At 44.4% G+C, this 50277-nt stretch carries 48 protein-coding genes; 29 read left to right on the top strand and 19 right to left on the bottom strand.

Going from position 1 to position 50277, the window contains the following annotated elements:
• The coding region (locus HWQ36_RS02140) for a cadherin-like domain-containing protein (RefSeq protein ID WP_292697616.1) at positions 1–1748 on the top strand (1748 nt) is incomplete at its 5' end.
• 458 nt (positions 1749–2206) lie between these two features.
• Here the strand turns inward: HWQ36_RS02140 and HWQ36_RS02135 are convergent.
• Positions 2207–2908: a Crp/Fnr family transcriptional regulator gene (locus HWQ36_RS02135; protein WP_292697614.1), complete on the bottom strand. Its 702-nt coding sequence runs from the start codon at positions 2906–2908 to the stop codon at positions 2207–2209.
• A 2-nt stretch (positions 2909–2910) separates the two neighbouring features.
• On the bottom strand, positions 2911–4314 hold the full coding sequence (locus HWQ36_RS02130; RefSeq protein WP_292697612.1) for an amidase: 1404 nt from the start codon (positions 4312–4314) through the stop codon (positions 2911–2913).
• A 201-nt stretch (positions 4315–4515) separates the two neighbouring features.
• On the opposite strand from HWQ36_RS02130, the gene HWQ36_RS02125 reads away from it, so the two are divergent.
• A complete protein-coding gene (locus tag HWQ36_RS02125; protein ID WP_292697610.1) occupies positions 4516–5973 on the top strand; it encodes a hypothetical protein in 1458 nt (485 codons plus the stop codon).
• A gap of 147 nt (positions 5974–6120) precedes the next feature.
• On the opposite strand, the gene HWQ36_RS02120 is transcribed toward HWQ36_RS02125, so the two are convergent.
• The 7 genes from HWQ36_RS02120 to HWQ36_RS02090 all read right to left on the bottom strand — a co-directional run bounded on the left by HWQ36_RS02120 (position 6121) and on the right by HWQ36_RS02090 (position 12835).
• Positions 6121–6441: a hypothetical protein gene (locus HWQ36_RS02120; RefSeq protein WP_292697608.1), complete on the bottom strand. Its 321-nt coding sequence runs from the start codon at positions 6439–6441 to the stop codon at positions 6121–6123.
• Between the two features lie 296 nt (positions 6442–6737).
• Positions 6738–7565 carry a type I methionyl aminopeptidase gene (gene map, locus HWQ36_RS02115; protein ID WP_292697606.1) on the bottom strand — a complete coding sequence of 276 codons (828 nt, stop codon included), beginning with the start codon at positions 7563–7565 and terminating at the stop codon, positions 6738–6740.
• Positions 7566–7829: 264 nt separating this feature from the next.
• Positions 7830–8354, bottom strand: a complete 525-nt coding sequence (locus tag HWQ36_RS02110; RefSeq protein WP_292697604.1) for a plastocyanin/azurin family copper-binding protein — start codon at positions 8352–8354, stop codon at positions 7830–7832.
• Positions 8355–8580: 226 nt separating this feature from the next.
• Positions 8581–11421: a pitrilysin family protein gene (locus tag HWQ36_RS02105; RefSeq protein WP_292697602.1), complete on the bottom strand. Its 2841-nt coding sequence runs from the start codon at positions 11419–11421 to the stop codon at positions 8581–8583.
• Between the two features lie 139 nt (positions 11422–11560).
• Positions 11561–12004, bottom strand: a complete 444-nt coding sequence (locus HWQ36_RS02100) for a VOC family protein (protein WP_229552196.1) — start codon at positions 12002–12004, stop codon at positions 11561–11563.
• 93 nt (positions 12005–12097) lie between these two features.
• On the bottom strand, positions 12098–12610 hold the full coding sequence (locus HWQ36_RS02095) for a TIGR02652 family protein (RefSeq protein WP_292697596.1): 513 nt from the start codon (positions 12608–12610) through the stop codon (positions 12098–12100).
• 36 nt (positions 12611–12646) lie between these two features.
• Positions 12647–12835, bottom strand: coding sequence for a hypothetical protein (locus tag HWQ36_RS02090; RefSeq protein WP_292697594.1), 189 nt, complete (start codon positions 12833–12835; stop codon positions 12647–12649).
• Between the two features lie 15 nt (positions 12836–12850).
• On the opposite strand from HWQ36_RS02090, the gene HWQ36_RS02085 reads away from it, so the two are divergent.
• The 3 genes from HWQ36_RS02085 to HWQ36_RS02075 all read left to right on the top strand — a co-directional run bounded on the left by HWQ36_RS02085 (position 12851) and on the right by HWQ36_RS02075 (position 15268).
• Entirely contained in the window at positions 12851–13384 is a 534-nt protein-coding gene (locus HWQ36_RS02085) for a gamma carbonic anhydrase family protein (protein WP_292697592.1), read from the top strand.
• A 242-nt stretch (positions 13385–13626) separates the two neighbouring features.
• Positions 13627–13752: a photosystem II protein Y gene (locus tag HWQ36_RS02080; protein WP_292697590.1), complete on the top strand. Its 126-nt coding sequence runs from the start codon at positions 13627–13629 to the stop codon at positions 13750–13752.
• Between the two features lie 229 nt (positions 13753–13981).
• A complete protein-coding gene (locus tag HWQ36_RS02075; protein WP_292697588.1) occupies positions 13982–15268 on the top strand; it encodes a folylpolyglutamate synthase/dihydrofolate synthase family protein in 1287 nt (428 codons plus the stop codon).
• 36 nt (positions 15269–15304) lie between these two features.
• Here HWQ36_RS02075 and HWQ36_RS02070 read toward each other — a convergent pair whose 3' ends face one another.
• Positions 15305–16603, bottom strand: a complete 1299-nt coding sequence (locus HWQ36_RS02070) for a sugar ABC transporter substrate-binding protein (RefSeq protein ID WP_292697587.1) — start codon at positions 16601–16603, stop codon at positions 15305–15307.
• 153 nt (positions 16604–16756) lie between these two features.
• On the opposite strand from HWQ36_RS02070, the gene HWQ36_RS02065 reads away from it, so the two are divergent.
• From HWQ36_RS02065 to HWQ36_RS02040, 6 genes are all read left to right on the top strand, one after another.
• Entirely contained in the window at positions 16757–17863 is a 1107-nt protein-coding gene (locus tag HWQ36_RS02065; protein ID WP_292697585.1) for a type IV pilus biogenesis protein PilM, read from the top strand.
• A 93-nt stretch (positions 17864–17956) separates the two neighbouring features.
• Positions 17957–18733 carry a PilN domain-containing protein gene (locus HWQ36_RS02060; RefSeq protein ID WP_292697583.1) on the top strand — a complete coding sequence of 259 codons (777 nt, stop codon included), beginning with the start codon at positions 17957–17959 and terminating at the stop codon, positions 18731–18733.
• Positions 18730–19494 (top strand): pilus assembly protein PilO, encoded by a 765-nt coding sequence (locus HWQ36_RS02055; protein ID WP_292697581.1) that lies wholly within the window; start codon positions 18730–18732, stop codon positions 19492–19494. Before HWQ36_RS02060 ends, HWQ36_RS02055 begins: the two co-directional genes overlap by 4 nt.
• 157 nt (positions 19495–19651) lie before the next feature.
• Positions 19652–22015 carry a type IV pilus secretin family protein gene (locus HWQ36_RS02050; RefSeq protein WP_292697579.1) on the top strand — a complete coding sequence of 788 codons (2364 nt, stop codon included), beginning with the start codon at positions 19652–19654 and terminating at the stop codon, positions 22013–22015.
• A gap of 161 nt (positions 22016–22176) precedes the next feature.
• Positions 22177–22419 (top strand): hypothetical protein, encoded by a 243-nt coding sequence (locus HWQ36_RS02045; RefSeq protein WP_292697577.1) that lies wholly within the window; start codon positions 22177–22179, stop codon positions 22417–22419.
• 275 nt (positions 22420–22694) lie between these two features.
• On the top strand, positions 22695–23270 hold the full coding sequence (locus HWQ36_RS02040) for a Uma2 family endonuclease (protein ID WP_292697574.1): 576 nt from the start codon (positions 22695–22697) through the stop codon (positions 23268–23270).
• 63 nt (positions 23271–23333) lie between these two features.
• On the opposite strand, the gene HWQ36_RS02035 is transcribed toward HWQ36_RS02040, so the two are convergent.
• Genes HWQ36_RS02035 through HWQ36_RS02025 form a run of 3 tightly spaced genes read right to left on the bottom strand, consistent with a single transcriptional unit; the run spans position 23334 to position 24752 of the window.
• A complete protein-coding gene (locus HWQ36_RS02035) occupies positions 23334–23783 on the bottom strand; it encodes a type II toxin-antitoxin system VapC family toxin (RefSeq protein WP_292697572.1) in 450 nt (149 codons plus the stop codon).
• Positions 23783–24073 (bottom strand): DUF2281 domain-containing protein, encoded by a 291-nt coding sequence (locus HWQ36_RS02030; protein WP_292697570.1) that lies wholly within the window; start codon positions 24071–24073, stop codon positions 23783–23785. The genes HWQ36_RS02035 and HWQ36_RS02030 overlap by 1 nt, the downstream gene beginning before the upstream one ends.
• Positions 24074–24131: 58 nt before the next feature.
• Complete coding sequence (locus tag HWQ36_RS02025) at positions 24132–24752, bottom strand: Uma2 family endonuclease (protein ID WP_292697568.1); 621 nt, start codon at positions 24750–24752, stop codon at positions 24132–24134.
• Positions 24753–24863: 111 nt separating this feature from the next.
• Between HWQ36_RS02025 and HWQ36_RS02020 the strand changes: the two genes are divergently transcribed.
• The 5 genes from HWQ36_RS02020 (at position 24864) to HWQ36_RS02000 (ending at position 30012) form a co-directional block, all read left to right on the top strand.
• On the top strand, positions 24864–25505 hold the full coding sequence (locus tag HWQ36_RS02020) for a Uma2 family endonuclease (RefSeq protein WP_292697566.1): 642 nt from the start codon (positions 24864–24866) through the stop codon (positions 25503–25505).
• 949 nt (positions 25506–26454) lie between these two features.
• Complete coding sequence (locus HWQ36_RS02015; protein ID WP_010998076.1) at positions 26455–26739, top strand: HU family DNA-binding protein; 285 nt, start codon at positions 26455–26457, stop codon at positions 26737–26739.
• Between the two features lie 26 nt (positions 26740–26765).
• A complete protein-coding gene (gene cobD / locus HWQ36_RS02010; protein WP_292697540.1) occupies positions 26766–27830 on the top strand; it encodes a threonine-phosphate decarboxylase CobD in 1065 nt (354 codons plus the stop codon).
• Between the two features lie 162 nt (positions 27831–27992).
• A complete protein-coding gene (locus tag HWQ36_RS02005; RefSeq protein ID WP_292697538.1) occupies positions 27993–29444 on the top strand; it encodes an NAD(P)/FAD-dependent oxidoreductase in 1452 nt (483 codons plus the stop codon).
• A 280-nt stretch (positions 29445–29724) separates the two neighbouring features.
• Positions 29725–30012, top strand: a complete 288-nt coding sequence (locus tag HWQ36_RS02000; RefSeq protein WP_292697536.1) for a hypothetical protein — start codon at positions 29725–29727, stop codon at positions 30010–30012.
• Between the two features lie 5 nt (positions 30013–30017).
• On the opposite strand, the gene HWQ36_RS01995 is transcribed toward HWQ36_RS02000, so the two are convergent.
• Together HWQ36_RS01995 and HWQ36_RS01990 are read right to left on the bottom strand one after the other, a co-directional pair.
• Positions 30018–30737, bottom strand: a complete 720-nt coding sequence (locus tag HWQ36_RS01995) for a phosphatidate cytidylyltransferase (protein ID WP_292697534.1) — start codon at positions 30735–30737, stop codon at positions 30018–30020.
• A 233-nt stretch (positions 30738–30970) separates the two neighbouring features.
• Positions 30971–32722 carry a DUF3685 domain-containing protein gene (locus HWQ36_RS01990; RefSeq protein ID WP_292697532.1) on the bottom strand — a complete coding sequence of 584 codons (1752 nt, stop codon included), beginning with the start codon at positions 32720–32722 and terminating at the stop codon, positions 30971–30973.
• A 144-nt stretch (positions 32723–32866) separates the two neighbouring features.
• Between HWQ36_RS01990 and HWQ36_RS01985 the strand changes: the two genes are divergently transcribed.
• Complete coding sequence (locus HWQ36_RS01985; RefSeq protein WP_292697531.1) at positions 32867–35896, top strand: pentapeptide repeat-containing protein; 3030 nt, start codon at positions 32867–32869, stop codon at positions 35894–35896.
• Between the two features lie 85 nt (positions 35897–35981).
• On the opposite strand, the gene HWQ36_RS01980 is transcribed toward HWQ36_RS01985, so the two are convergent.
• Both HWQ36_RS01980 and HWQ36_RS01975 read right to left on the bottom strand, forming a co-directional pair.
• On the bottom strand, positions 35982–36428 hold the full coding sequence (locus HWQ36_RS01980) for a Fur family transcriptional regulator (protein ID WP_292697529.1): 447 nt from the start codon (positions 36426–36428) through the stop codon (positions 35982–35984).
• Between the two features lie 562 nt (positions 36429–36990).
• A complete protein-coding gene (locus HWQ36_RS01975) occupies positions 36991–37980 on the bottom strand; it encodes an AraC family transcriptional regulator (protein ID WP_292697527.1) in 990 nt (329 codons plus the stop codon).
• A 182-nt stretch (positions 37981–38162) separates the two neighbouring features.
• Between HWQ36_RS01975 and HWQ36_RS01970 the strand changes: the two genes are divergently transcribed.
• From HWQ36_RS01970 to HWQ36_RS01935, 8 genes are all read left to right on the top strand, one after another.
• On the top strand, positions 38163–38600 hold the full coding sequence (locus tag HWQ36_RS01970) for a cupin domain-containing protein (protein ID WP_292697525.1): 438 nt from the start codon (positions 38163–38165) through the stop codon (positions 38598–38600).
• 12 nt (positions 38601–38612) lie between these two features.
• Positions 38613–38939: a zinc-binding dehydrogenase gene (locus HWQ36_RS34310; protein WP_366828237.1), complete on the top strand. Its 327-nt coding sequence runs from the start codon at positions 38613–38615 to the stop codon at positions 38937–38939.
• Positions 38940–39010: 71 nt separating this feature from the next.
• Positions 39011–39655 carry a TMEM175 family protein gene (locus tag HWQ36_RS01960; RefSeq protein WP_292697521.1) on the top strand — a complete coding sequence of 215 codons (645 nt, stop codon included), beginning with the start codon at positions 39011–39013 and terminating at the stop codon, positions 39653–39655.
• Between the two features lie 57 nt (positions 39656–39712).
• Positions 39713–40171, top strand: a complete 459-nt coding sequence (locus HWQ36_RS01955) for an aldo/keto reductase (RefSeq protein ID WP_292697519.1) — start codon at positions 39713–39715, stop codon at positions 40169–40171.
• 49 nt (positions 40172–40220) lie between these two features.
• Positions 40221–40952, top strand: coding sequence for a carboxymuconolactone decarboxylase family protein (locus HWQ36_RS01950; protein ID WP_292697517.1), 732 nt, complete (start codon positions 40221–40223; stop codon positions 40950–40952).
• Positions 40953–41268: 316 nt separating this feature from the next.
• The gene (locus tag HWQ36_RS01945; protein WP_292697515.1) at positions 41269–42105 is read left to right on the top strand and encodes an SDR family NAD(P)-dependent oxidoreductase; all 837 of its coding nucleotides are present in this window, start codon (positions 41269–41271) and stop codon (positions 42103–42105) included.
• Between the two features lie 169 nt (positions 42106–42274).
• On the top strand, positions 42275–43282 hold the full coding sequence (locus HWQ36_RS01940) for an aldo/keto reductase (RefSeq protein WP_292697514.1): 1008 nt from the start codon (positions 42275–42277) through the stop codon (positions 43280–43282).
• Between the two features lie 313 nt (positions 43283–43595).
• A complete protein-coding gene (locus HWQ36_RS01935; protein ID WP_292697513.1) occupies positions 43596–44081 on the top strand; it encodes a CRR6 family NdhI maturation factor in 486 nt (161 codons plus the stop codon).
• A 249-nt stretch (positions 44082–44330) separates the two neighbouring features.
• Here HWQ36_RS01935 and HWQ36_RS01930 read toward each other — a convergent pair whose 3' ends face one another.
• Positions 44331–45290, bottom strand: coding sequence for a glycosyltransferase family 9 protein (locus tag HWQ36_RS01930; RefSeq protein WP_292697512.1), 960 nt, complete (start codon positions 45288–45290; stop codon positions 44331–44333).
• A 69-nt stretch (positions 45291–45359) separates the two neighbouring features.
• Here HWQ36_RS01930 and ispD point away from each other — a divergent pair, with 69 nt between their 5' ends.
• From ispD to HWQ36_RS01915, 3 genes are all read left to right on the top strand, one after another.
• On the top strand, positions 45360–46043 hold the full coding sequence (ispD, locus tag HWQ36_RS01925) for a 2-C-methyl-D-erythritol 4-phosphate cytidylyltransferase (RefSeq protein ID WP_292697510.1): 684 nt from the start codon (positions 45360–45362) through the stop codon (positions 46041–46043).
• 326 nt (positions 46044–46369) lie between these two features.
• Positions 46370–46912: an SMC-Scp complex subunit ScpB gene (scpB, locus tag HWQ36_RS01920; protein WP_292697508.1), complete on the top strand. Its 543-nt coding sequence runs from the start codon at positions 46370–46372 to the stop codon at positions 46910–46912.
• A 233-nt stretch (positions 46913–47145) separates the two neighbouring features.
• Positions 47146–47493 carry a DUF760 domain-containing protein gene (locus HWQ36_RS01915; protein WP_292697507.1) on the top strand — a complete coding sequence of 116 codons (348 nt, stop codon included), beginning with the start codon at positions 47146–47148 and terminating at the stop codon, positions 47491–47493.
• Positions 47494–47743: 250 nt separating this feature from the next.
• On the opposite strand, the gene HWQ36_RS01910 is transcribed toward HWQ36_RS01915, so the two are convergent.
• Positions 47744–48952 carry an HhoA/HhoB/HtrA family serine endopeptidase gene (locus HWQ36_RS01910; protein ID WP_292697506.1) on the bottom strand — a complete coding sequence of 403 codons (1209 nt, stop codon included), beginning with the start codon at positions 48950–48952 and terminating at the stop codon, positions 47744–47746.
• Positions 48953–49254: 302 nt separating this feature from the next.
• On the opposite strand from HWQ36_RS01910, the gene HWQ36_RS01905 reads away from it, so the two are divergent.
• Complete coding sequence (locus tag HWQ36_RS01905) at positions 49255–50148, top strand: M23 family metallopeptidase (protein ID WP_292697504.1); 894 nt, start codon at positions 49255–49257, stop codon at positions 50146–50148.
• Positions 50149–50277 lie beyond the last annotated feature (129 nt).

Below are 50277 nucleotides of genomic sequence, written 5' to 3'. Positions count from 1 at the left end.
TCAACCTCTCGACCCTCAACGGCAGCAACGGCTTTATCATTAACGGCATCGCTGCTGGTGACAGCTCAGGCGACTCAGTCAGCAGCGCCGGCGACATCAACGGCGACGGCATTGATGACCTGATTATCGGGGCATTAAGTGCCGACCCCAACGGCAGCTATTCCGGGCAGAGCTATGTGGTGTATGGCAACGTTGCCCCCCAACTCGACCTCAACGGCAGTACCGCCAATGGCATTGATTTCAACACCACTTTTACCGGCAGTTCCGTCTCCCTTGTCGATACCGACCTGAGTTTAGTTGACCGCAACTCAGCTAACCTAGTTGGGGCAACTGTCACCATTACTAACCTTGTTGATGGTGCCAATGAAATCCTCTCTGCCACCCCCACAGGCAGCATCACCGCCAACTATCAAAATGGGGTTCTAACTCTTTCTGGCACAGGTACGGTTGCCCAATATCAACAAGTCCTCCGCACTATTACTTACAACAATCCGGCAACTAGTCCCAACACCACTGCCCGCACAATTACCTTTGTTGTTGATGATGGTGCGGCTCACTCCAATACCAGTGCGGTAGCAACGACCACATTGGCATTTAATCTCAATCGTCCCCCAACAGGTTCACCCACTGCCACATTAAGCAACACAGCTGAAGATACTGCCATCAACATTACTGCGGCTAGCTTATTAGCAGGTTTCAGCGATCCGAATGGCGATACTCTTGCTGTTACTAATTTAACTGCCAATAACGGTACATTGGTCAATAACAATAATGGCACTTATACCTTCACCCCAACTCTCAACTTTAATGGTACTGTCACCCTCAACTACGGTGTCAGTGATGGCACTGCTACTTTAAGTGGACAAAGCAATACTTTCTCTGTCACTGCTGTTAACGATGCCCCCGTGGCTGGTACTGACTCTTTAACTGCCACCCAATTTATCCCCACCACTATTGCTGTGGGCACCCTACTTGCTAACGACAGCGATGTCGATACAGGCGATGTGTTGAAGATTACCGGGGTTAGCAATGCCGTCGGCGGCGCGGTAGCCTTGTTCAACAATTTCACTCCTGCCAATTCTGCTGATGATTTCGTCGTCTTTGTCCCCACCAACAGTGGTACAGGCAGCTTCAAATACACTCTGACTGATAATCAAGGCGGCACTACTTTAGGTAGTGTCAACCTGCTAATTGGCTCTAGCCAACTCGGTGGTAATGGCAAAGATTCCCTCAACGGTAATGACGGGCCTGATTTGCTCGATGGCGGTAATGGTAATGACACCCTGAATGGTGGCAAAGGTAATGATACGCTGATTGGCGGCAACGGCAACGACCTGCTCTTGGGTGGGTTGGGAAACGATCAACTGATTGGTGGCAACAGTGGTGATACCCTGACTGGTGGCGGGGGAGTCAACAAGTTTGCGATCTTCAGTTTGGCTGAGTCACAGCTGAGTAACTTTGACCGGATCACCGATTTGCAAATTGGCACTGATTTGATTGATGGGCCAAATGCTGTCAGCGCGGCAAACCTTGCCGAGTTGGGGGCGGTGTCTGCTTTAACCCAAACCGCAATCAGTGGTGTACTGACCAATAGTAGTTTTGTTGCCAACCGCGCTGCCACTTTTAGCTTTGGTAGCCGCACTTTCCTGGCACTGAATAATAGTACAGCCGGCTTCCAATCTAGTAGCGATGCTGTGATTGAGATTACTGGGTTTAGCGGTAGTTTAACGAATTTAGCGATTGTTTAAGTACATGGTAGGGGCACGACACTACCCATACGTGTCAACTTTGAGCTTCAAACGTTTGTCCCACATACATTTTACCCCCCTTAATCCCCCCGATGGATTGGCTACGGTGTATATACATCTTTCTAGAAAACCAAAATCGTTGTAGATCCCCCTAAATCCCTCTTAAAAAGGGGGACTTTAAGAGCCTTTTTGCCCCCCTTTTTAAGCTACCGTGTATACACAAGTCAGCAGACCTCTCCCCAAACCCCTCTCCGACGCGGAGAGGGGCTTTGAATCTTACTCCCCTTCCCTCGCAGGGAAGGGGCTGGGGGTTAGGTCTGGGAGCGCTTTGAGCAAAATAAGTCACTTGTGTGTACACGGTAGCTTTTTAAGGGGGGTTGGGGGGATCAAAAGCTTATGGGGCAACTCTCAACGTTAAAAAAATTGACTTTGGCAAAGAGTTTTAGCCTTAACTGAACCTATTGATCTATATTTCCAGAAGCGATCGCATCTAATTTCTTAGGATCAAGTATGATAATCGTCCCACCACGACGATAGGCAACTACTGACTTGAGACTTTTAATTAACCGCACACATTCTTCGTAAGTAATGCCGCTACTGCGAGCCATGCGATAATAAGATAATTTGACTTTTAAACACTCGCCTTGTGGACTTAATTCAGTTCCCGATTCGGCAGCAAAATATTGAATTAATCTGGCAAGGCGAACAATCGCTCTTTCAGAAACTAATCCGTGGACTGTTTCATGCAATTGCTGAATCCGACTGTTAAACACCATCAGCATTTGTAATGCAATTTCAGGGTTTTGTCCAATCGCTTTTAATAAAGCATCTTTCTCTATAGTGAGAATCTCACAATCAGATTCAGCAGTTACAGTTGCCGGGGAAATTCCATTGCCTAATAAAGCAGGAGCCGCAAAAATTTCCCCAGCCGCTAAAGTGCGGAGAATCGTTTCTTTCCCCGTCATTGCTATTTTGGTAACTTGAATTGCTCCACTGGCAACAGCATAGAGTTTTGTTGGTAAGACATCACCCTCATGGAGAATAATCTCTCCTTGGCGATGGCGTTGCACCTGAGTGTAAGGTTGCAAATTTACTTTGTCTGCTGTTTCTAAACCTGCAAACACAATAATTTGCGAAAGTTGTTCCAGGGATGCCTGCATGATTAGCCTGATATCGCAAAGGCTGGACGATGATGAATCCAAGGATTAGCTGCTTCTAATTGTGCTGCTAGATTGATGAGGGTAGCTTCAGCCGCAGGTTTACCAATTAGTTGCACACTTATGGGTAAACCCTTACTATCAAAGCCTACAGGAATTGCGATCGCAGGTTGTCCAGTTGCATTCGCAGGTGGACAAGGGGCAATCCACTCAATAATATTTTGGAATGTCTCTTCTGGACTCAGCGAAGCCCATTCTCCAACGCGGATAGGTGAATGGAGATAAACTGGCAATACCAGCACATCCACGGTATCGAAAAACGCCACAATCTGCCGTGCCACAATCTGCATTTGGGAAACTGCTTTGAGATAGTCAGCAACAGAACCTGTGCGGGCAAATAGCCAGCGATTTAATGGTTGCAAGGCTTCAACAGGAAGTCCTGACGCAGCTACCCCAGCTTGCCAAACAATTTGAAATGGTTCAACTAAACCGCTAAAATCTGGGGATTTCTGTTCAACGTGGTGGCCGAGTTGTTCTAATAACTGGACTGTTTGACGGACACCTTGCTGACAGTTAGCATCAGCTTCTCCCAAAGGAGAAATGTTAGTATCAAAGGCAATTCGCAAAGCACCCAATTTTGTCTGAGTGGCGGCGAGAAATGATGGTTCGGGATTTGGCAACCAGTAAGGATCGCCTGTGACATAGCCAGATATAGTATCTAAAAGGGCAGCAGCATCAGCAACAGTGCGGGCGATGGGGCCGTTTACGGCAATTCCAGCGAGGCGTTCGCCTATGGGTGCTTTACTTACTCTGCCCCTGGATGGTTTGAGTCCTACCAAACCACAACAAGCCGCAGGGCCACGAATTGAGCCACCGCCATCAGAACCTTGAGCGATCGCACATAATCCTGCTGCTACCGCCGCCGCCGCACCACCACTGGAACCGCCAGGGGTGTATTCTAAATTCCACGGATTTCTCGCTGGAGGAAAACCCGTAGGTTCACTGTATGGAAATGAACCTAGTTCGGAAGTGGCTGTTTTACCGAGAATAGTAAACCCAGCTTGCTTAATCCGCGTTACAACCCCATCATCATAGTCAGGGATATTGTTCAGCAATGCTGGATTTCCATAAGTACAGGTAATATCAGCTACAGCATTTAGGTCTTTAATGGAAATTGGCACACCAAAAAATGGCGGTAGTTCTGAGGTAGTTGTCAATAATTCTGTCTTGGCTTTGGCATCTGCGATCGCTAATTCTGCCGTCACTGTAAAATAACTTCCTAATTGGGGATTTAACTGGCCAATCCGTTCTAAATATATTTCTACCAACTCTAGGGGGGATACTTCCCGGCGACGAATTAATTGCGCCAACTCTAGTGCAGGGGTAAATACTAAATCAACTTCATTCATAAGTTAGTGAATGGGTAATTTTGTCTTTCTCTGGAATTTTTAAACTGAAATTGTTACTTTACCAGGATTTGCGGGAATTATACATTTTATAGATCCTAAGATTTGTCACTCAACTAGGATGCTCAGATGTGTGGTTATGTTCTTACTCAAGCTATTTTAATTGTTTCGCATAAACTTTCGACAAATCCCTAAGAGGTATTTATGGCTAACCTAGAAATAGTTATTAGTGAATTGCCAACACTAATTCATAATCTAAAACTGACTATTGGCGATTCTAATAAAATCATGGAACAAATTATCTTGATCAATAATGCTCAAGAAGAACTACGAAATATTAAAAAATTAATTGCTCAGGAATTGAGATTGGAGAACGTCAAAAATTCTGCGATCGCTACACTTCCTAGAATAGGGACTGTAGCTAGTGTTGGATTCATAGATCCCGCGATCGCAGAAAAATTTGGACATTCAAAAACTAAAATCTCATTAATTGATTTACAATCCAAAATCGATGACTGGATAGAATGGGGTTATTTTTTGCAAGCAATAGCTGCTGATATTCTCAGTGATAACTATTTGGTCAATCAACTAAACTTTGATATTAATCATCTCAGCCTATTTGCACAAATTCAGGTAATTTCTGAAAATTTAAAAATTAACTTGGCCTTTGAAAACTCTCATGTTTTAGAGAATCAAGTTCAAAAAATTATCAATTCTCAGCAGGAACTATTACAATTAAAGCAAAAGTTAAATTATGTTTTTGATACTATTAAAAATAGTCATAACCTATTAAACATTTTATTAGGTGTGTCTGCTTTTTGTGGTAAGTCTGGCTTTGCGTTAGAGTGGTTAGATGATGACCACGAATTAATTATATCAAGTGATAACAAATTTCAAGAATTGACCGATATTCTTAATGAATGTGATTGTCTCCAACAACAAGTTGCCGCTTTAATTCTCCAGGGTAATATTTTAAATGGACAGGCAGAAGAAGCACTAAAAAAGATTGAAGAAGAAAGTAGTAATAAACCAATTATTAGCCCGTATCTAGAGACAGTACCAAAATATTGGACACCAAAAATAGTCCGTTCGGCTTTGATTATAGCTTCAAGTTTATTAATCTTGGGTTTTGGTGGTTGGAAACTTAAGGAGCAAAGTCCAAAATGGCAGCAGATGAGTCTAAATTTAACTCAAGAAGCAAGTGCAAATGCTAATTTTAAATCTGCTCAAAAAATCGGTATGGAAGCTGCTTCTCTAGCTCAAAATCCGCCGCATCCTCTAAAAGTCTGGCAACAAGCACAAAACAAATGGCATCAGGCAATAAACTTATTAGATAGCATTCCTGATGAAACATCCGTTTATGCTCAGGCAGAGAAAAAATTAGCTTACTATCAAATTAACTATAAATCTATCAGTCAAAGAATCTTAGTAGAAAAGCAAGCCTTAGTAAACTTAGAATCAGCCCAAAAACTAGCAATAGAAGCTAATATTTTGGTAAATAGTTTACCTCATTCGCTACTAGTTCGGCAACAAGCAAAATATAAATGGGTGCAAGCAATCAATTTATTACAAGCTATTCCAGAGAAGACATCTGTCTCTGCACAAGCTAAAGAAATGCTTACTATTTATAAAATTAATTATGCCGCTAATAGTCAAAAATAGCTGTTCTAAATCATTTATTAAAAATTAGATTCCCGACTTCTTAAAGAAGTCGGGAATCTAGACACCGCGAATTTTTACAAGTCAGATAGAATTGCTATGTAGCGGTTCTCAATCAGATGAGATACATCCTTAAAAACCACAGCTATTTTATGGATAACTTATTGCATCATTGCTTTCTTTGCTATAGCAATCTATGTATTCAGAATTAATCCACCCCTCCCTACCTAAAATTTTATTGTTTGGGCTATTAGTAACACGCACGTTAACCCAAGGCGTTGGGCGACCTTGAAGTGATACAATATCTGGCTTGAGTAATGTAATATTGTTGGCATTGTCTAAACCTGCTATTGACTTTCCGCCAGGTGTGGCACGTAAAGCTAATTGCCCCGATTGCAACCTAGTTACTTCGCAGAGTGCAGGCTTAACCTGAGCTACATTGCCACTACATTTTAGACTGCTACTACGCATCCAACCTTCTAATCCTTTTTGTTTAGGACTATTTGCATCGATAACGCTAAATATTTATTAAACGAACCGCAAAGTACGCAATGAAAGAGGTTAGTAAGGGAATTAATTATTAAGTGCAAGTTTACAGAGAATTTGTATTAGGCACAATCTATCAATTGCACCTACGTCATTTTTACTCCTATGTCTTCTCAAAAATAAGTATGGCACTTACGTAAAGATACACAGACTCAGGGGCAATTCATGAATTGCCCCCACTAAAAATCAGAGTTTTGGCTATTGCGTAATTCCTGAGATAATTACACTTTAGAACGATCGGTTAAAATCTCATAGCCAGTCTCTGTTACCAACACTGTATGCTCAAACTGAGCCGACAAAGAATTATCTACAGTGACTGCTGTCCAACGGTCAGATAATGTCCGGGTGTGTCTAGAACCCGCATTTAAAATTGGCTCAATTGCCAGCGTCATCCCCGCACGGAGTTTAACATTGGGCATCTCGCGGGTACGGTAGTTGAAGACTGAAGGTTCTTCGTGCAAGTTACGACCAACACCGTGTCCAGTGAATTCTTCGACTATACTAAAACCGTTAGCTTTCACATGATCTTCAATTGCTCCAGCTAAGTCAAGCAGGTATACACCAGCCTTTACTTGTTCAATGCCCTTAAATAAAGCTTCTTCGGCTACGCGAATTAATTTAGCAGCTTCTTGGGTAACTTCACCGACAGCAATTGAAATGCAAGAATCACCATGAAAGCCTTGGTAATAAGCGCCAGTATCTACTTTTAATACATCCCCTACGCGAATCACTTTTTTGGGACTAGGAATGCCATGCACTGCTTCATTATTAATACTGGAGCAGATAGAACCTGGAAAACCGTGATATCCCTTAAAACTCGGTGTTGCACCCATTTCACGGATACGTTTTTCTGCGTGAGCGTCCAAATCAGCCGTTGTCATTCCTGGCTTTACTAGCTCGGAAATTTCTTTTAAGACAGTTGCCACAATTGCTGATGATTGTCGCATGATTTCAATTTCACGCAACGATTTAATTTCAATTCCTCGTCCCCTTTTTTTTGATGTTGCAGGCTGAGTTGTTTGAGAAAGTAAATTACTGAAAATGTTCATAGGATATTAATAATTACTGGTGGCTTTGCCGATGAAGTATGAATTCTTTCTCTAGATTACTTGAGAAATAATATCTATAATTTAAGTTATTTCAATCCCTGATAAGGATTATTGCAGTTTATTCACTAATGTATACAGAATAACATATTTACTTACTACTGATGTTTTTGAATTCAATCAAAATTTGTTGCACACTATAGGATTTAGTTCAATTATCTTTAATTGAAACACTAGACGGCTATTAAATACTAAGTCGAATAATTTTTAATTCCTAATGGCAATTTCTCCAGTCATCCCTGCTTCCCTATGTCCTGGTATTGAACAACGTAAGCCATAAGTCCCAGATTTTAAGGGCACAAATACCCATTCTGCCTCAGCATCCGGCTTGAGTTCTAGTTCGTGAATGGCTCCTTTAATTTCTACTTTGCCTGCTTGGACTTTTTGTGTCCAGATGCCATCGGCAAAGTCTTTAGCAGTAAAATAGTGCTTCAGTTGGCTGGGATTGGTAAGCCGGAGTTGATAGCGTTTGCCAGCCTCGAATTCCAGATGATTTGGCTCAAATTTGAGTTCGTTAGCCGAATTACCCAAGCTAATTGTAATTTCTGTAGCTGGTTGCTTAAGCAAATCACCAGACAAATTTGCCGCCATTGCTGGAGTCGCAGTGATGAAATTTAAGCTCAGGAGCAACGTTAATATTACGTAGCTCTGCCGTAATATTTGCAGCCAAGAAATATTGGGAAAAGCAAGAGATGTAATTACAATTTGGTATAAATGGTTGTAAATTTTCATTGGTAGTTCTCAAAAGGCAACGCTGATGAGCAGGAACAATTAATAAGACTTATGCAGTGAAAACCTGAAACCTCTATCCCCCCTAACCCCCCCTTAAAAAGGGGGGAATCTGAAAAGCCCCCTTTTTAAGGGGGTTGGAGGATCGCTTCTGCGTAAGTCCTAAATTAATAGGTAGGAGGAAAAACCGCTTTACCTATTCTTTATTATCCATGCCCAGTGCCCATCTCTACCTAATGCTTTTCTTTTGTAATACAGATGGCCCAGCAGTAACGACTACGATTTGATCTGGGTGGAGTAATTCACGAGCCGCTTGATTAACTTGCTCAAAGGTGACTTTCTGGATTTTGTCAGTAAAGGTATGCAATTCTAGTTTATCTAATCCATACACCTCATTCATCAAAATTCTATCTGTTAATTCTTCTGGGTTTGCCAGGGAAACGTTGTAGTTGCTGATGAGGGTGCGTTTAGCTGTTTCTACTTCTAGGGCAGTGACACCTTGTTGATGGATTTGCTGTAGTATTTGACGAGTACTAGCGATCGCTTGACTAGCATCTTCTGGACTAGTTTGCATTTCTATCAAAAATGTGCCTGCGTTCTTCCCAGCTTGGAAGTAGCTATAAATTCCATAGCTCAAACCTTGGCGATCGCGTACTTCTGCACCCAGTCTACTAGATAAGGTATCGCCTCCCAAAATCTGGTTCAATACTAAGGCTGCATGAAACCGAGGATCGTAACGGTTAATTCCTGTGTAACCCATATATGTCACTGCTTGGGCTTTACCTGGTAAAACTGGGTTGACACTGACGATTTTCTCCGGCATTGATACCGGAGGATATTTTAATGTGGGTGCTTGGCCACTAACTTCCCAGTTACCAAAATCATTTTGAATCAGCGATCGCACTTTGTCTAGATCAAAATCTCCCACCAGCGCTAGCACTGTCGTATCTGGACGATAATGTTTAGCTTTGAAATCGATCGCATCTTGGCGCTGAATCTGCTTTAAACTCTCCTCTGTGGGAAAAGTATGTAAGGGATGTTTTTTCGGATAAATTGACTGCACAAATATTCTTCTGGCTACTTCTGATGGCTCATCTAATTCCAGTTGCAGTTCAGTTAAAGTTTGTTGGCGATGTAATTCCAATTCTTGTGCGGGAAAGGTACTATTTTTCACAACATCTGCCAATATCTCCAGAATGACTGGCAAATCCCCTGTTAAACTATCACCCTCGATATGCACACCTTCACGATGGACTTCAAAGTTTAGACTCGCCCCTCGTTCTGCCAATATTTTGGCAATAGTTAAGACATCTTTACTCTTAGTACCATTTAGCAAATTATCTGCCACAAAAGCAGCCAATCCTGCTTTATCATCTGGATCAAATTCTGTCCCGGCTTGAATGTGGCCGCTCAGGGTAACGGTGGGAGTACTATTATCAGGTAACAGTAATATCCGCAGTCCGTTGGTAAGTTTAAATTCATCGGGTAACACTTGTGCGATCGCATCTGTAGCCAAATCCACAGGCGGTAAGTATTTCACCACCTCAGAAGGAAGCACAGGCACGCCAGGAGAGAAATTTTCTGTAGTTTGGGCTGAGTCTGGTTTGTCGCCAACTCCTGTTATCTGCTTTTGAGTTGGTTCAAAAAAGCCTACTGTCCGGGCTTCTTTTGTGAGGTATTTGTTAATCACAGCTACAATATCCGTCGGCTTCACCAGACGAACAGCAGCCAAATAGCGCTCTGTGTAGTGATAATCACCAACAGTTGTCTCATCATTGCCCAATCGCATTGCTTGAGAGGTGATATCCCGATTACTCAAAATCACATCTGCTGTTAATTGGGTTTTGGCTCGTTCTACTTCCTCAGTTGTCACGCCTTTTTCTGCTACATTAGCGATCGCGCTGCTCAACACTGAGTCAATTTTTTTCAAATCTTTTTTAGATCCAGTCGTTACTAACACCTCATACCAGCCAGATTCTCGCAAACTGGTAACAGATGCTGTCACTTCACTAGCTAAACCTGATTCCACCAATGCCTGATAAAGTCTAGAATTCCGTCCCTCTGTAAAAATGTAATCCATCACATCCAGCGCCGGCACATCTGGTTGATTCGCATCTGGTAGTGGATACACAACTTGTAACAGTCGCCCTGCTCCTGGTTCTCGCAATACTATGGGGGATGAGGGAGATGAGGGAGAAATAACTCCTAACCCCTGCTCCCTGCTCCCTGCTCCCTGCCCCCTGCCCCCTGCCCCCTGCCTCTTCGGTAGTTTGCCAAATACTTCTTTAATTGTTTCTAGGGTATTGGCGGTTTGAAAATCTCCAACAATTACTAAGACAGCATTATCGGGACTGTAAAAATTACGGTAATATTTCTGTACTTGCTCAACTTCAAATTTCTCGACATCAGCTTTAGTACCACCTACAGGCAACCCATAAGCATGATTAGGAAACACTGCCTGCATAACGGCGCGGTTGAGGCGATATTCTGGACTATTTTCGTAACCTTGCAACTCAGAAATTACTACTCGCTTTTCACTCGCTAGTTGTTCTGGCTCAATCTGAGAATTTTGCATTCTGTCTGCTTCCAGCACTAAGAGCGCTTTTAGCTTGTTACGTTCGACAGTACCGTAATATGCAGTTTGGTCATAGCTGGTGAAAGCATTGGAATCACTACCCAAAGCACTAAACAAACGCCCAAATTGAATCGGACGATTTTTCGTGCCTTTAAACATGAGGTGTTCCAACTGGTGGGCAATGCCATTCACACCTGGTTCTTCGTTGCGTGAGCCAACCTTGTACCACACCTGCACCGTCACCACTGGCGCAGTATGCACTTCCTTTGTTATGACAGTTAGACCATTCTCCAGCACTGTCTTATGGACGTTTTCTGTCAGTGTTGAGGGCATTATTCTTTTTGCTAGCAAGGTTGACTGGTATTTTTCTTTGTTAGATATGGCTGGATGTCGGCTATTAGCAGGTTGATCGCTCAACAAAAAAACCGCTACTAGCCATAAGCTTAAAATTAATAACGGCAAGGGATATTTATAAAATCTAGACAATCCATACATGTACTTAGCAATATCTGTAAATTAATTTACATAATTATTTTGGTGAGTGACCAGAGTTTAATGTGGCAAAAAAATCTGTTACCTCGGCAACAATACAGAAAAACAATATATTAGCAATAAAGGTAATAAAAAAGCTAAATTATGGCAGTTTTGCTAAAACCCGAATGAATTCTAGAGGTAAGCCATCAGTATCGGCGATGAAAGCCACTTCGTAAATGCGATCGCCTATTTGCTGTTGTGTCGGTTCTAAAAGTACCTTCAACGGTTGTAATTCTTCGGTTTGACTCTCAGCAGCAAGTAATACACGTTCTTGTAAATTTGTCAACCAGCTAGGTAAATCTGGTGTAATCTCAGTTAAATCGAACGAGAGATGATAGTAGCCCACATAATGCTCGTCAGCAAAAGCATCTGGGGCTGGCTTTGGCTCAGGAATTTGGATCAGTTCAATTCTGCCGCCCAATCCTTCCATCCAGCAAGCTAGGGTGTAGCCTGTAGTAAAGCGTTCCGAAATTGTAAACCCTAAATGTTCGTAGAAAGCGATCGCTCGATGAATATTCGCAGTCCGAATAGAAGCGTGATGCATAATTTGTTCTTTGTCCTTTGTCAGTTGTCAGTTGTCCTTTGTCCTTTGTTATTCACTAATGACAAATGACCAATGACAAATGAGAACTGACCATTACTCAAACAACCTGAAATAAGGGTAGCGTACAGGGACACCAGGCTCTTTTTCCAAGTCAAAATTAATCACTTCCCAACAGGCATCTTCTGAGGTATCGGGGCTAAACTCTACGGGTAAGCCGTATAGTCGAGCCGCAGTAACTTCTGGTTGTCCAGAACGCCAAGGTGTACTGCGTTCTAAATAGCCACTCATCAATTCCTGATAGCGGCGAGCAATAATCACTTTTGTGGCTCGATAACCTTGGGTATAGAGCTTATCTAATGCTTCGTGAATTTCAAACCGAATACCATCAGGATGAGTATGCTGCCTATACCATTCATTATTCCACCTCCGCCAATGACGGCCTGATTGCAAATGGATTAACTCTCCATTTTGAGGATTAGCTTCAAAAGCGCCATGACGCGGACACAAATAGGTATCTGTTAATGTCAGCGCCGGAATAGTCTGGCGACAATGGGGACACTGTATTTCCGGCCCAAACATCGGGTACTGAAAGCCTGGATTCATCATGAAGTGCGTACAAACATAATTTTGTCTTCACCAGCACTAGTGGATTGGATTATACACTTCGGCTCTACCACTTTGGGTTACTTGTTGACTACCGCACAGACATAGAGTTGCAGCAGTAACATTGTTCACTAGTGTTTTCCTCAGCGTAGAGGCTTGACGCTGTGATATCCTGGTCGTGCAACCAGCCTCAAAGGTTGGAGTTTCTCCAGTGTTCCTTGGTACCATTATTCATATTCTATCGTGTCTACCGCTTCTTACTGGACATCTCCTGATTTTTCTCAAGCTGCCTTCATCGCAGCCAATGCTGTTGTTATGGGTTCGGTAAATATAGCAGCAGGGGTGAGCATTTGGTATGGAGCAGTAGTTAGAGCAGATGTAGAACGGATTGAAATTGGCGAATGCACAAATATTCAAGATGGTGCAATTCTCCATGGCGATCCTGGTTTTCCGACAATTTTAGAAGATCATGTTACCGTAGGGCATCGCGCTGTGGTACATTCCGCTTACATTGAGCGTGGAAGTTTGATTGGCATTGGCGCGGTTATTTTAGACGGGGTACGAGTGGGTGCTGGTAGCATTATCGGTGCTGGCGCAGTGGTAACTAAAAATATACCGCCTTTGTCACTAGTTGTAGGTATTCCAGGCAAAGTGTTACGACAATTAACAGAGGCTGAAGCCGCAGAACTAATTGAACACGCTAAACGTTACCAAAAGTTAGCTTTAGTTCATGCTGGTAAGGGTACTGATCTAGGCTTTAGAAGTCTTAAGGAGTAGGGAGTGGTGCAGGGGAGCAGGGGGAGATGGGGGAGACAAGGGGGACAAGGGGACAAGGGGGAATTATTAAAATTAAGTCTCTTCCTTGTCTACCTTGTCTCTTCTCCATGCCCAATGCCCAATGCCCAATAATTTAAACATTCTTTACATATATATTGGGAAAAGTTACCCACTTCAGCTAAAAATAAAAATGAGAGTAGTTGACAAAACTTTAATTTCTACTTAAGAGAGGGGTTCTAGATATGGATATCGATTACCGTATAGCGCTTGTTTTAGCACCAGTTGTCATTGCTGCTAGCTGGGCAGTTTTTAATATTGGCGCTGCGGCTTTAAGACAAATTCAAGGCTTTTTAGATCGGGAAGCCTAAATTCGGCTTAATATCATCACTTTTGAACCGCCTGTTTCTATTTACAGAGACAGTCAGTTTTATCACGATTAATGGTGCATTGGGCACAAGAGGCAGAGGGGAAGGGAGCAGGTGAGCAGGGGGACAAGGGGGAATTATTGAACAAGTCTCTCCGTCTCCCCCCTCTCCCTTGTCTCTTCTTCATGCCCCCTGCCCCCTGCCCCCTGCCCCCTGCCCCCTGCCTCTTTCCTTGGATATTAATTCTGTAATACAACCCCTGCAACGCTTTGGTGTCCATCTGGGACTCGATCGCATTGTCAACTTATTGGCAAATCTCGGCAATCCTCATCACCAAGTCCCGGTAATTCATGTTGCTGGCACTAATGGTAAAGGTTCCGTCTGTGCCTATCTTTCCTCGGTACTTACTGAGGCTGGTTATCGCACAGGACGCTACACTTCCCCCCATTTAGTCGATTGGACGGAACGTATTTGTTTGAATGAACAGCCAATTTCCTCTGAGGAATTGAGCCAATTATTAGAAAAAGTCCAAGCGGCTATTCGGGCTGGTGACGATTCCGCAACTCAGTTTGAAGTAATTACGGCGGCTGCTTGGTTATATTTTGCCCAGCAGCAAGTAGATGTGGCTGTGGTAGAAGTCGGACTAGGAGGACGCTTAGATGCTACCAATGTCTGCTTGGAACCCATAGTTACTATCATCACTTCCATCAGCCGGGAACATTGGCAGCAACTTGGCCCCACTGTCGCGGACATTGCTAGAGAAAAAGCAGGTATTCTCAAACCTGGATGTCCTGTCGTGGTTGGGCAATTGCCACCGGATGCAGAAGAAGTTGTGCGATCGCGGGCTTTAGAATTAGAATGCCCAATTTTTACGCCTCAACCCGCCCGTCAAATCGCTACAGGATGGGCAGAATATCAAACACTTCAAAATTCTCAATTAATTAAATATCCTTTGCCGTTAGCTGGACAAATTCAATTAGCAAATTCAGCTTTGGCTTTAGCTGCTTTAGAAATTCTCCAACAACAAGGTTGGCATATTTCTGAAGAAACCATAATTAAGGGCATAGCAAAAACTCAATGGCCAGGGCGGCTGCAATGGACAACCTGGAACAACCATAAAATATTACTTGATGGCGCTCATAATACAGCTGCTGCCCAAGTTCTTCGCCAGTATGTTGATAGCTTAGACACAGTTAACCCCAAACCCGTCAATTGGGTGATGGGAATGTTTGCCGATAAGGATCATGCTGATATTTTTGCCGCCCTGCTACGGCCAGGCGATCGCCTTTTTTTAGTACCAATACCAGTAGAATCTTGGCCAGGTAGAACTTCTGCCGATCTAAACTCCTTAACAAACCTAGCTTATAGCCTCTGTCCCAAATTAAGCGATCGCCAAATCCATCCAGATTTATTCACAGCCCTAGAAGCCGCTACCACAGACGATTTAATCGTTGTATGTGGTTCCCTTTATCTAGTAGGTGATTTTTTATCAACCACCAATATAATTCGTAAATCATAATTACGAATTACGAATTACGAATTACGAATTACGAATTTACCTCTGATTCCACTCCTGCGCCGCATCTTCTACAGCTTTATCTACAGTCTTCTCCCCTAACATTGCTGCTTGCAAATTCTCATAAATTGCTTTTTGCAGTTTGTTGGAATCCTTCAAATTAGGGGTTAATATTTCTGCATGTTGTAGTTCTTTAGCACTCATAACTCGCGCTTTTTCTATTGTTGAAGCATTAGCTGGAACATCTTTAAAGTAACTATCAGACAATGCTTTGACTGTAGAAGGTAAGACATTTGCAGCTTTTGCAAAGGCTAATTGATTTTCGTCATTGGTGACAAATAACGCAAACTTCACAGCGCCATCTGGTTGTTTAGTGTCGCGGGGAATAACTATGTTCATTACAGCGACATTTTTCTTGCCTGTGTCACCAGTGAGTTGAGGTGCTATTCCCGAAGCTTGGGCGATTTTCGGGGCATTATTAGCGATCGTTTTCAGAAACTCTGGCCCAGAAGCTAGAAACACAGTTTCTCCAGATTGATATAAATCGATCGCGTGGCGATGTCCTTGTGTCAAAGCCTCTTTAGGCAGTAGCCCTTTTTTATACAAGTCTACCCAGTATTGAAAAGCTGCCTTACCTTGTGCTGAATTAAACGCTGCTTTCCCATCAGCATCTACTAAGGTGACTCCCATTTGCACGAAAGATTCCAGCACTTCACCGGAATCTTGCGGAACGAAAGTTACAAAAAAGGCATATTTGCCAGTCTTATCTTTAATTTGTTGTGCTGCTTGTGCTAATTCTGCGTAAGTTGCGGGTATCTTATTGATACCTGCCTGTTTTAGTAAATCAGTGTTATAAATGGTTAACCTTGTGGTGAGATACCAGGGAAATCCAAAACTCTTGCCATTAAGCGTACTGGCTTTCCAGATATTCGGTAGATAGGAGGAACGTATATCGTTTGAGACTTTTGCATCTAAATCTAACCAGGCATTTCGCCCTGCAAGTTGGGAAGCGAAACCCGGATTGAGGTTAACCACATCAGGTGGCGTTTTTGCTGAGACAGCTGTTAAAATTTTGTTCTCCATAGCTGCCCAAGGCACATCAACCCAGTTAATCTTTATACCTGGATTTTGCGATTCAAAATTCGCAATTAGGTTTTTGAAGTAGTCGGTAAATTGAGGTTGGAGTTGCATTGTCCAAAACTCAATAGTTACGCCTCCCGAATTCGCTTGTTTTGTATTTGTACTAACATTACCTGTGCTGCAACTTACAATCCAACTGGTTAATAAGCCAAGCAGTGCCAAAGCAAGAAGTTGTTGAAATTTTCGCAATTGAATCATTTTCCCAGTATTTTTACGCTTGATCAGTGTGAAAAGCTTAGACAGAATTGTCGAGATTATAGGCTAAATAAATTATGCGTAGAGACGTAATATATTACGTTTCTACCCACAACAAATTTAAATTTTCAATTTAGCAGTCCATCGGACACAACTGTGGTACAAAAACTCAATCGTCTATTTGGCAAATCGAATAAAGGGGTCGGCATTGAACTTGCTCCCGAACGGGTAAATGTAGTTCAGCTACGCAAACAGCGTCAAGGCTTGAAACTAGAAACCTTTACATCGGTAGCAGTTCCAGAAGGCGTAGTTACCGATGGTCAAATCACCGATCCCGCAGCAATGGCGCAATTAATCCAGCAGGCGCTAGCTGAAAGCAAAATCAAAACTACTCGTGTTGCCACCGGTGTACCAGGGCGAGATTCCATCGTTCGGATCATACCTGTGCCAACGGAGTTAGATGACAAAGAACTGCGAGAAATGGTGCTAAACCATGAAGCAGGTTTGTATTTACCCTATCCCCGTGAAGAAGCTGATGTAGATTATCAGAAACTTGACTACTTTGTAGATGAGGATGGCATTGAAAAAGTACATGTACTTCTAGTAGCCACTCGCAAGGAGATAACGGATACCTATATAAGTACATTCGAGCAGGCAGGACTACAAATTGATGTTTTAGAAATTAACAGTTTTGCCCTGATTCGGACTATTCGTGAGCAACTGCGACAATTTGGGCCGCAAGAAGCAGCAGTACTAGTTGATATAGAGTTTGACAGTACAGAAATCGCCATCATCGTTAACGGAGTACCGCAATTTTCGCGCACAGTCCCAATCGGGACTTATCAAATGCAAACTGCGTTAGCAAGGGCAATGAGCTTACCCACATCACGAGATATGGAACTGTTACACGGAATGATTATTCCCCCAACTCCCATAGATGGAGGGAAAACCGGTGTTACCGAAATCGATCCTGGTATGGCAGCCATCTTAAGAGTATTGGGAGAACTAACGGATGAACTGCGCCGTTCTATCGATTTTTACCTTAATCAAAGTGAAAATTTGGAGGTAGCGCAGATTTTATTAGCTGGGCCAGGAGGTGGACTCCAACAGCTAGATGAATTTTTTACCCAACGATTGAGCTTGCCAACTACCCAAATAGATCCAATAGGGTCTTTGTCGTTAGAAGTTGACACTGATAAATATCCGCAGGTACAACGCTCTGGCTTGGCGATTGTCCTTGGTTTAGGAATGCGGGAGGTGTAATACCAATTTTAGATTTTGGATTGTCTGTTTTGATAGTTACGCTGTTTGAGAATTCTCAAACCGTAAATATTTGTTCTTAGTTGGTGTGAGAAAATGTACAGTTTGGATGTTAACTTTCTTAAAGATCGCCCAGCATACCAGAAAAAACCTGAGAGAAAGGGAGGAATATCCCTAAACCTGCCTACGGGAAATTTGACACCAGTGTATGTGGGAGTTGCATTAGGTATAAGTCTTCCAGCTTTATTGGGAGTTAGTTGGTGGTTGTTGCAAGGAAAGATTGTTGAATTAGATGCTCAAATATCACAACTCGATCAGGAAAGCAAGAGATTAGATACAGAAATAGGAAATCTGAACAAAATCAAAGCCGAGACGAATGCAGTTAAAGGGGAAACCCAAGCTTTAGTTACTGTATTTGACCAGATTCGACCTTGGTCAGCAATGCTGCAAGATTTGCGCGATCGCATTCCAACGGCAGTGCAAATCGAAACCATCAGGCAAATCGCACCCATTGCGGTAGCGGCAGATCAGCCCCCAAACAATCCCGCCGGGGGATTAGAAATTACCGGATTGGCTCGTTCTTTTAACGATGTCAATGATTTTTTATTGAGTTTACAACAGTCTCGGTTCTTGAAGTCCACAGAAAGCAGAATTATAACGGCAACGTTAGTAGATCCTCCCGCAACACCAGGTGCAGCCCAACCTCCTAGTGGTGTAATAATTAAGCCACCCCAAGTAGTTAAATACACTATTCAATCTGCTATGAGCGACGTTCCAGCTTCAGAATTAATTCGGGAGTTGGAAAAAAAAGGCACAGTGGGTTTAGTGACTCGAATTCGTAGTATGCAACAAACAGGAGTCATTTCAAAATGACGCTGAGTGATGATTTAAATTTTGCTGAACAAGGTGGGGAATTCGATCAGGCAACACCATCACCCGTGCTATTTGGTATTGCCTTCACGCCAAAAATCATTGGCATCTTGGTAGGGGTAATTGGTTTAGCGGGAGCCGGTTATATATTCTTAAACCTACTGATGCCAGCTTGGGAAAGCTATCAGCAACAGCAAGCAAAAAGCTCTGAACTGCAAGGGCAAATTGAGCAAAAAAAAGCCAATATCAAACAGATTGACAAGGTTAAAGAAGAGCTAGCACAGGCAAAACAGCAAAAAATTCAGGTTTTAGGTTTATTTGCTAACGCGAAAACCTTAGATACATTGCTGTTAGATTTGAACCGCTTAGTTGAGTCTGGCAATACTCCAACTTCTATTAATGCAGTCAGAGCCAAACTGAAGAAATTTGTGCCAGTTTCCCAAAAACCAGAACCGATTATTGATGGTTCTCTAGGACTACAGGTTGACGGCAAGCTGCAACGCAGCACTATCAATGCCGAAATTACAGGAACTTATGAGCAAACACAATCGATAATTCGTAACATTGAGCGATTACAGCCTTTGTTAATAATTAAAGATTATCAAGCAACCTTGGCTCCACTAGAGTCAAGATCCCCATCAGACAAAACGCCGATGCGGGTAGGGCCAGCAGCGATTAATACATCATTCCAGCTACAAGTATTAATGCCACTTAGTCCTGAAGAAATAGCCGCAGCCGCAGCTAAAGCTACCCCGAAAAAGTAGTTAGAAATGAGTAGTTAAGAGTTTTGAATTAGTAATTATGAATTGTGAATTGTGAGTTAGGAGTTATCATTCCTAACTATTCACTCATAACTTCTTACTTTTAACTAACTACTCAAAAGTTTTTGTAAACAAGGTTTTATTAGGTGAGGAATGAACTGTGAAACAGCTTCACGGTAATAGTTTTATATTAGGTACTGCCGCCTTTGTCTTTTTGGCGGCTCAACCAGTTTGGGCACAAATTAGTCAAGTTACTAATGTCCAGTTAAATCCAGTTAATGGTGGAATTAGTGTTGCTTTGAAAACTTCTTCAGGGTCGCGCCCCCAAGTTTTCACGACAAAAAGAGGTAAGGCTTTAGTCGCAGATGTTATCAATACTCAATTACGATTACCACAAGGTAATAGTTTTCGTCAAGATAACCCAGCACCAGGAATTGCATCTGTTGAGGTTAATCAGCTTGATGCCAATAGTATCCGAGTGACGGTAACTGGTAATAACAACGTACCTAGCAGTCAACCTGTGGTGCGATCGCAAAATGGAATTACACTTAGCTTTAGCCCATCGTCAGGCACTATAGCATCAACACCAACGCCAACAGCGCCAACACCCACAGCACCGCCTGTTACTACTCCAGCCCAACCTGGTCAAAAGCCAGGTGTTCTTGTTCCCAATCCGCAAATCACCATTGACGGAAAACCTGCACAAGCTGCTGGGCCAGGCCAACCTCTAAGCCAGGCTCCACCTTTCTTACCCAGAGCCGTTGCCCCACCAGTGGGAGACATTGCTATTTCCGCTACCGATGCTTCTCCTAGCACCATTGACTTAGGAACTCAGGAACGTGTACCCCGTTTAGTATTGCGAGATGCGCCGGTGCGTGAGGTTTTATCACTGCTTGCTCGTGCTGCTAGTTTGAACCTGGCTTATATCGGAGGCGAGCAAGCTGCCGGTGCTGGAGGTCAGGCAACCTCTCAAACAATCTCCCTAGATATAGAAAACGAGCCAGTGCAAGATGTGTTTAACTACGTCTTGCGCTTGAGTGGTTTGGAAGCTAACCGCAGTAATCGCACGGTTTTTGTTGGGCCTAAACTACCCAATTCCACCCGTGATATGGTTATGCGTAGCCTGCGACTCAATCAGGTGTCAGTGGGGGTTGCCCTGAACTTTTTGGTTGGTTTGGGGGCAGAAAGTGCCGTCAGCCGCGAACGACAAGTTACCAGTGTTAATGCTGTGCCAGTGGGTACTGGAGTTGCTCCTATTACCCAAACTCAAACGACCACGGAAAGCAGAGTTGAAACTCAACGCGTTAATTATACAGACTCTAGTCCATTACTGAGAGGTTTACAGGCATTAGGAGATGAGCGCACTAATTCTCTAACCTTAATTGGCCCTCCCCGGCTAGTTGAGATGGCGATGGCTCAACTAACTCAGCTTGATATCCGCCGTCGTCAGGTGGTAGTTAACGTCAAGATTATCGATGTTAACCTCTTGAACACCCAGGACTACAACACTAGCTTTTCCTTTGGGGTTGGTAACAACTACTTTACAAATGATGGTGGTGCAGCATCTCTAAATTTTGGTGGTTCCAGACCAGCTACAAGAGCTGAAACGTCGAGCAGTGTGACTAGTACACCTACAACAGCTAATCCACTTCAAAGCTCAAATATTTTTATAGACCCAAATACAGGAACAGCTACCGCTGGCACAAACTCTAATCCACTACAACCAGGTATTACAGCATTTACACCAGGAACAAGTACAACTTCAATTGTGCCAACTGCGATTAATCCTACTACTGGTACACCGACTCAGTTTCAGCAGCAAACCACGACAACCCCTTCAACTACCACATACGCCTTACCCACCATATTCCAGTTCCCTAAACGTCTTCTTGCTAGCTTGCAGGCTCAAGTGCAAAATGGCAACGCCAAGATTTTGACAGACCCGACCTTAATTGTCCAAGAAGGTCAAACCGCTAATGTTAACCTGACTCAGGAAGTGGTAGGCAATATTAAAAGGGAAATCGTTCGCGATGCGAATCTTGCCACAGAAACGATTTCAGCCGAAAAAGACAGAGTAGGTTTAACTCTAGCTGTCAAAGTTGAGCGGATTGATGATAACGGTTTTATCTCTCTATCGGTGGCTCCTGTTGTTAAGGCACCCCAAGCTCCAGCTACCATCAATGTTGGAGGAGGTGATACCCAACAAATATTCTTGGTATCTGAGCGCTCTCTTAATTCTGGCTCGATTCGCTTGAGAGATGGTCAAACACTAATTCTTTCGGGCATCATTCAAGATTCAGACCGGACAACTGTTTCCAAAATTCCCATCTTGGGTGATCTTCCACTAATTGGTTCGCTATTTAGAAGTACAAACAGACAGAACCAGCGGAATGAGGTGATTGTGTTGCTCACACCTCAAATTATGGATGACACAGAGAACTCCTCCTATGGCTATAACTACACCCCTAGCCCAGAAGTGCGGCAAATTCTTGAGCGTCGAGGGTTGAAGATTCCTGGCAGGTAATAAAAATAATGACCAGGTAGTTCACTTCTGCCAAAGGCTCAGATCCCCGACTTCTTTAAGAAGTCGGGGATCTTCTTGTTCACAAGTAGGATTTTAAATGTCATTCTAGAATAAGAATACTCAATCACAATAAAAGTAGTAACACTAGTGGGTGAATACTAATGAGTCCAGAACAAGAGTTATTAACAAAATGGCGTTCTCTTCCACAAGACAAACAAGAGGAAGTTTTGGATTTTGTCGAATTTCTTGGTTTGAAAAACTCTGCAAATAAAACCCCATTGGGAGAACGTTTGCAGCAAATTCGCACTAAGATTGTTGCTTCTGGTAAACATTTATTAGATGAAGATGAAATCGAAAAAGAACTCGCCAGTCGCAGAGGTGGGCTACAGGGTAGAGAAGAATGAAAATAACTTATTATTACGCCATACTTTATTCTCAAACCTAACCCCCAACCCCTTCCCTACCAGGGAAGGGGAGCAATAATCAAAGCCTCTCTCCGTTTCGGGGAGAGGTTTGGAGAGGGGTTTTAAGAATAAGTTGCACATCGCGTTATATTCATTCTGGGGTGTTACTCAGCGCAACAGATGGTGTTGGTATAATTGCCGAGAAAGCCCTTGAAATATAATATATGGATATAGGTTTCTAGCCCAGTCAGCTAATAAAAACGGGAAATACTCTTATGACAGCACTTACATTAAACCTCAATTCTGTAATTAAACTAACAAGAGAGCAGTTTTATCAATTGTGTGAAGAAAACCCCGATTTAAAATTAGAACGCAATGCCGAGGGAGAGTTAATTATAATGCCACCTACAGGAGGAGAAACAGGAAAAAGTAATTCTACTATTAACGCTCAAATATGGTTCTGGAACGACCAAAATCAATTGGGCGAAGTTTTTGATTCATCAACTGGATTTACTTTACCTTCAGGGGCTGACCGTTCTCCAGATGTTTCTTGGGTGGAAAAATCTCGTTGGGATGCTTTGACTAAAGAACAAAAAGAAAAATTTATTCCCTTATGTCCTGATTTTGTGATCGAGATACTTTCGCCTAATGACAGCTTGAAAAAAACTCAGAACAAGATGCAAGAGTATATCGAAAATGGTTGTCGTCTAGGTTGGTTGATCAACCGAAAAAAACAGGAAGTAGAAATTTATCGTCCAGGACAAGATGTAGAAGTTTTAAAATTTCCTCAAACTATTTCCGGGGAGGATATATTACCTGGTTTTGTACTCCATGTACAAAGAATTTGGTAAAAGGCTCGGTCTGTGAATCACAGTTCTCATATACTATAAAAAGATTTGAAAAAATATGAGTTTTCAGATTGTCAGCCAAGACTCAACAGATAATGTTCTGACTTGTTGAATACGCTGAAAATCGCTATCGGTTGAGACAATGGTGAGATTTTGTTGCAGAGCAATAGAAGCAATCCATAAGTCATTTTCACCAAAACCTAAATCAGTTATCTTAGTTCTTCTGCGCTTGCTTTTTTCTTTTGGTGCAAATTTATTGAATAAAGCAGCTTTGAGTTGACCATAAGTATTAGCAGTTTGCCGATCAATATTGTAAATATAAATACCTCTAACAAAATTTTGTACTAATGCTAAATTACTTTGTTGCTTTTGAGAACGTGTTGCCATATCTATTAATTCTCCCTCCACAATGACACAAGTTGAAACTAGACTGTTTTCAACCTCAGCAAAGCGACTTAATATATTGACATTACCTAAAATAGCTAGACTACAGTGATTTGTATCGATTAGGTACATTATTCAAAAGGATTATCTTCATTAAACTCTGCTTGACCACGGCTAGCAATTACTAGCTTCAGACACTCCTCTAAGTCGTCACCTTCCCAAGTACCTATAGTTTTCAGATGTTCTAGAAGTGAGCTTCCTGTGGAATTAACAGTAGTATGACTAGCAGATTCTACTAGATGTTGTGTTGGTTGCACTTGGGTTTGCTTTGTTTTCAAAAAACGTAAAAAATTAAGTGTTTCAGTCAAAATTGCATCTGATGCTGATTCAATTTCTTCGATAAGTTGTTCTTTGATTTTCATATTTACGCCTCTTTAACTGACATTTTTTAATAGCATAAAATAGTAAGTGGGGTTATGGCTACGTTGGTAGACCTCCAGCTTGAAAAATCTGTTCTGCGGTTAAATTCAATTCCGAGAAAGTAGGCGAGACGATGCGATTGCTGCCTCTAAATTGAGTAACTTGGTATTCACCATCGATTAATTGATAAATAGATATAGTAGGCTGTTTGGGGTTGCCAGTGAACTTTTTAGCGCCTAGACCGAGATAATCTACAACCCAGTATTCAGGAATTCCAATACCCTCATATTTACCCTGTTTTGTGTAGTAGTCATCATCCCAGTTAGTACTAACTACCTCAACTACTAAGGGAATTGATGCTGCAAGGCTGACAGTTGATTCTTTTTTCCATAGCGGCTCATTTATTAAATTAGGGCGATTGAGTAATAGCACATCTGGGGAATAGGCAGATTCCGAATTAGTGGGTTTTACCAGCGCAGTTTTGGGGATTGTATAAGGTAGACCATTACGAACGTACTCAATAGCAATTTTTTCAACCAAAAACCCAACAACATCCTCATGGTCTCCTACTGGTTGTGCCATTTCAACAATCACTCCATCATGTAATTCATATCTTCCACCTTCGGGTCGCCACGCTGCAAAATCTTCAAAGGTTACTAGTTTTGGTATGGCTTGAGTCATAATGTATCGCCTCTAGTAGTCATTTCGATCATATCGCTTTCTTACGTTCAGCCTTAACAGTAATATTAAGAGGTACAGTACTCAAAAAGGTTTGTTGCGGAGAACTAAACTATGGTGGCAATAACAACATCCGCAGAAAATAGGGTTTTACTCCAAAATATCAGTTGGCAAACATTTAAAACCATGCTGGCGGAAACGGGTTCAGAACGTAATTCTCGATTTGCTTATGACAATGGAACCTTAGAAATTATGACCCCACAAATGCCGCACGAGAACTCAAATCGCTTAATAGAGGTTTTTGTTGGCGTGTTGTGCGAAGAGTTGGGCTGGGAAATTAAACGCGCTGGTTCGCTAACTTTAACGCGAGATGATTTAGAGAAGGGAGCAGAGCCAGATAGTAGCTACTATATTCAAAATGAAGCCTTAGTTCGAGATAAAGAAAATATTAACATCGCCACCGACCCGCCACCTGACCTTGTGTTAGAGGTGGAATATTCCAGGTCTGCAATAGACAAGCTGAGGCTTTATGCTGCGATGGGAGTCCCTGAATTTTGGCGTTATAACGGCAGTGTGTTGCGAGTCTACACGCTTGCAGGTGGACAATACTCAGAAGTTCAAACCAGCCCTACTTTTGCGCCTGTGTCAGTAAAGGAGATTCATCAATTTATCCAAGAAACTAAAAAGAATGGAGAAATTGCTACTACCCGTGCTTTTCGGGCTTGGGTGCAACAGAAAATTTCTGCTAGGGATTGACTCACTCTGGTATGAATGTGCGGATATTCAACAGCCACATATTTAAGGAATTTCGGCATTTTTCTTACAAGGGTTTGTTGAGTGCCTGGATTCGTTATTTGCATAACGGACGCACCAGAAGAAGTTTTCGCAGCCGCTAATAAGACAAGAGACGCGATGAATTGCCGTCTCTACAATAATTAGTCTTTCGTCTTGACGGCGATTTATCGCGTCTTTGCGATGTATTAATTTTCATCAAAAACCTTAACCGAACTGTATTGGCGCTCGTGTTGCCCACGCCACAAGATTGGATAATTTATTTGTTGGAAGTCTCCAATGACAAATGATAGCCCTTGCCAGTTAGCTTTAATTGCGTCAACCTACTTACCACAAATGTTAAGAAAGATGTGACTAATGGATAGCCTTGTAGGGCAGAGGCTTTAATTTTTCCCCCTTCCCTACTAAATAAGTTCGCTAAAGGGTTAAATTTCGTGTTGGATTTTCCAGATGACATGAAAAGTGAGCAAAATCACTGACTTTTTAGAGAAATCGGGAACTTGTGTCTTCGATTTCTCTAAAAATTGTTTAATATCAGCAATAACTCTTCAACATCGGTAATTAATCCCAACAAATGCTTACCATTTCCCACCTCCTCACTCCCCTGTTTTCTTGGCAATTGCGGGATTTACTAGGTATTTTTTCCTACTTTTGGGGTGGTTTTTAGTGAAACAAGTACCCTAAAATTACAAAAAATCCTGAAATCTATATAAATTAATGGTTTCATCTATCCACATCAGGCTACAACGCTTTAGAATGATTCATTGAAAAGTCGAGCCGATGGGATGTACAGCCGTTTTGAGTAAAAATACTCCCAAAGGATGATTTTTGTATTCCCGATCACAAAGATTTCAGTACAGGTGTACCAGGGTGCATCCGTAAAGAATCTCAAGTAAACCTTCAGGAGTTTGACATGAACAAAGGTGAATTAGTTGATGCCGTAGCTGAAAAGGCTAGTGTTACCAAGAAACAAGCGGATGCAGTCTTAACTGCCGCTTTGGAAACGATTATTGAAGCGGTTTCCTCTGGTGATAAGGTGACATTGGTGGGATTTGGCTCATTTGAATCACGCGAACGTAAAGCCCGCGAAGGTCGCAACCCGAAAACAAATGAAAAGATGGAAATTCCTGCAACCAGGGTTCCTGCTTTCTCCGCAGGCAAACTGTTTAGAGAAAAGGTAGCACCCCCAAAAGCATAGGTTCTGTCTTCGGGAACCCTTTTTTAATGCGGCAACCTGCACACGGGGGAAATTTAGCCTGGGCAGCAGCACTGGCTGGCTGTCCCCCTGATGCTATTCTGGATTTTTCTGCTAGCATCAGCCCGTTGGGGCCTCCAAACAGCGCGATCGCTGCTATACTGTCCCAGCTTGGTAATCTTAAGCACTATCCAGATCCAAACTATAGTGAACTGAGACTAGCTCTCAGTCACTTCCATAAACTGCCTCCTGAGTGGATTCTGCCGGGTAACGGCTCCGCAGAATTACTCACTTTAATAGGTAGGGAATTAGCTCAATTAGCCGCGACAACTTTAATCACTCCAGCCTTTGGTGACTATTACCGAACCTTGGCAGCGTATAACGCTAATGTGCTGGAGTGTCCTTTGTCATTGGTCACTGGTCATTGGTCATTATTCCTTGACAAAGGACAAAGGACAAATGACAAAGGACTATTGTTGAATAACCCCCACAACCCAACCGGAAAGCTATTTTCACGGGACTCTATTTTGCCCTACCTGGAGCAATTTGCTTTGGTTGTGGTGGATGAAGCATTTATGGATTTTGTGCCGCCCAATGAGGAACAAAGCCTGATTCCGGTGGTGCAGGAATATGCGAATTTAGTAATATTGCGATCGCTAACCAAATTTTACAGTCTCCCAGGATTGCGATTAGGATATGCGATCGCCCACCCCGACTGCCTAGCTAAATGGCAGCAATGGCGTGACCCTTGGCCCGTAAACACCCTAGCGGCGGCGGCGGCAATTGCAGCCCTCCAAGATACAGAGTTTCAGCAGCAAACCTGGGCATGGCTACCACCTGCACGAAACCAACTCTTTCAGGGTTTGGCTGAAATATCAGGATTGCAACCCCAAGTAAGTGCTGCTAACTTTTTACTGGTTGAGTCTCAAGAGTCTACTTCGCAGTTACAGCAAAAATTACTCAAGCATCACCAGATTTTAATCCGTGATTGCCTTAGTTTTAAAGAACTAGGCGATCGCTTTTTCCGGGTTGCTGTACGTGGAGAGTCTGATAACCAACGCTTACTAACAGCGCTGAGTGGGGAGTGGGGATGAGGGGGATGTGGTTCGACTTCGCTCACCAACCGGGGGATGAGGGTAGGAAGCCGGGGAGCAGGGGGCAGGGGGCAAGGGTGAGAATAAAAATAAATTACCTCTTATCCCCCCTGCTCCCCTGCTCCCTGCCCCTTGTGCCTAATGACAAATGACAAATGACAAATGACTATTGACTACGATGTTGTAATTATTGGCGGCAGTCTTGCTGGATACTACGCTGCTCTGGCTGCAACCCAACTACGTGCTACAGTCGCCTTGGTGGAACCTAAAGTAGACTATGGGTTTACTCATCACCATGCTCTTACCGAAATCGGTAAACTGGCGCAGAAGTTGAATGATGCCGCTAGTTTTGGTATTCATGCCACACACACTGATACAGAAGAATGCCACATATCTATGGCATGGCAAGAAGCGATGCTGTATGCTCAATGCGTCGCCGCAAATCTCAAAGAACAGCATTCTCCCGCCATCCTAGCCGCGCTGGGGGTAGATGTCATTGTTGGCAGTGGTCAATTTCAATCTTCACCCCAACTGGCTTTTGCCGTTAATAATCGCCTACTACACGCCCGTACTTATTTGCTAGCCAGTGGTTCGCGTCCAGAAATTCCAGAGATTGAGGGATTGCAAGACACTGGCTATCTAACCCTTTCTAATATTTGGCAATCTTTACAAGGAGGGACATTACCCAATTTTTGGGCAATTATCGGTGGAACTCCCCAAAGCATTGAAATCGCTCAAACTTTAGCGCGGTTTGGTTGCAGTGTGACGCTAGTAGTCAAGCATCCTTATGTTCTCTCCCATATTGACCCGGAAATAGCCATATTGCTTCAGGCACAGTTGGAAGTCGAAGGTGTGTGCGTCCTCACCGATAAACCAGTAATTCAGGTGAGGCTCATTAAGAATAAAAAGTGGATTCAAGCAGGAGATAAGGCCATTGAAACTGATGAAATTTTAGTGGCGACTGGACAACAGCCAAATATTGAATCCCTAAATTTGGCAACGGTAGGCGTGAAATGGCATCGGCGTAGTTTGGTAGTGAATGACAAACTACAAACCACTAACCACCGCATTTACGCTTGTGGTGATGTAATCGGTGGTTACGACTTTGCTAATATCGCTAATTATGAAGCAAAAATTGCCCTGAACAATGCCCTCTTTTTCCCCAGATTACGAGTAAATTATCGCTCCATTCCTTGGGCAATGTTTTCTGTGCCGATGGTGGCGCAAGTGGGTTTGACGGAGGCACAAGTAAAACGCCTATTTAGTCGAGACGAAGTTTTAGTTTTGCGTCAATATTTTAAAACAGTGGCAGCAGCCCAACTTCGGGACGAAACCACTGGTATGTGTAAATTAATTGTGCTACGCAATGGCGAAATTTTGGGAGCTTCGATATTAGGAGCAGAAGCGGGAGAATTAATTAATTTGATTGCCTTAGCAATGTCCCAAAAAATTAAAGTCAAAGATTTAGCAAATCTATCTCCTGTCTATCCCAGTTTCTCAGAAATTCTAGAACAAGCTGCAAGAGAGTGGAGTAAGCAGACGTTAAATAGCGATATTGCTTGGCAAGAGTTTTTAGAAGGTTTCTTCCATTTCCGCCGCAATTGGAATTTGTGAGTCAATACGGTTCAGTTAAGGTTAGAACTTTTTGTCAAAGTTATTTTTTTAACAAACCGCGAAGGATGCGTTCGCGCAGCGTCTCGAAGAGAAGGACGCAAAGGAAGATATAGCTTTTCCTAATCAAATGAGGTACTTCATAGCCCCCTATCGAAGAGCGGGGAGGGGGTTTGGGGGTGGGGTTTTTGTACCTCACTCAACAGGGAACCGCTATAAGGAAGAAATGCTTAACTGAACTGTATTGATTTATGAGTGCAAAGTGGCGCTGTCAAGGTGAGTTTTGTATTCAATACTAGCTCTGAACTCGGAAGTTGAGCCTCTGAACTCGGAAGTTGCACCTTTGAACTCGGAAGTTGAGCCTTTGAACTCGGAAGTTGCACCTTTGAAGTCGGAAGTTGAGCCTCTGAAGTCGGAAGTTGCACCTTTGAAGTCGGAAGTTGAGCCTTTGAACTCGGAAGTTGCACCTTTGAACTCGGAAGTTGCACCTTTGAACTCGGAAGTTGAGCCTTTGAAGTCGGAAGTTGCACCTTTGAAGTCGGAAGTTGCACCTTTGAAGTCGGAATTTTGAAAATTCTAAAAGAACAGGTGAAGATTTTGTTTTATTATCCACACTACGCCAGCCGCGACTAAAGGCACACTGAGGTTATCTGTGCCGTGGGGTGAGACTGCCTCTGCTAGAGTGGCGAAAGTAGCAGCTATCACTGCCGTCAACAATGCCAACCCTAAACTTAAAGGCGTTGCTAGGGGACTCAGCGATGAACCAGGTAGCAGCAACAGCACCAAGAAAATCACTACCGTACTCGCCACAAACATTGCTGCCGAACCCTCCCAGGAACGCACAGAATTTCCCACTTGGTATTTATGCTGCCCGAAGCGTCTACCGATTAATGCTGCTAGTGCATCACCCCAAGTCATCGCCATTATCCCAGCAACAGCGATCGCAACGCTATCTACTGGCCCATCTGGTCGCCACAGTAGCCCGAAAAGTAGTGTTACTGAGATAGCGAAATAAACTGTACCAGGTGAGCTATCCTGAGTATCCATCGCGCCGATAATTCGGTAGCGGTATAACAGGTAGTTGAGTCCTATAAAGGTAGCAAAAGGTATAATTCCGATTTCCCAGCGATTAAATAGCAGCAGGACACCGAAAACCCACATCCCTGCACCAATATGGATTACCTTGCGGGTCAAATCCGGCTTTACATTAAACAACCTACGCAGTCCCTCGCCAACGACAAGCAGACTAATCGCGTAAATATAAGAAATTGCTAACCCGATAAAATCATTTGTCATTTGTCATTTGTCATTTGTCATTGGTTATAGCAGTTCTCAGTTGAGTGCAATACAGACCTAACCCCCAGCCCCTTCCCTACAAGGGAAGGGGAGTAAGATTCAAAGCCTCTCTCCTCTTAGGAGAGAGGTTTGGAGAGAGGTCAAACTGTATTGCTTCCATTCGAGAACCGCTATATTTCCCCCTCATCTCCCGGTTGGTGAGCGAAGTCGAACCACATCTCCCTCATCCCCCTTCACTTAGTGCGATCGCTATTTCGTCTAAGATTCTTTTCTAGTAACGAAACGCTACCAATACCTTGAAGAATACCACGACCGATTAAACCTAAACCACGACCAATTATTTGGGTAAGGATGAAGACTATACCGCTACCTAAAAAAGATAATAGTGATTTTAAACGCGGTGCGATCGCATCACTAAATTCTAGAAACAATGTCACTATTAAAGGAATATTAGAAAAATTTGCTAACTCCTGATTCCGAGGAGCATAAACTGAAGTGTTGGCAATACCACGAGGAGCAATAACAAATAGGTCGTAGCGACTTTCAAAAACTGCTTTCGGCTCATTTATATAATTAATTAGACGATACTTCCACGATAAATCGTTTCTAAACCGTTCAATCTCTCTGGTAGAAATAAATTGTCTCCCATATAAATTTTGTTTCATAACTTCCACATCTGCTAAAGAATTTAACAGTGGTTGCACTACTCCATTCGCTACCTGAATCAACAAGTTCTCTAAAATCATTAATGCTTGGGACTTAGCTTCAGCACCTAATACAGGATATGATGTATTATCAATTCTCAATTCTGTTTGAAAGATTAGATAAGAATATAACTCAAAAACCAGCGGAATTTTGTTGAGAATATCTCTTTGTACAACTTCTATATTTTGCAGCAATAAATTAACAACTTCTATATTTTGATTTCCTATTCGGATTCGAGAAAATTTTCCAAAAAAATCTGTAATTGCTGCTTGCCATAAGTCGCGCAATAAGATATTTTTTACCTCATATAATTGATTTACATCGAGTTGAGAAGCACGCAGTTCATCCAACTGTTCAGTCAATTTTTGCAGGATAAGATAAAGCAATTCCCGCTTTTTCTCTTCACGAAATATGTCAATTTCTAAAGGTACATCTGTGACATTTTTCAAAGAAAATTGAAGTTTGGTAACGCAAGATGCAAACAAGTTAGATTGTAGTGTTCCCAAACTAAGTAAAGGTGAAACAGTTTGCCGTGGCTGAATGGCACTACTCAATGAAGGGATGAGAGGCGGCTCATCAGCAACCGGAATATCTTCCTCTTGCCTTTCTTGTGATGAAGCTAACAACCGATTTAGCAACCAACGAGCCGCTAGTAACTCTCGCCTCTGTCCAGCTAGAATTGCCCGATCTAGTACTGGTAATCCAGGAACTTGTAATTGTGCTATGACTGCGGCTAGGGTAGCGTCAATGTAACCAATTCCTGACAAACGTAAATTATTTCGCAGTCTAGAAAAAGGGAGTGGGGAGTAGGGAGAGACGCGATTAATTGCGTCTGTTATTATTGCTTGCGTGTCTTGGAACCAGTAGGAACCACCATCTGCAACTTCTTGCATGGCAGCGACTAACTCAGGAAGTGGTGTACCTTTGGGGCAGTAGCCATTTACACCAATAGATTTGGCAGCTAATAGCAATCCTTGTTCTTGCACAGAACTAAGAAGCAGAATTGGCAGGTTGGGATATAAGGCTTTGAGTTGCCGACAGAATTGTAAACCTAGCTGCTGGCTGGTGGTGGAGCGACCATTACCGAATTCCAAAACCACCAAATTTACCTGTTTAGGGTCTTCTTGGGCAATTTCTGCTAGAATCTGCAAGGCAGTGGTATCAGTTTCTACTACTCCTGTTACTTCCAGGTTAGGAATTGCTTCCAAAGCCACCCGTAATCCCAGACGAAAAATCGGGTCTTGGTCGAATAACAATAATCTTAAAGGGCGATCGCTCATACTCTACTCAATTATACAAGCACTGTTTTTTACCAATCAGAAAACAGCTTTGATACAAAACTTTGTCTCCCCCATTGTTACCTGTTTTCGCAAACTGAATAAATCGATCATAATTGCCATAAACAGCCGTCACTGTGTAATTAAATGAACTTGAGTATCCGGCACTGGTTGGCAGAACGCTATATCGCAATCAATCAAATCAGAGGATTTTCGGCGGGGCAATTGGCAGGTATTGCCTACCGGATTGTTCAGGATATGGAAGTCAAAAGCCTCATGCCTTTTGATATCTGTACCTTGGTAGAGGTTTTAGAACTGCCTTTAGAGATTGTTTGGCAAGAAATCAATGTGATTTCGCAGTTGACAGAAAACCTGTTGCGTAGCCTTAGCCAAAAAAAACCGTTAAAACGTAACGAGGGCACATGGCTAGCGTTCCAAATTGCCTATCTCCAGGCTTTGCAAGCAATTTTAGAGCAGGAAGCAAGCTTAAAAAGACCGTGGTTAGATCGGGCAAGTATACCAATCCAAGCGCAAGTACTTAAAGAAGATGTTGGTAAACTCGTCCTCCAAGATTCGCAACTACAAGGATTACTGAAAACTCTCAGCCCAGGTAAATTAACTGATACTCAAGCAGAACAAGCACTGTCTCTATTTGCAGATTCTTTACTGGTGCAACAAATAAATCATGCTGTAATCGCTTGGTTTGTTGCCAATGGTGCAGAAGAATATGAAGCTAAACTTTTAACACAGCGTTTAGTTCACTCACTTCCTGGTGACATATTGATAGTGGTTACTGAAAATGCTGCCCCTTTAGCCCAACTGCAAAAGTTTTTCCGTTTGGGAATTTCATTATCTCCCAGTTTGATCGCTCCAGAAGTTGGTTCTACAGTTGGTGAGAAAATTGACTTGCACCGAGAACATTACCGTGCAAGTTTGATTAAAAACCTCAGTATGCCTTTATTTATAGAATCCTTTACCCTCAAGGATATCTATGTGCCACAAAAAGGCTTACCAATAGAGGAAAGTATTTCTGATGTGGATAAAAAAGCTGTTAAGTCAGTTGATTTAAAAACATGGGCGCAGCAACAGCTAGCTGATTTAGAAACGATCGCTATCATTGAGTCGGAACCTGGTTATGGAAAAACCAGTTTTTGCCAACTCTGGGCGGCACAGATAGCACAAGAAGTTTACCCTATTTGGATGCCTATAGTAATTAGGTTAAGGGATGTAACTTATGGCAAAACTTTAATCGAAACCCTAAATTCTGCTTTTGATGTTAATCTTTCAACCTGGTTAGAGCCAGAAAATCTTCCTTGTCTATTGCTGCTGGATGGTTTGGATGAATTGCCCCCTTCTGCTCATGGTATAAGGGCAAAAGCAATTTTTATTCAGCAATTACTAAACTTTCAATCTCAGCATAGACACAAAATTGTGTTAACGAGCCGCTCAACAACATTACAGGAAATCGCCCCAGAGATCCCCCTACGATTGAAGCGAATTATCATTCAACCGTTGGATGTGGACGAATTCAAACAATGGTTTCAGCAGTGGGCAAAAGTCCAATCGTTGGCGATCGCTCAAAATTTCTTTACATTCTTAAAACAGTCAGGCTTATTTACCAGCCAATCAAGGTTTCCAGAATTATCTACCCTGGTTCGTCAACCCCTAATGTTGCATTTATTGGGGATTTTACACCGCGACGGACTGCTAAATGATGAAGTATTACAACTAGCTGCTAATACCCCAAAGTCTTCTGTGCTATGGGAAATTTATCATCGCCTCAGTCGATGGTTATTGGGCTATCCGCTAACTGGTGGGATTAAAACGATGCTGCTGCGCTCAGGATCGGCTCATATCCACCGGACTCCAGAAGCGATCGCTAATTTACTTGCTAATCGTCATCCCCAAGATTTACTCGATCGGATGCAAGCGATCGCTCTGAAAATTTTACACTCGCAACGTCATGAAATTAATTTGGTTGGTGAATTTAATCCTCTACCAGGGTTTTATTTTAAAATTCGGGACTTAGAAAGCTCAGAAAAAACTAGTTTAATTGAGTTTTCGCATATTAAGTTAGGAGAATTTCTTTGTGCTAAGGCTTTGACTGCTGAGTTGAAATTATTAACTCAGTGCCAAAATGAAGCTTACGGTTCCCTCACTTTTGTACTTGATTCTCCCAGTAGCGTTGCCCAGCATATTTACAATTTACTAGGTTACGGGATACTGAGCCAGGAAATTGAAGAACTGGCGATCGCAATTTTACGCCGCGAACAAAAGCACAAGTTTTCTTTTGAAGTTTTGTTTCAACGTCTTTTGTCTTTCTGGCGTGCTTACTGTCAAGGCTATTGGTTAGACGAAGGGATAGCCCACAAAGCTTTGACTCATTTCCACGCACTACAAAACCCGGTGAATGTTGAGCAAGTGAATGCTGCTGTAGGATTGAATGTATTTTTATTGCTTTGTGCTTGTTACCGAGAAACCAAAATCCCTTTTTGGCCTTGTGGCAATCCGCTCAATTTAACAGAATTCAATCCAGAGGCTTTGAGTGTGCTAATTGCTAGAACAACCGTTCTACATAAAAGTGCCTTTGCAACCCGAATCAAGTCTCTGGCTGGACTCAATTTATCGGGAGCCTCTTTGCTGCAAGTGATGTTAACTGGGGTAAACCTTGAGCAGACAAACTTATCCAATGCGGAGTTAATTGGGACTAATTTGGCTGGAGCCAATTTGCAACAGGCAAACCTGACAGGCGCAAACCTTCAACAGGCAAACCTTACAGGCGCAAACCTTCAACAAGCTAACCTGACAGGCGCAAATCTCCAACAAGCTAACCTTACCAGAGCAAATCTTAATTCAGCCGATCTCACTAACGCCTGCTTCTTTGATGCCATCCTTGCTGAGACTGGCAAAAAATTAGCTGCTGATAATGGTGCCTTGTTCTCTCAAGAGTCGTTTCAAAGACTGAAAAATTTGCGTAGTTTACCGCCGCAGGCATCGCAGCAACCCTTCTTAAACACAGTCAAAATTACGCCAAACACAGATAATAATCGGAACAAACCCCAACCCCCTGCGATCGGACTAATTGAAAGCTCCGAAGGCACAATTTTACCCGTAGGTTTATATGATGATGATGTCGATGATGAAACAGTTTTTGGCAATAACTCCATTGGGGAATAGGGAACTGGGTATTGGGCATTGGGCATCGGTTCATCTCCCCCATCTCCCCCATCTCCCCTGCTCCCTGCTCCCTGCTCCCCATTCCCTATCCCTCTTCCGGGTTACGGTAGCCAACAAAGTTAATACTGTAGTCAGTAATTCGCACTCCGGTTTCTTCTTCAATTTTGCGGATCAAATCTTCTGGAAGTTCTACATGAACATCAAGAATTTGATTTGTATCCACACAGTTAATATGACTGTGAGAGTCACTGATATTGCCGTACAAACGCCCATCACAGCGTTCAATACATTCAATAATGCCCTGACTGGATAATGCTTCTAAATTTTGATAAACAGAGGTATGGCCGATCTCTTTACCTTCTTGGTTCAAGCGATCGTAAATCTCTCTAGCAGAAAGATGTTCATTTGCTTGCCAAAGTAATTCCAGAATAAAGCGACGCTGACGACTGACGCGCATACCCAGGATTTGACACCTATCCAGCGCATCTTCTAAAGAACGAATTGGTTTTGTAGAAATTGTTTGTTTTTGCATATTACAGCTTATTAACTGTTAAGGGAATTTTCCCACTTCAATTTTTATTGTTTATTTAATATATGCAATAATATTGCACACCATTGTTCTACCTGTACTTGTGTTTTGGCTTATGATGCTTCAGAAGTAACAGGTGGCGATAAATAACGATCTATTTTTTGCTTGTTGATGGCTACTTTGTCAGACCTTAATCTAAAACAAACTCATTACAACTTTAACTTAAAATTGCTGGAAATGTCCACCTTGGGGCAGGTGTTGCCTTTCCCAAGTAGGCTGATGCTAATCGCATACTATGTAAACCGTGTATTAATTTCTAGCTGCACAACAGTATTTATCGCGTTAACAAAGTAATATTTAAGCTGGTAAAGATCCGAACTACGTGGGTAGCGTAGGCGTAGCCCTCAGCAGGCATCGCTAGCGGCTGATATCGAACTGGGGTTTAAGTCCCCTGCTTTAAAAAGCAGCAAGTTTTGTGGCGGGGTCTAAATCCCCCATGCGTTACTTAATTACGTTCGCGGAGCGTGCCGGAGGCTCTATTACGAATTACGAATTACGAATTATTTTAATTCCGCCTTGCGGTACTAGCAGTCTCCCTAGCAGCTTCTCGCAGCCGCTCCACATCGCGCATCGGTGGGGTACCAAAGAGGCGCTTGTACTCCCGGTTGAAGTGCGAGGCATCGTCATAACCCACTCGGTAGGCAGCACTGGTAGCGTCAAGGTTTTCCCCCAGCATCAGACGGCGAGCCTCCTGGAGCCGCAGTTGCTTCTGGAACTGCAAGGGACTCATTGCCGTGACAGACTTGAAGTGATGGTGAAAGCCCGAAACACTCATTCCCATTTCTCGGGCGATGTTTTCAATCCGAAGCGGCTCGTTAAAGTCTTTACGAAGTCGCTCGACGGCTCTGGCGATGTGGTACGTGTAGCCACCCAGAACTGCAATATGACGGAGCCGATTACCTTGCTCTCCCATCAGGAGTCGGTAAATGATTTCCCGCTTAATCAGTGGTGCGAGAACATGAGCTTCAGCAGGGGAATCTAGAAGCCTGACGAGCCGCACTACAGCATCCAACAGATTTGCATTCAACGGACTTACGTCAATGGCTTTCACATCAGCACGGCTGCGCGATGAGGGATACCCTGCCTCGACCATGACTGAGCCAACGAGGGTGGGGTCGAGATCGAGGCGAAGGCTAAAGTACGGTTGCGCCTTGGATGCTTCCAGAATTTGGCTGACAATCGGCAGTTCAACCGTAGCAAGCAGATAATGCATCGGGTCGTACTGATAGCGATCGCTGCCCAGAAGAACTTCTTTGCTGCCCTGAGCGATCGCACAAAAGGCAGGGATAGAGACACTATGAAGGCATTCCGAAGGCGAGGAGGAGCGGTTGAAGTGCAATCCTTTCAGTGGCTCAATCGTCCCATCATCACGAATAGTCTGTGCAATCCGCTCTTTCAGTTCGTCTCTGTTGGCTTGCGCTCTGTCTGCCTCGCGCTTTGTCTGCTGGTCGTTCATTAAATCGATATCGGACTTTTCACTCGTTTTGGCATTCATTTCTAAGTTTGCAGGATTGTACAACGATCTTAGACGATCATTCTATTGCTTATCCTCCAAAATGCCTAAGATGAAGCTAAAGAAAGGAAAAATGATTTCGGCTTCTTGTCAGCATTCTAGATTTTTATTCAAGAGAAAACTCAGTTTTAATTGGGCAAGAGACTTGCCTGCTAGCCACCGAAATGGCATCAAGTGAAGGAATTAAGGAAATGGACATCAAAAGAAGTGGCTCACAGCCTTCCGCCAAAGGGCCGGCTGAGTATTTTACCGGCACTGTCCGCATTGACCCCCTGTTCGAGGCACACGATCCAGCACGCACATCTGGCGCCAGTGTCACATTCGAGCCTGGCGCTCGGACAGCATGGCATACCCACCCGTTGGGACAAACCCTGATCGTGACAGATGGCTGTGGCCTCGTACAGCGCTGGGGCGGCTCGATCGAGCAAATTCGACCAGGGGACGTGATCTGGATCTCGCCGGGTGAGAAGCATTGGCACGGTGCTACAGCAACCACTTCCATGACGCACATCGCCATTCAGGAATGGCTCGACGGCAAGCCCGTGGACTGGATGGAACAGGTCAGCGACGAGCAATACCAGTCGCCGAAAGTAGATAAATAGGAGCATCAATTTATCGACACCGTTTCCGCCAAGCACGACCTCAACGCCTATCTCAACCTGCTCACCCGCGATGGCAACCTCACCCTGGTCGGTGCTTCCCCAACCCCCCTAGACATTGCGGCATTCAGCCTGATCGTGGGTCGTCGCAGTCTCTCTGGCTCTAACATCGGCGGCATTGCCGAAACCCAGGAGATGCTCGATTTTTGCGGGGAACACAATATCACTGCCGATGTCGAAGTCATTCCCATCCAGAAGGTCAACGAAGCCTACGAGCGACTGCTTAAGTCTGATGTGAAGTACCGCTTCTCGATCGATATGGCATCCCTTAAATCTGCATAACCGAGGTGGAGCATCGAAGGAGTCACAATGCAAAAGCGCGAACTTGGAAACTACTCGGAGAGGAGGTGAGTGTGGATACTACCCGTTTGGAGGCATTCAGCGATGGTGTTTTCGCGATCGCGATCACCTTGCTAGTACTCGAAATCAAAGTGCCGCCACCCGGTACGGCGCTCGGGGCAGAACTCCTCCAGCTTTGGCCGTCCTATCTCGCCTACGTGGTGAGTTTCCTGGTGATCGGCGCAATCTGGATCAACCACCATGCCATGTTCCAACACATCGTCCGCGTGGATGGAACGCTGTTGCTGCTTAACGTCCTCCACCTGATGCTGATTGCATTCTTGCCGTTTCCAACCGCCGTGCTTGCCGAAGCGTTCCACCGTGGAACGGACGAGCCTGTTGCCGCCGCGTTCTACGGTGGAATCTTGACCGTAGTCGGTATCTTCGTCACTGCGATGTGGCGGTACGCAGCTCGTGGACATCGGCTGCTTGGCACCCACCTCACGGCGAAAGAGGCACGGCAGATCAGTCGGCGGTTCCTCCTTGGTCCGAGCGTCTATGCGATTGCCACCCTAATTGCGCTGGTCATGCCCTGGCTAGCACTGCTGCTCTACCTTCTCCTCAATGTCTTTTATCTCTGGCCTCGCCGGGATCACGAGATCGCCCCGTCCCGCATTGGCGATCGCACTGTAAGCCGCGATCGTAGCGAAGGCGACTGACAACGGCGAGATCGATCGACAGCGAACAATATCAGTTCCACATTAAAGGAAAAAACAATGCAAAAACGCAAACTTGGCAACAGCAACTTAGAAGTCTCGGCGATCGGGCTGGGCTGTATGGGGCTGAACTATGCCTACAGTAATACTCTCGACAAGAACGAAAGCATCTCCCTGCTTCAAGCTGCCGTAGAACGTGGTGTCACCTTTTTTGATACAGCCGAAATGTATGGGCCATTCACCAATGAAGAATTGCTGGGCGAGGCGCTCAAACCTTACCGCGATCGCGTCGTCATTGCCACGAAGTTCGGCATCAAGTTACAGGACGGTAAGCAGGTGCAGGACAGTCATCCATCAGGAATCAGGGAATCCGTAGAAGGTTCGCTGAAGCGCTTAAACACCGACGCGATCGATTTGTATTACCAGCACCGCGTAGATACTCAAGTGCCGATCGAAGATGTAGCCGGAACCATCAAAGACTTGATCGGTGAAGGCAAAATCAAACATTGGGGGCTATAACTTTAACCCAGATCGACCATATAACTTTAACCCAAATAAGGAGGTGCGGATGACAAATACACAGCAGCAGGACTCTGTAAGGATAAGTGAAGCGGCAGATAAAAATCATGAGGAACTCTTTCCAAACCACAAATCGACCCTGAAAGTAACTGACCCGGAACTGATCGAAGTCTTTGACAACTTCGCCTTCGACGAAGTAATTGCTCTCAGCAAGCTGGATACAAAGACAAGGGTGATGCTGATTCTGGCGTCTATCATCGGCAGTCAGGCAGTAAGCGAATACAGGGTTATGGTGGCCGCTGCGCTCAATGTCGGAGTAACGCCGATTGAAATCAAAGAGATCCTGTATCAGTCAGTACCTTACGTGGGTATGGCGAAAGCATTTGACTTCGTTCATGCCACGAATGAAGTGATGTCCAGCAGGGGCATTCAATTACCTTTAGAAGGGCAATCGACCACCAGCCCGGAAACCCGCTACGACAAAGGACTGGCAATACAGAAAGCTGTGTTCGGCGAGAATATCGATCAAATGTATGAGCGTTCGCGTAGCGTTCCCGCAGGGAAATCGCCCAAAAACCAGCTGCACATTCAAAGGTTTCTGTCTGCCAATTGCTTTGGCGATTATTACACCCGCAATGGCGTAGACATAAGAGTCAGGGAGCTGATCACACTGTCTATCCTCATTGCTCTGGGCGGGGTTGACAAAGAGGCAAGGGAGCAGGGAGCAGGGGGGAGAGTTCAGATGGGGATTCGACCCCACCTGAACGAGAACCACTTATGAGAAGTGGGGGACGTAAGAACATGTTCCGCTCCGCTACACGGCAGGAGTCAGGGGTCATTTCTCCCCGCTCCCTGCCCCCTTCCCCCTGCCTCTTCGTTGAATCACAGATAAAGGGGCACGTTCAAGGCAACTTGAATGTCGGAAACAGCAAAGACATCCTGCTGGATCTAATTACACAATTGTTGCCCTGGGTGGGATATCCCCGAACACTGAATGCGTTGAAATGCCTGAATGAAGTAGCGATGGAATAATGGCGATGATAACGAGCAATGAACAATACAGGGCTTGATTAAGTCCGAGTAAAAGGAAAATAATTATGAGCAAAGTCTGGTTTATCACAGGCGCCGGCAGCGGCATCGGCACCGGAATCGCCAAGGCGGCATTGCAGTCCGGTGACCGTGTAGTCGCGACTGGCCGAAACCTCGATAAAGTGCGTAATGCCTTGCGCGATGTTGCAAGCGAGAATCTTGCATTTGTCCAGTTGGACGTTGCCGACGAGGTACAGGCGAAAACAGCCGTCGAGGAGGCGGTGAAGCGGTTCGGTCGCATCGACGTTTTGGTTAACAATGCGGGCTACAGCCTGCTTGGTAATTTTGAAGAGATGACCACAGCCGAGATCGAACGCCAGTTCGCTACGAACTTCTATGGTGTGGTGTACGTCATGCGTGCCGTGCTGCCGGTTATGCGTCAGCAGAGGTCGGGCCACATCATCAACATCAGCTCCGTTGCCGGCGTGGTCGGACTGAAGCACTGCGCTGCTTACAGTGCGACGAAGTTTGCGGTCGAAGGACTCTCGCTGTCGATGGCAACCGAGATCGAGCAGTTCGGCATCAAGATCACGGTGGTCGAGCCGGGCTTCTTCCGCACGGATCTTCTGGATGCCCGCAATATTACGTGGGCGAGTAATGTCATCGAGGACTACGCAGCTGAGGGCAACGTCCAAGAGATGTGGTCGCCTTATCACGGTACACAGCAGGGCGATCCGGCAAAGTTGGGCGATGCTCTGGTCAAAATCGCCGGGATGGAGAATCCGCCGAAGCTGTTCGTTGCCGGAAGTGATGCCCTTGCGGCGATCGCGCCGGCTGTCGAGGAACGGTTGCAGGCGACGCGCGCTAATGAAGAGCTATCGAAATCAACGGACGGTTCATTCTAGCGATCGCCCAAAAAGTATCATCATCAAATCCACGCATGACGCACATCGCCATTCAGAACTCGACGGCAAGACCGCCGACTGGATGGAAAAGGTCAGCGACGAACAATACCAGACCCGATCTTAGAGTAAGACAGTTTCGACCTTTAATTCAAAGATAGGAGTTCAAAAAATGCAGAAGCGCAAACTTGGAAACAGTAATTTGGAAGTCTCGGCTATCGGTCTGGGCTGCATGGGAATGAGCTTTTCCTATGGTCCGCCCAAAGATACACAGGAAATGACCGCTCTTCTGGGGGCCGCTGTCGATCGCGGCATCACATTCTTTGACACCGCCGAGGTCTACGGCCCGTTCTTGAATGAAGAGCTTGTGGGCGAAGCTCTCGCTCCCTTCCGTGGGCAAGTGATTATTGCTACCAAATTCGGGTTCGACATCAGTCCTAATTCCGATCCTCGGGGAATGAAGGGTTCACCAGGTCTGAACAGCCGACCGGAGCATATCAAGCAGTCCGTGGAGGGTTCGCTCAAGCGACTCAAGGTCGAGACAATCGACCTACTCTATCAGCACCGGGTTGATCCGAATGTGCCGATTGAAGATGTGGCAGGAGCAGTGAAGGAACTGATTCAGCAAGGTAAAGTTAAGCACTTTGGACTCTCGGAAGCAGGAGTGCAAACGATCCGTCGCGCACACGCGGTTCAGCCGATCACTGCTCTCCAGAGCGAATACTCACTGTGGACGAGGACTCCTGAAAAGGAAGTGATACAAACCCTTGAAGAGCTCGGAATCGGCTTTGTCCCGTACAGCCCTCTGGGGAAGGGCTTTCTCACTGGCAAGATCGACGAAAATGCGACCTTTGACAGCTCCGACTTCCGCAGCACCCTGCCTCGCTTCACGCCCCTAGCTCTCAAGGCAAATCAAGCCCTGATTAATCTGCTCGGCAGCATTGCAGAACAGAAGCAGGCGACACCTGCTCAGATCGCGATCGCCTGGCTGCTGGCCCAGAAGCCGTGGATTGTTCCGATCCCAGGCACCACGAAGCTGGATCGCTTGGACGAAAACATCGGGGCAGTCTCAGTCGAACTCACGCCCGACGATCTGCGTGACATCGATGATGCCGCTTCCAAGATCGCGGTGCAAGGCGCTCGGTATCCCGAAAAGCTGGAGCAAATGACCGGTCGCTGAACGGCAAAAAATGTGTTCTCTGCTTGCATTCCGTAGCTCACTAAGCAAGGTAACACGTGCAAGGCAGATAGCTGGCAGCGATAGACGAGAGAGCAGTATGCGAGTTGGCATTCTAGGTTCGGGATTGATGGGTGGGAAACTTGGGACGCTCTTCGCCCGTGTGGGGTATGAGGTGGTGTTCAGTTAACGCTGCCACGAGAGATCGCGCCGGACGCTTATGGGAACGCGCGATTAATTTCTCAAGGTCAATGTAGCGTCAATCCCTGAAAGCTGCTACTGTAGATTGTCGATCCTAAAGTTGAGCAAAAAGAAAGTGGCTGCTGAGTCAAAGACAATTGCGATCGCACTCAATAATGACTTCATTAACAATCTGGATCTGTCGCCTGCTTCAACGGTGATTGAACAAATGCTGCAAGATGGGGTTGCATCCCATGAACAGCAACTACGCTTTGATATCAATTACGATCTCGAACCTGGCGATCCACGCGAACTCTCAGAAATTCCAGAAATCCGGCTGTGGTTTGTGCGCCTAGATGCCAAATACCCCTGGTTAGCATTTTTACTAGATTGGAAAGCTGGAGAATTTGCTCGTTATGCCGCCATGCTAGTACCACACCAGTTCAGTTCCCAAGATGGCATTCAGTACAATCCTGAAGCCTTAGAAATATTTTTGATGCACAAAATCTTTGTCTTAGGCGATTGGCTCAAACAGCAGGATATCCCCAGCCTATCGCGGCTGAAGTCTATGGCCCAAATGCTGGGTTATGAATTAGATGATGCTTTTTTTGAGATATTTTAATCAGAATTCAGGAGTCAGGAGCCAGAATAATGCCTCCGGCATCCGCGAACAGTATAAATTCTGTGTGACCGTTGGATAGAACAGTGTCTCGTAGAGAGCGTATTGATTCTGACTTCTGAATTCTTCTGTAAATACTGAAATAACCGCAAAATCTAGCTGTCACAACCAGGTTTTGCGGTCATTCAACAAACGCATGACTAAATTGGATATCCAATAGACTAATTGCAGAAATTGGGACAAACTGCTGGTTTAGCCACCCCAAATTTTCTCTAAAACTGCGTTTGGTGAAACATCCGCCGTTTTTCCCGTGGGGGATGTAATCGCCAGAAATTTATCGTTTTTCGGCAACAACTTAGCTGGATCGGTGGGGCCAAATAGGGCGATGGTATAGGTTTGGACTGCAACACTCAGTTGTAGTGCCGGACTATCAGTAGACAACATCAAATTTGCTCCGGCGATCATAGCAGTTAACTTGCCAATATCATCTGGGGCAGTCACCTTGATATCTGGAGAAGACCCCAGAAGCGATCGCACAAACTGTTCATCGTCAGTTCCCTTAACAACCACTACAGGCAGATCCGGCTGCTTATCTTGGAAGCCTTGAATAATTTGATGCCAACTTTCGACAGGGTAGATTTTATCCAGTTCTTTAGCCTGTGATAACTGGCCAGAGCCACCATGAATCAAGATATAGCCTGTTTCATGTACCCCTAAACGTTTCTGTTCCTTTTGTGCCCACTCAATATCAGGTTTTGGCACATTTACTGCTAACTCTGGGACAGGGCTATTTATTTCCAATGGTTGCAGCAAATCGTGATATACTGCCGCCGCATACTGGGATGGTTTAAATGGCACAGCATGGGTCAGAAAAACCGAACCTTTGCCTTTGTAGCCAATACGTATGGGAATTCCTGTCAACCAGAGTAAAAGACCCAGCAACCAAATTTGCTTCACAGCAATGACAACATCGTATTCGCGATCGCGAATTGTCCCTACCAAGTTACCCCAATCTGCCAGACTATTACGGTCGTGAAAATCAAAGTTCAGCACCTCGTGAACTGACTTGCTCACTCGGTAGGCAGCCTTTGACTGGGGTTCAACAACGACATCTATCTGAGCGTCAGGGTAATTGCGCTTCAGGTCATCTAGAGTCGGAAAGAAGAGAATTTGGTCGCCAATTCCGCCAGGTACAAGGGCTACTACTCGCATAATATTTATTGACGCTTACTCGCTCCCTATTTTAGGGGAAAATATATAGCTTAAAGATTGAGGAATTCTGTGTATTTACTAATTCCAGCTGCGGGAATCGGAAAAAGAATGGGTAGTAACCGCAATAAACTGCTGCTAAGAGTGCGATCGCAACCAATTATTGCTTGGACTCTATTAGCCGCAGAAGCCGCAAATACAATCAGTTGGATCGGGATTATTTCTCAGCCTACCGATTGGCCAGATTTCAGCGCAATTCTCGCCGATCTCAAGCTCACTAAACCAGTGGAATTGATTCAAGGTGGTTCTACCCGCCAAGAATCTGTTTACAATGGCTTGCAAGCTTTGCCAGTAGCCGCAGAACAAGTGTTAATTCACGATGGTGCTAGATGTCTCGCCACACCAGATTTATTTAACTCTTGTGCCCAAGCCATTCGCCACTGTCCCGGTTTAATTGCTGGTGTACCCGTCAAAGACACCATAAAAGTTGTCGATGAACAAGGCATAATTCAAGAAACACCCGACAGACAAAAATTGTGGGCAGCACAAACTCCCCAAGGATTTGATGTCAAGTTGTTGAAACAGTGCCATGCTGAAGGTGTCCGGCAAGGTTGGGAAGTAACTGACGATGCCGCTTTATTTGAAAAGTGCGGTATTAAAGTCCGAATTGTCGAAGGAGAGGAGACAAATTTAAAAGTGACGACTCCACAAGATTTAGCGATCGCAGAATTTATTCTCACAACTAGAGGCTTTTGAGGGAGTGGGGATGAGGGAGCAAGGGAGCAGGGGGCAGGGGGCAGGGGGAGTGAGGGGGCAGGGGGACAAGGGGGACAAGGGGGACAAGGGGGACAAGGAGGAATTATTAAACAAGTCTCTCCCTTGTCTCCCCCCTCTTCCTTGTCTCCCTTGTCTCTTCTTCATGCCCAATGCCCCATTCCCCATTCCCAATTCCAATTTGATGGCTAACAATATTTTGACAATTTACGATATAATGCCACACACTTGTTGATTGTTAGTTGTCATGTACTAATGACCAATACTTCGACTACGCTCAGTACAAGTGACTAATGACTAATGACTAAATGATTACAGCCACAGCGACGAAGATAGAAGCAATTCTCTATTTAAAGGGTAAACCTTTGTCGCTCGGCGAAATCGCCGAGTATGCTGCGTGCGATCGCGCCGCAGTCAAAGAAGGCATAATTGAACTCATGGACAATTATGCCCACCGAGATAGCGCCCTAGAGGTAGTAGAAACCCCAGATGGTTATAGTTTGCAACTCCGGTCTGATTTTCATGATTTAGTGCAAACGATGATACCAGTAGAGTTGGGTGTAGGTGCATTGCGGACTTTAGCAGCGATCGCTCTCAATAGTCCCATACTCCAAAGCGACTTGATTAACTTGCGCGGTTCAGGAGTATATCAACACGTTCCAGAACTCGTAGAACTTGGTTTTATCCGCAAACGTCGAGACAGCGATTCTCGCTCCTACTCACTCCAAGTAACCCCAAAATTCCATCAGTATTTCCAAATCGAACAACTTCCACAAATACTTTCCACCAGTCAAAAGGAAGAACAATTAGAACTAGAACTAGAGCTAAAGGGAGTGGGGAGTGGGGAATAGGGGGATGAGGGAGACAAGGAGGACAAGGAGGACAAGGAGGACAAGGGGGAATTATTGAATAAGTCTCTCCCTTGTCTCCCCCCTCTTCCTTGTCTCCCTTGTCTCTTCTTCATGCCAATTCCCAATGCCCAATTCCCTATTCCCAATCCCCAAGACTTATACCCGTGGTGAATGCGCTAGCCTTGTACTATGGTTTAAAGTAGAGTTAGCAATTAAGCTAAATAAAACTGCCAATGGTGTTTAATCCTGACTTTTTAAATGACAACTCCGAGGAACACCCTAATCAACTTCTTTCCGACCACTCTGACGAATACCCCAATCAGTTACTCAAATATCTACAACATCAGTCTCCTGATGTTTTAGCGAGGATTGCTCAATCCGCCAGCCCTGAAATTAAACAAATCATCTCGCAAAATGTCCAAGGGCTAGTGGGAATGCTCCCAGCAGAAAATTTCAACGTGCAAATCACAACAGATCGGGATAACTTAGCTGGGCTTCTAGCGTCGGCCATGATGACGGGGTATTTTCTGCGTCAGATGGAACAAAGAATGCAGTTAGAGCATTTGTCTAATGGTCAATAGTCAATAGTCAAACATTCTGGGACTATTGACAAAATAATTCGTAATTCGTAATACTTCGGCTACGCTCAGTACAAGTTCGTAATTCGTAATTAAGAGGGCATGAGCTACCACCAAAATATCTGATTTGGTGGGCAACATGACAGTGGAGAATTAAAGCTTCTACTGATAGCGCAGCGTAAAGCCGTGGGCATATTTTCGCTTAGAGCGAGTCCGCGAACGTCTTGTAACTACGAATTACGAATTATTTTGACTATTTTCTTTCAGGATAAGCTCCTGATTGTACTTTGAAGGCTTGAATTTTCCCGCTACGATTGACTTCGATAGCTATTATGTCCCCAACTTTGCTGGACTCTACCAGCTTCTGAACTTGGGCTGAGGTTTTGACTGGTTTACCGTTAACTTTTTGAATTACGTCTCCAGGCAGCAATCCTCCGCGCTTGGCTGGGGAATCTCCTGTAACTCCTTTAATCACAATCCCAACATCCTGCTGAATGTTCAGTTGATTTTCTTGATTAATCTGCTGTTTTCTGATGGGAGAAAGGTCTGCCATTTCAATACCCAAGTAGGGATGTTCCACACGCCCTTTGGTAAAAAGTTCATTGGCAATGCGGGCGGCGGTTTCAATGGGGATGGCAAAACCAAGTCCTTGAGCATCAGCGCGGATGGCAGTGTTAACACCAATTACTTCACCTTGGGCGTTTAATAAGGGGCCACCGGAATTACCAGGGTTAATTGCGGCATCAGTTTGGATAAAGCTGACTCGCTTATCTGGGACACCAACTTGAGTGCTGGTGCGATCGGTAGCGCTGATAATGCCGATAGTGACAGTATTATCTAAACCTAGAGGGTTGCCAATTGCGATCGCCCACTGTCCTGGTATTAAGTTTTGCGAATTGCCCAGTTTCACAGTCGGTAAATGATTCGCTTTAATTTTCACCACTGCCACATCTGTCACAGCATCAACTCCTATCACCTTCCCCTCTAAACTTCGACCATCCTTGAGGGTGACTTGTACTGTATCTGTATCTGCTACTACATGAGCGTTAGTGAGTAATTCCCCATCCTCGCTCAAAATAAATCCCGATCCTGTACCGCGCTCAATCCGTTCTTCAGGAATTGGTTGCTCATCCTCTCCAAAGAATCGCCGCAAGAGCGGATTTTTCAACGCATCAGAGATGGGATTGGCAACTTTGCGAGTGGCATTAATTCGCACCACAGCCGGGCCAACTTTTTGCACTGCCGTCGCAATAAAATTCACATTATCGCCTCCAGTAGCCCCAATTGCTCCGTTAGGAGAATTTGGCACTACAGATTCTGGAGGCGAAGCCATTGTCACATTTCTTAACTGTTGGAATGAGGGATTTTGTAGCAGCAGATAGCGACTGCCAAACAAACCTGCACCACAGCCAAATACCAGTAAGAACAAATAAACGCCTAGTTGCTTTAAAGATAACTTCATAATAATTCTGCTTAAGGACAGCAATGCAGTTGCTAATTTCTAAGTGTAGTCAAGCTAACGGCAAGTGGACAGATCAATTTATTTAGTCATTTGTCATTTGTCATTTGTCATTGGAGACTGGTTATTAATTCTTCTCCCCCTGCCCCCTGCCCCCTGCTCCCTTCTCCCTTCTCCCTTCTCCCTTCTCCCTGCCCCCTGCTCCCTGCCCCCTGCCCCCTGCCCCCTGCCCCCTGCCCCCGATCTCCCCACTTCCCACACTCTCCATCTAAAATTTAAAGTTAATGCGCTTTTGACCTGTATACATGACTTTACCCTTTCGTCAACTGTTTCTCTGTAGCCTAGTTAGCGCCTTGGGCCTAGTAAGCATACTGCCAAACTTGAACAGTGCTAACGCTGCTGTAGGTGGTTGCCCGATTCCAGCCCTATCTCGCTTCCAACGCCATAAAGTTGTTCGTGGCGAAACTTTGGAGAGCATAGCGCAGCGCTACAATCTCATACCTACAACTATTATTGGCATGAATCCAGCTTTGCAGAATGGCGCGATCGCAGCCGTTGGTAGTGTGCTTCAAATTCCTCCCTACAATGGGATTGTAGTTGAAGTGCCTCGCGGTCAAACTTGGCGACAAGTGGCAGTACAATACAAAGTTCGTGCTGATAGCCTTTTTGAAGTGAATGGCTGCCAACAAAACCCCAGAATCGTGTTTGTTCCGGGGGTAAATTGGTCGCCCAATGGTGTTGTAACTAAGTCCCCTTTACTCACTGATACAGCTACGCCAAACCGTGCATCCCTGTCTGGATATCCCTTGGCACAAGTGGCAAATGTCGGATTAGCTTATGGATGGCAAATTAATCCGTCAACAGGTGAAGTTTTCTTCCACAGTGGTGTTGACTTATTAGCACCAGTTGGTAGTAATGTGTTAGCGATCGCTCCTGGAACCGTAGCCTTTGCTAATGACCAAGGTTCTTATGGCAAGTTGGTCATCATTAACCACAGTGGCGGACTTCAAAGCCGCTACGCCCAGCTTGACAGCATCAAAGTTACTGTCGGTCAGCAAGTCAAAAAAGGAGACTTACTAGGAACAGTAGGCACTAGTGGAAAACCAACTTCCACTCAACCGCATCTCCATTTTGAAGTGCGTTCTAGCTCATCTCTGGGTTGGGTAGCGCAAGATCCAAAGGAGTATTTGAAGAAATGAGGGAATAGGGAATAAGGGGGCAAGGGAGATGAGGGAGATGTGGTTCGACTTCGCTCACCAACCGGGAGCAGGGAGACAAGGAGGACAAGGGGGACAAGGGGGACAAGGGGGACAAGGGGGAATTATTGA

It is taken from the genome of Nostoc sp. NMS2 (genome assembly GCF_017115105.1).
Classification (GTDB): Bacteria; Cyanobacteriota; Cyanobacteriia; order Cyanobacteriales; family Nostocaceae; genus Nostoc.
Note: the sequence above shows the minus strand (reverse complement) of the source record. Positions and strands in the feature narration are given on the sequence as shown.

What these genes read in the sequence shown, in the direction of transcription:
- HWQ36_RS02030 (WP_292697570.1), bottom strand. Translation starts at nt 24,073, where the DNA reads ATGAAAATCAAAGAACAACTTATCGAAGAAATTGAATCAGCATCAGAT.
- HWQ36_RS02020 (WP_292697566.1), top strand. Translation starts at nt 24,864, where the DNA reads ATGGTGGCAATAACAACATCCGCAGAAAATAGGGTTTTACTCCAAAAT.
- HWQ36_RS02070 (WP_292697587.1), bottom strand. Translation starts at nt 16,603, where the DNA reads ATGATTCAATTGCGAAAATTTCAACAACTTCTTGCTTTGGCACTGCTT.
- HWQ36_RS01985 (WP_292697531.1), top strand. Translation starts at nt 32,867, where the DNA reads ATGAACTTGAGTATCCGGCACTGGTTGGCAGAACGCTATATCGCAATC.
- HWQ36_RS01955 (WP_292697519.1), top strand. Translation starts at nt 39,713, where the DNA reads ATGCAAAAACGCAAACTTGGCAACAGCAACTTAGAAGTCTCGGCGATC.
- HWQ36_RS02035 (WP_292697572.1), bottom strand. Translation starts at nt 23,783, where the DNA reads ATGTACCTAATCGATACAAATCACTGTAGTCTAGCTATTTTAGGTAAT.
- HWQ36_RS01910 (WP_292697506.1), bottom strand. Translation starts at nt 48,952, where the DNA reads ATGAAGTTATCTTTAAAGCAACTAGGCGTTTATTTGTTCTTACTGGTA.
- HWQ36_RS01930 (WP_292697512.1), bottom strand. Translation starts at nt 45,290, where the DNA reads ATGCGAGTAGTAGCCCTTGTACCTGGCGGAATTGGCGACCAAATTCTC.
- HWQ36_RS01995 (WP_292697534.1), bottom strand. Translation starts at nt 30,737, where the DNA reads ATGACAAATGATTTTATCGGGTTAGCAATTTCTTATATTTACGCGATT.
- HWQ36_RS02080 (WP_292697590.1), top strand. Translation starts at nt 13,627, where the DNA reads ATGGATATCGATTACCGTATAGCGCTTGTTTTAGCACCAGTTGTCATT.
- HWQ36_RS02100 (WP_229552196.1), bottom strand. Translation starts at nt 12,004, where the DNA reads ATGCATCACGCTTCTATTCGGACTGCGAATATTCATCGAGCGATCGCT.
- HWQ36_RS02125 (WP_292697610.1), top strand. Translation starts at nt 4,516, where the DNA reads ATGGCTAACCTAGAAATAGTTATTAGTGAATTGCCAACACTAATTCAT.
- HWQ36_RS02060 (WP_292697583.1), top strand. Translation starts at nt 17,957, where the DNA reads ATGTACAGTTTGGATGTTAACTTTCTTAAAGATCGCCCAGCATACCAG.
- HWQ36_RS02090 (WP_292697594.1), bottom strand. Translation starts at nt 12,835, where the DNA reads ATGGTACCAAGGAACACTGGAGAAACTCCAACCTTTGAGGCTGGTTGC.
- HWQ36_RS01940 (WP_292697514.1), top strand. Translation starts at nt 42,275, where the DNA reads ATGCAGAAGCGCAAACTTGGAAACAGTAATTTGGAAGTCTCGGCTATC.
- map (WP_292697606.1), bottom strand. Translation starts at nt 7,565, where the DNA reads ATGAACATTTTCAGTAATTTACTTTCTCAAACAACTCAGCCTGCAACA.
- scpB (WP_292697508.1), top strand. Translation starts at nt 46,370, where the DNA reads ATGATTACAGCCACAGCGACGAAGATAGAAGCAATTCTCTATTTAAAG.
- HWQ36_RS01980 (WP_292697529.1), bottom strand. Translation starts at nt 36,428, where the DNA reads ATGCAAAAACAAACAATTTCTACAAAACCAATTCGTTCTTTAGAAGAT.
- cobD (WP_292697540.1), top strand. Translation starts at nt 26,766, where the DNA reads ATGCGGCAACCTGCACACGGGGGAAATTTAGCCTGGGCAGCAGCACTG.
- HWQ36_RS02105 (WP_292697602.1), bottom strand. Translation starts at nt 11,421, where the DNA reads ATGTATGGATTGTCTAGATTTTATAAATATCCCTTGCCGTTATTAATT.
- HWQ36_RS02025 (WP_292697568.1), bottom strand. Translation starts at nt 24,752, where the DNA reads ATGACTCAAGCCATACCAAAACTAGTAACCTTTGAAGATTTTGCAGCG.
- HWQ36_RS02005 (WP_292697538.1), top strand. Translation starts at nt 27,993, where the DNA reads ATGACTATTGACTACGATGTTGTAATTATTGGCGGCAGTCTTGCTGGA.
- HWQ36_RS02045 (WP_292697577.1), top strand. Translation starts at nt 22,177, where the DNA reads ATGAGTCCAGAACAAGAGTTATTAACAAAATGGCGTTCTCTTCCACAA.
- HWQ36_RS02015 (WP_010998076.1), top strand. Translation starts at nt 26,455, where the DNA reads ATGAACAAAGGTGAATTAGTTGATGCCGTAGCTGAAAAGGCTAGTGTT.
- HWQ36_RS01970 (WP_292697525.1), top strand. Translation starts at nt 38,163, where the DNA reads ATGGCATCAAGTGAAGGAATTAAGGAAATGGACATCAAAAGAAGTGGC.
- HWQ36_RS01990 (WP_292697532.1), bottom strand. Translation starts at nt 32,722, where the DNA reads ATGAGCGATCGCCCTTTAAGATTATTGTTATTCGACCAAGACCCGATT.
- HWQ36_RS01915 (WP_292697507.1), top strand. Translation starts at nt 47,146, where the DNA reads ATGGTGTTTAATCCTGACTTTTTAAATGACAACTCCGAGGAACACCCT.
- HWQ36_RS02055 (WP_292697581.1), top strand. Translation starts at nt 18,730, where the DNA reads ATGACGCTGAGTGATGATTTAAATTTTGCTGAACAAGGTGGGGAATTC.
- HWQ36_RS02130 (WP_292697612.1), bottom strand. Translation starts at nt 4,314, where the DNA reads ATGAATGAAGTTGATTTAGTATTTACCCCTGCACTAGAGTTGGCGCAA.
- HWQ36_RS02110 (WP_292697604.1), bottom strand. Translation starts at nt 8,354, where the DNA reads ATGAAAATTTACAACCATTTATACCAAATTGTAATTACATCTCTTGCT.
- HWQ36_RS01950 (WP_292697517.1), top strand. Translation starts at nt 40,221, where the DNA reads ATGACAAATACACAGCAGCAGGACTCTGTAAGGATAAGTGAAGCGGCA.
- HWQ36_RS02095 (WP_292697596.1), bottom strand. Translation starts at nt 12,610, where the DNA reads ATGATGAATCCAGGCTTTCAGTACCCGATGTTTGGGCCGGAAATACAG.
- HWQ36_RS02120 (WP_292697608.1), bottom strand. Translation starts at nt 6,441, where the DNA reads ATGCGTAGTAGCAGTCTAAAATGTAGTGGCAATGTAGCTCAGGTTAAG.
- HWQ36_RS02135 (WP_292697614.1), bottom strand. Translation starts at nt 2,908, where the DNA reads ATGCAGGCATCCCTGGAACAACTTTCGCAAATTATTGTGTTTGCAGGT.
- HWQ36_RS01945 (WP_292697515.1), top strand. Translation starts at nt 41,269, where the DNA reads ATGAGCAAAGTCTGGTTTATCACAGGCGCCGGCAGCGGCATCGGCACC.
- HWQ36_RS02040 (WP_292697574.1), top strand. Translation starts at nt 22,695, where the DNA reads ATGACAGCACTTACATTAAACCTCAATTCTGTAATTAAACTAACAAGA.
- HWQ36_RS01905 (WP_292697504.1), top strand. Translation starts at nt 49,255, where the DNA reads ATGACTTTACCCTTTCGTCAACTGTTTCTCTGTAGCCTAGTTAGCGCC.
- HWQ36_RS01975 (WP_292697527.1), bottom strand. Translation starts at nt 37,980, where the DNA reads ATGAATGCCAAAACGAGTGAAAAGTCCGATATCGATTTAATGAACGAC.